The organism is bacterium (genome assembly GCA_041648665.1).
Classification (GTDB): Bacteria; UBA10199; UBA10199; order 2-02-FULL-44-16; family JAAZCA01; genus JAFGMW01.
The window spans coordinates 1-55,350 of record JBAZOP010000010.1 but is presented as its reverse complement, the minus strand read 5'-3'; the positions used below and the strand labels follow the sequence as shown (position 1 = coordinate 55,350).

Here is a 55,350-nt window from a genome sequence, read left to right as displayed (position 1 = left end):
GTAGAAAAACGGCTGCGCGCCTTCGAGCATAGTGCGGACGCTCTTTTTTTGCATCTTTGCCATGTCCCCTCCGGGTCTAATTAGAGATCAGTATGAACTTGAGCACGAACAGCGCGCCGAGCACGTAGACCAACCAGTTCGCCTCGCGCCACCGGCCCGTGATTATCTTGAGAACGGGATAGAGTATGAAGCCGAGCGCGAGCCCGTTGGATATCGAGTATGTGAGCGGTATTGCGAGACAGGCGACCACGGCGGGCAGCGCCTCGGTCCAGTCCGCCCACTCGACCTTGGACATGTTCTTGAGCATGAACGCGGCCACGATTATGAGCGCGGGAGAGGTGGCCTGCGGCGGCACGATTGAGATGATCGGGTTGAAGAAGAGCATGACGATGAAGAAGAGGCCGACCATCACAGCGGTGAAGCCGGATCTGCCGCCCTCTGCGATGCCGGCCGTGGACTCGATGTAGGAGGTGACCGTCGATGTCCCCAGCGCCGCGCCGGCCATTGTGCCGACCGCGTCCGCGGAGAGGGCGCGTCCTGCCCTGGGCAGGCACTGTTTTCCTCTCTGCCCCGGCCTCATGAGCCCGCCTTGTTCGGCAACGCCGATGAGCGTGGCCACGGTGTCGAAGAGGTCCACGAAGAAGAATGCGAAGATGATCTCGACGAGCCCCAGCGCAAACGCGCCCCCGAAGTCGAGCTTGCCCAGGGTGGGCAGGACCGAGGGCGGCATGGAGATCACTCCCTGGGGCGGTTTTGCCACGCCCACGAAGACCGCGATGATCGTGGAGATGAGGATTCCCCAGAGCAGCGCGCCTCTAATCTTCTTTGCAAGAAAATATCCGGTGATGACGATCCCGAGCAGCGCGATGATGGGGCCCGGCTTTGAGATGTCTCCCAGCCCCACGAAGACCGCGTCGTTCTTGACCACGATGCCGGCCTGTTGCAGCCCCACGAAGGAGATGAAGATGCCTATGCCGGCCGCGACCGAGTGCTTCATGGAGTCCGGGATCGCGTCCATGATCTTCTCGCGCATGCCGGTGATCGAGAGTATCAGAAAGAGCGCGCCCGCTATGAAGACCGCGGCCAGCGCGGTCTGCCATGCTATGCCCATGACGATGCATACCGTGAAGGCGAAATAGGCGTTGGTGCCCATGCCGGGAGCCAGCGCGATCGGGAGCCTGGCGTAGATGCCCATGAGGATGGAGGCGAAGGCTGCGGAGAGACAGGTCGCAGTCATGACCGCGCCGAAGGGCATGCCCGCCTGCGCCTGGATCGAGGGGTTGACGAAGGCGATGTAAGCCATGGTGAGGAAGGTGGTGGCTCCTGCGATGACCTCGGTCTTGTAGCTTGTGCCGAGCTTCTCGAACTCGAAGTAAGAGGCGATCGCCTTGAGCATGAGTCCCCCTTTTCCGAGGGAGATAAAAACATTTATTTGAAGGGAAGGCAAGGAACAGGGGAGGGCTGTCCACGCGCGTCGCTGCAGTCGGCGGTTTGACGCTCGCTGTCTATTTTTCTCAAAACAGGAGGGGCGATCTGTCGGGTAGCTTCTTATATTTTAAGAGGTTTCATCGGTTTTCCTATGGCACTTTAATTGCATATATCTTAATGTTGTACAAACGACCTTTATTTAAAGGAGGAACCTATGGGACGGATTTCAATCAAGAAGGGAGTGGCCCGCAGCAAGATCAATGTTGCCAAGAGGGGGATAGGGGGGAAGATGGGCGCTGGTGCGGATGATGAATTTCCGAATTGCCCTTGTATGCTCGACGATACGTGCCCTGCCGATTGCGGCAGCATATGTGACCCTGACGTACCCAACAAGGTCGGCAAGGTCAGTCTTGTGAGCAATCCGGTCAGCAAGCTCAAGATCGGCAGTCGGAAAAGGGTGATACGCTGACGATAACGATTGTTTGTGCTGAATCGATGCGCTATTAAGTTCATCAGGTCGCAGACGGCCTGATGAACTTGTTTTTAACAAGGGAGATGGGGAGACCATGGGTGAACCTGCGGCCAGGATCTTTGCAGCGGCGGTAATCGGTGGGATGGCAACAGAGACAGGAGGGGAGAGGCAGGGGTCGGCGCAGGGGAAAGAAGAGGTTTCTGAAGCCGACATCCTGCTCGTCGAGAGCGAGGAGGAGCTCCGGCGCGTCCGAGCCGCCACGGATCTCAAATTTCTCGACTCCGCATTGGATCGCAATATCCTCTTTGCTCCGGAGCTATTCCTGGGTTTCCTGATCAACGACGCAGGCAAGAGGATCCTTCGCGATATCTTGGCAGGGAAACCGCCGGTCTTCGAACCACGGACCGTCGCTTTGGTGAACTACCTGATCCTCCACGACATACTGACCGCGGAGGAGTCTTCGGACGCATCCGCCGCGTCATCTGATGCGACACCTCCGGCAGAGGAGGCAATGCCCTTTGCGCCGATGAGTGTCACGCTCTGTCCCACTACGGAGTGCAACCTCCGCTGCATCTACTGCTATGCCTCGGCCGGCGAGCACGTCAAATACATGTCCCCGGCCTTGGCCCACAGGGCCGTCGACTACGCGCTTGGCAACGCTGTGGCCGGGGGGAAAAAGTCCTTCCGTGTGGGGTTTCATGGCGGCGGTGAACCGATGATGGCCTTCGACCTCGTCTCTGACGCTGTTTCGTATGCCCGTGAAAGGACAAAATCTCACGGTCTTGAGCCTAATTTCATGATCGGCACCAACCTCTGTTACGATCGAGCACGGATCGATTTCCTCATCCGGAACATGGACTCGGCCTGTGTCTCGCTGGACGGCAGTCGCGAGATTCAAGATCGTCAGCGGCCGCAGGCCGACGGCAGCGGGAGCTTCGACACCATAGCCCGCAATCTTCACATCCTGGATGAGCACGACTTTTTGTATTCGATCCGCGGCACGGTCACGCGATTGAACTTCCATGAGCTCCCGGAGATTGTGGACTACCTGACCGACACCTTCAAGGCTCGGAGCTTTCATTTCGAGCCGATCACGCTGGCCAGCCGGGCGGTGACCAACGACATGCACGGCGTGACTTACGAAGAATATTCTGAGGCTTACTTCAAGGCGTGGGAGATCGCCCGTGCAAAGGGCAAGGAATTCAGCATAAGCGGCACCGACATCTTTTCCGGCAGGGCTTATTTTTGCGGCGCCTCCAGCGGCAACTTCTGGGTTACGCCCGAGGGCAACGTCACCACCTGTGCGGAGGTCCTTTCTGCGAGGGACCCGCTTGCGCGGACCTTTGTGATCGGGCGCTACGATCCCGTGGCCGACCGCTTCGACATCGATGAGGAGAAGGTGCGTCTGCTGCGTAAACGGCGGAGCTGCGAACTCCCCGGATGCAGCTCATGCCTCGCCCGATATCTCTGCCGCAGCGGCTGTCCGGTGCGCGTGCTGCGCTGTGGCGGCGATTATCTGGAGGCTGCGGGGATCCCGGAGGGGCGCTGCAAGTTTGTGCTGGAGGTCGTCAGAAGAAAACTAGAGGTGCTGCTCACCCATGAAGGGTCCCGGCTGGAGGAGGAGGACTATCTGGCACTGGCCGAGCCCGGCTCTCTTCAAGAAGAGGAACTGCAGGTCGTCGATTTCGATACCGGCCGTTTCTGATCCTCAATCTCTGCGGCGAAGGTCGCGCAGCGCTGCCGCAACATCCGGGTCGTGCTTGAGTAGCAGCTCGCGCGCATTGGTTTCGTTCCATATCCCTTGTTCGGGCTCAAGCTTTTTCATCCTTTGGACCGCGTCGCAGCGGCCGCGCCAGTCCTCGACCTGCCAGGTCGTCACCACGTCGGGGATCGTTCCCTCTTGTTCGTTGATCGCGCCGTCGGAGGATGCACCGAGTATCCAGGGGAAGCGCACCGCCATCAGGCTGTTCGGCAGGACCGCAGGGAAGGGATCGACGCCGATGCCGTCGCCGCCGGTCTGCTCGCCCACGATCACGGCCCATCCGCTCGCCTTGGCCCATGCGGCGAACATCTCCGAGGAGGAGTAGACATCGCGGTCCACGAGCAGATAGATCTTCGCTGTGAGCGGCCTTTTTCGTTTCCCATCGAAGAATTCTTCGCGCCGATAGAGGGCGTTGATCTCGCCGCGGCGCAACTCGTCGAAGACGTTGGCTGGTGCCCTTTCGCCCGGGAAAATCGTCGATATGGGCTCGATCTTCGCATCGATGAAGTCGCGGGTGGTCTCATTCGCATTGAGTCCGTAATAGACCTCTGTGCTGATTCCCGAGCTGAGCATGGCGCCTAGGATCTCGTCCGACCACAGCACGCTGCTGCCGCCGGTGTTGCCGCGCAGATCGAGTATGACGGCGCGGGCGTCGGCGTGTTCGTCGATGAAGCGTTCGAAGGCGGCCGCACGGCCCGGCTCCTTGCGCATGCTTTTGAAGCTGTCGAGCTTGACGTAGGCGACCTCGCCCGGGATCAGATCGAGGTAGAAGTAGCGGCCAGGCGAGGGGCGATGGGTCATGCATCTGCTGCGCTCCTGCACGTCGATGGAGCGCACCGTCGCGCGGGTCCCCAGATCGTCCACCTCGAACTCTACCCCCGAATCTTCGCTGAGCTCTGACAATAGATTTTTGGCGAAGATTCCGCCTGTGATCGCATCCTCGCGCAGTATCAGGCTCTCCTGGTTGCGCGAGATGTACTCGTCGACGGAAAGCCCGTCGATCCCCACGATCGGTGTGCCGGCTGGGAGCCGGCTTCCGTCTACCAGCTCCAGGTCATCCCGGAGGAGGTAGCGGCCGTCCAGATAATAGGCGTCGAACTTGAGCGGCGGCCTGCGTTCCTCCTTCAGGACCGAATCCCAGTATACAGCGCTTGAGAGCGCCTGCGACAGGACCTCCTGATAGGGCCGCATGGATGGATTATCTTTCTCGGCATAGAAGCGAACCACAATCTCGCTGAGAACGGCCGCATGGCCTGTATGGAGTGCCTTCATCATCCCATCGATCACTGCGGCAAATTCGCTGGGTTCCTCTGCGCGGCGCGCCTGCTTAAGCCACTGCTCGTGCTTCGAGGTCCACGGCTCATAGCCGAGCCGCGAATGCACGCCGAAGAAGGGGAATGTCTTCGAGACAACGGAAAAGAGATAATCGACGTCCTCGACGCGCCTGTTCGCTTCCAGGATGCATGGATCGATGCATGAGGGAGGCGGAACAGGAATGTAGAAATCCTTGTCTGACGCAGACGTTGCCGAGGCCTGGCATGAGGCCTCGCAACCCTCTCCCTGCGGCATGACGCCGGCGGTCTGGGGCGCGCGAGTCGCGAGATCCGGCACGCGGGTAGTCGAACCCATCCGATTTCCTCCCTGAAAGGTCTCCATATGGTTTTCGGCTGAAAACTGAAAATGTTGTGTGTTTTCGCAAAGGTTAACTATCTGAATTATCTAGCTTATTTTCCATGCAACAAAACACGGGGCATGCCGATACAGACGAAGGTAATCAACCGGGGCAAGAGGGTCGATTTGTTAGCAACAAATAATTATGTGAAACGATAAATATATTAAGATCAGTCAATTCTAAGGGAGGGGTAAATGGGTGGAATCTTGACGCCAGGCGTGACGCCTGCGATGGCAACCGGTTTTTCAATCGGCGCTGTTCCCAATCCACTTACGGCCGTAACAGCACCTGCCATCGGCCATGGCAACGGAGGCGATTCCTTTGTCAACGTCCCCACTGATTCAGGCGTTCGAATACACCAGTTGATCAGGACCGTGTCAGGACCAGACGTTTTCTGGTCGCGCGAACCTCACAGGGCCGTGAACGCCTTGAAGGCTTTCTCCCGCCAGGGCAGCCTCAGCGAGGCAGACCTTGTCCTGCTCGCCTATAATTATGAAAATACTGCGTTCCTGAATATTGCCGTGGCGAATGAGCGAACGCCGTCCATGGCGCTCATCAGGATTGCCGAAGGTCCGAACATAATTTTTTCTTCGGGCATAGAGTCGCGCGCCGTTCAAATCCTGGAGGAGAGGGCCCGGAAAGGCCAGTTCACGCAAGTCGATCTCATGCTCGCGGCCCGCGCCACGGATAGTAAAGCGCTCATGATGATCGCCGCCGATAATCCGCTGACCGACAGGGCCAGTTTGTTCAACCTTGCCTTCAGGCCCGGAATCTTGGGCAAGGGTACCTTCAGCTCCGTAGCCAAGGTGGCTGCGAGGACCTTGGCGTCGCTTGCGGAACAGGGCCTGCTCTCTGCCGATGAAATCCTGTTTGCGAGGGAAGTGCACGAGAATCCGGTCGTGCGCGACGCGGCGATCGAGTATGGGGAGAGGGGGCTTGGCACCAAAGAGGGCCAAATTATCGCCGATCTCACGATGAAGGCATGGAGCGATGATCTCAATGCCCGGAGCGCCGCAGCTCAAGATGCGCGCACTCCGACCCCAGTCCTGATGGATCTTGTCAGAGAGTTCGAGCACGATGACATTCGCCGTGACGCGTTGAACGCGCTTCGTGCGCGTTCAAAGGCTGGAGGGTTGAGCGAGGTGGAACTCGCCTACATTGCCGTGCATTTCAGGGAATGGCATGACCTGCAGTCCGTCGTGATCGCCAGCGACAGAAGCCCCGGGTTCGCTCTCCTTAGGCTCGCGTGGAATGATTCGGGCATGAGCCGGGCTGCCGTTGAAGCGCTTCGCTCCCGGCAGGAGAGGGGGCTCCTCACTGAAACAGACCTTGCCCTTGCAACGATTCACGAAAATCCGAAGGTGCGGGATATCGCAGCCAGGGACACAAGGACCTCGGTTGATCGCCTCCTGGAATTGTCGCGTCATAGCGATTATTACAATCCCTACTTAAACGAGGAGGAATTGCATCCGGACGCATTAACCGCCGAATCCAGACTCGAGGCCCTTGCAAGATCCGGCCGTCTTACCGGTGACGATCTGTCGTCTGCCGCCTCCCATCCATCCAAGAGGGTGAGAGGTTTGGCTGCTTCGAAATAACACGCCGACCTCATCGGCGCGTCAAGAAGCCAAGTTATTCCCACAAACCTGTTTTTCCACGGTCCGTGCCGAACCTGCTTCCTTACGACTCGTTAAATGGCAGGTTCTATCTAACCCGCTTAATTATCTAGCTTATTTTCCACGCAACAAAATGCGGGAGCATGCCGATACAGCCCAAGGTCCCTTATCTGGGCAGGAGGACTAGTGTTTCTTTTCCCATGCGCGGGTGTTGAAGACGGAGAGGATGCATGACCACAACAATTAAACCCTTGGGCCTTACACCAACGCTTGTCCCCATGCTCGGCGCGGGCGTTGCTGCTCCTTTGCAGCCGCTCTCGGCTTTCTCCACGCCCAATGCGATCGCGCAACACTTGCTTCAAAACCCAGCTATTGCCTTTCGGCAACATCCGCTCTTCACACCTCCTCCTGATGAGCGACTCTTCAGCGTGCGGGTTTCGGACGATATCAGCCTCCGTTACACGCAACGGGAATTCGCAGGCTTCCTGCGGGATCTGCAGGTACACGATATCCATGCGGCACGCGCGAACGGGAATAAAGAACGGCGCAAGACCCACCCGGACGTTGCGGGCCTGGAGGTGAAATCGATCGGCAACTTCCTTTATGGTGCTGAGCACGACGCTGATAGGGTGATCTGGTCTGTGCGCGAGGGATTGCCTTCGACCGTGTTTCTCGAAAATGACGGCGTTGCACTGATAGATGCGGAAGTCGCTTCTGCTCAGCTCCTGGTTGGTCTTGGGAATGCAAGGGAGTCCAGCAGGACCATCCTCGTGCGTGGGGCTTTGAATGGCAGGAAGACGATCCTCGCGGTCCACCCAGAGTTCCGGGGCTATGATCTTGGTTACCTGTACGAGTGGTTTCAGAAGAACGCCTTTGTGCCGGACGAAGTCGTAGTGGTCGGTGGGAGAGGTAAAAACTGGGATGTGGATGAAGAGGAGGAAAAAGAAGACCTGATGCGCTCGTCAGAGGATTCGACCATCGCCATAAAGTTCCACGAAGCTTCAGTCGTGATGGTGGGCACAGAGGGCTACAGCCTTGGGACAAACGACAGGTTCGAGCATGTCGCCTGGGAGGGAATGCAGCCATTGGCTGCGGTCGATGCATCTCCGGCGTTGGAATCTGACGTGGGCGTGGGTGTGATGCTCAAGTCCTCGGTCGAGGGGGTGATCCAGGAGTTCGTGACGCAGGACGGATTGATAGCCCTGACAAAGGATCAGCTGGCGCGGATCTTTGAAGGGGTCGGAAAGAATCAGTCGCTGCATCAGCTGAGGAGCCTCTTTGAACAGGGTTTTCATGATGACAAGATCTTCGAGGGCTTCGGAACACGCGAGGAACTTGAAAGGCTGAAGCTGGAGATGTGGGGTCATGCGTTCACGCTCTTTGCGGCGCCGGATGTCATGGCTGTGCTCAAACCGAGGTTTGCAGGCGACGAACGCATCGGCAGATTCAACTCATACTACTACGCCTTCTCCCGGATCGTGCGCACGACGAATTCAAGACAGAGTTATCGAGTCCGGCCCTTTCTCTGGGAGCTTCTCAATCATCTCAAGGAAGCCGGCCTCGTGGTTGACAAGGACGCTGATTTTCTCTCCACGATGATCCATGAGGGATTGTCAGACAACTTTGACAGATATGACGGCATAGGAGATCACGACACGCACGTCTGCGTGCAGCACATGTTTGGCCGTTTCAGCGCATTCCCGTTCCGCTTCCTGGCAAATCGGCTGAGCCTGCTCTCCATAGTCGGGGGATACGGCCGCGACTCAAATGAGCCGGTCCTGAGACTCCTGCGGAAATGGGGCTGGCGCGGGCTTGTGATTGCCGAATACCTGAGGGGCGACAGCGGCGGTCGTCGCTCCGGGGCTGTAGACGGCTACGGGAAGTCTGCGGCGTTGGCGGAGAAATATGGTTTTGAACCGATAGGCGAGGTGATGTCGCTGAATGAAAGCTCTTACAGGAGTTCCGCCAGTTACCTTCTGCCCGCGAGCGAGCACCTGATAAAGGGCCGCGAGGATCTGGACATCCATGATGAGGGCTCGCTGATCAGCGGCTTCGTACAAGAGTATCAGAGGCTTCTCGGCAAATGCGCTGACGCCTGCTATTGCCTCAAGCCGCTTGCGCGCTTCATAAACAGCAGGGAAGATCTGGATCCCACGAGGAAGGGCTCCCTGGGCAGCCTGCTCATCGATATCCATGAGCGAGTCAAGGAGAGCGACGCGCATGGGGGCATCTTCATGTTCGGCATCCCCGCGATTGCGCACCTCATCACCGACATATCCGAGCTCGATCCCGGACAAAAGGACTCAATAGCGAGCATCCTGATAGCGAAATCATCCGCTTTCGACACGTACGGAAGGGACGCTGTGAGGTGGGCGGACGTGGCGAAGATCTTCCCGTTATTGAGGTCCAAGGCCGAACTCGTGGATCTCCTGGATAGCGTCCCGTTCTGGAACGACTACCTCGCAAACTTCAACACCCTGACAGAGCTCTTGAACGAAGAGCCGGCATGGAGGGAAGAGAAGAGGGCTCTGGACAGGGATGTGGTCGGCCGTGTCGTGCTCAAGATCGTGCAGTCGAAGAGGCCGGTATTTACACCTCTATTCAGCAGCGCGTCGGCCGCCAAATCACTTGTTAGGGATAGATATCGTCCGCTGCGCGAGTTCGTCGCCGACGAGTCGGTCGACATAAACGTCAGGATCAATGTCCTGGCTGATTATTCGGAACTCCTCCAGCTGGACGATGAGTTGAACCCCTCTGATGGCTGGGGGCGCCACAGACTCATGGATCGTGAAGCGGCTTCGGCGCTGGATCCTCTGCTGGACGCCGTCGCGGGCGAGGTGAATGCCATAATCGAGGAATACCGAAACGCCGCCCCTGACAAGAGGGTCCAGCGCAGCAGGCTCCATGCCCGGATCTCAAAGAAGCTGAACTCGCTTCGGTATTCGCTCGTCAGCCACGTGCTCGGGCGGGAGATCACCGAGGCGGAGTCGAGGCTCGTCTCAGAGGGCCAGGGCTACATGAGGATACTGAGGCTCGTGAGCCTGGCCTACACGATCGAGGGCGGCGATGGGTTCCGTCAGGGGGCGCTCGCCAGGGAGATCGTCAAGGGTGCGCTGAACGTGCTCTTTGCGAATTACGACCCAAAGGCAAAAGGCGGCGAGCAGGCGGCCGTCGATGCAATGAATCGCTGGCTCTATTCCCTCGGGAAAGAGGATGTGACGGCCCTGTATCTGGCTGCTGATCCATATGAGAATGAGGGTCGGGCCAGGCATGAGGCTGAGGCGGTGCAGGGGAATCAGGCTCTAAAGACCCAACTCGTCTCCAAGGGCTACGACGAACGCCTCTGGGAGGGCGGGGTCGATCTGCAGGTGAGGCTCTCGGAAGGGCTCACCGAGGAGGATAAAAGGGAGCAGATCCGGACCGCCACGTTCGAGTTGGTGGAGATCGCGCTGTTGCTGGGCGTCGAGAAGTTCAAGGGCAAAAAGCTCACGCTCGATCTCGCGCAGGAGCTCGATTCCTACGAGAAGGCCTCCGACTTCGTGAGGGAGGTCAGACAAGGCGCGCACCGAATCAGCGACGAGCTATCACAGAGGTTGCGCCTGATCCTCGAGGCAGTCGAGGACATGCAGCAGCAGGTGGTCTCGCCCGATGTCGCGGCCGCGACATTCCGCGCCACAGTGAAGAAGGACCTCTTCACAGAGGCGTACGCAGGCGTGGGCGTGCCTGGTTGTTTCAATCCGCGCGGAGTCCACCGCGAGATGCCCTTCGTCCATGCCACTGAGGCCAACTCGGGATTCATGCAGGTCTTCAACGGGAGGGGCGATCAGGTTGCAAACGCTGTGGTCGTCTACTCCGATGACGGCGCATACGTCTATCCGGGCTTCAACTCCAGCGCGTACAACATGGACAGGGTCTATGCGGAGGCCATAAAGGATCTCAGCAGGTACGTCCCTGCCGTCTACATGAATTCGGCGTCAGCCGGGCTCAATTCCCTGAAGCAGTATGCAACAAAGGTGGAGAAGAAGCTCGTGGTTCCGCCGGCGATCATCACGGACCGCTACTATGATCTTGGCAATGTGGGCGAGGATGGAAATCTGACGATTGAGCAGGAGTTCTACGTCGTGACGGAGGAGTCGATAAGAAGGGGCGGTGGATTTGAAAAGCGCCTGATCCATGCCGAGGCCTCGGATGACATGCCGGAGATCCGCTGGCAGGCGCTTGCGGATCAGTTTCTGAGCCCGAATTTCGAGAGGTATCCGTTCCTCGCGAAGCTTGAGGATCCAAAGGCTCTTCTTCGGACGATGACCGCGGTGAAGTCCGCCTTCCTCGCGGGCGGGTGGCAGGTCGCCGATGACGGGCTCTATGACGAGATAGGCGCGATCGTGGCGGGCAAAGTCGGCGATGTGGACATGGAGGTGAAGGACGGGGTCACCGACATGGTCATCGACTTCCTTGCAGCGCAAAACTGGCCGATGGAACACTCGTCGGGCATATAGACGCGAAGGGCGGTGTTTTTTGTGATGTCGATTGGGCAGACCAACATAGGCATGATCGGCAGCAGCGGGCTCTTCACCGGGTCTGGGATGGGGCTGTGTCCATACGCCGGAGTCGGTATCAACGGCAACGTCGCGGCCGGGGGTTTTTCGGTCTTTCATCGCGCCGGCGCCTCGGCCTCCAACTTCATCTATTCCCCATCGAACAATTTCCGCGCACACGCGCTGCTCGCTGCGCCTGAGTCTGTGGGCGGCAATTCGGGGAGCGCTCCATCCGCGCCGGGGGGCGCGGGCGGCGGCGACGATGGAGATGGTTCATCTGATGATTTGAGCTCGATGATAAGGGAACTTCTGGCTGATGACATTGCCGCCTATGGTCATCTGACGCGAAGAGATGAGATAAATAAAATACTCGGCACTGTAGTGGATCAAACCGTTTTGGCAGGATTAACGGTCGAACACATCTATCAGGTCATCGGCGCCATTCTGAAGAATCCGGTTGCCAGAAGGATGGTCCTCGAAGATTTTGAAGGAGACGATACGTGGAAGCAATTCTTTCAGAATCCGGAGGACGAACACCTCATCTTCAGGTGGGGCATCGATGAAGCGATTCGAGTCAAGGTGCCGGACAATAAGAAGGCGATCCGATTGCTCAATCTCTTTCATCAACAGCTCTATCGCTATAATGGCGTTGAGGCCATCGAGGGCCTGCCTGAGATCGTGAAGCAGTTGCGCGGCCTTGGCATGTCATCCGACGAGATGGCCGGCATGATCTTGGAAGTCGTGGAGACCAGCGGCGGCTACTCATTCCTGGCATTTAAGTCCGTTCCAGTCGCGCTGAGCATGGGGCTTTCTCGCGATCAGATGTTTGCGCGCTTTGCCGTTGCGTTGGAAATCTCAATGTATATCTACAGGACGCAAAATCTCCGGACGCACGGCATCTTCCGGGCGTTGCCACATTTCATTAAGGCCGGATTGGAGCCTGAGGAGATAGATCGTTTATGCTGGAATTCCTATAAACACGTCATCGGCTGTCTTGGGAACTTTCAGCAGATGGGGAGGGCGTTTCCTGCGGCGGCAGAGAGAGTGGCGTCGGTCTTTTCCCGCGATCAGATCGTAGGCGTGTTCGACAGCATCAATGAACAATACAAGGCGCTCTCCAGGATCGTGTATTTTTATCTTGCAGCTTGCCTATCTGAACCAGCGCCCGGGGAGTCTACGGCCCTGGCCAGGCCTCTTGAGGTGATCTCTCTATTTCTGGATGGAGAGAACAGGGCAACTCAGCTGGGGAAGGCGGTTGCACTTGCAGGCAAGGGTTGGCTCTTTGGACGTGGCAACACAGATTACGGGGAGATGATGAGAAACCTCAGGGACAACCTGGCCCGCGAGTCGGTGGTGCAAGGCCTGCTGGATTGGTATCAAAGTGTGGAAAAGGGTGCGGGCTCTCAAGATATAGATCGCATTTCCAGATTTGTCGGGATGCAGCTTGCGCTCGGAACGGTGATAAATTTCTTTACGCGCAACAAGCAAAACGACGAACAACCACCGCACCTTCTGCCTTTTCAGCGTTGAACTCTTTTCCGCTCCTTTACGAACTCCTCGAACGGACGAACGGGTTCGGCCTTGCGCGACTTGAGGGCCTGAGTGTCGAACAAGTCCTCCATAACCTTACGGTCCCGCGGGTGGAGATTCTTGAACGAGATGGCAGACTTCAGTTTCTCCGGAGTCCATCCGTGGCTTGCCAGCTTTGCCAGGCCCTCGTCGAGGAATGAGGTGCTGGCGATGATGAGCCCGCCGAAATCGACCTCCACGCGGCCGCCTTCATTGACCGCATCGAGGATCATGTTCCTCAGTCTCTCGCCCGCCTCGCGGGACATCCGGTCGTCAGGGAACTCCTTTTTTATATCGATTCTCTTCATCTGCCCCCCTTGAGGGAGAACCGGGCGAAGCACCAGGTCCCGCGCAGCGCGAACTTTGTCTTCCCGCGCTGCGTGCGGCGGGTTTTGAAATACCTGCGCACCTGCGCGCCGCGGCTCATGATCGTGAGTTTCCCCTCATGACGCTTCAAAAAATGGAAGAAATAGGCGAGTCCGACCCCGCCGCTCCGCCTGCGCCTTGTGGTGATCCCCTCCTCGAGTGCGAGTTCCAGGTATTCGAGGTCGCTTGCGCGGTCGTAGCGCTGCTGCATCTTCGCTGGAATGCTGATGCCCATGTCGAGTACGCCGGCGTGGAACTCGTTCTCCCAGATCCCTGAATAGACGTAGTAGCGCTCCGCAGTCGAATGATCGACCGTGTTCTGCATGAGCTCATTGAGGATCAGGGTGCAGTCGTAAGACAACTCGTCGCCTGCGACCTTTGCAAATTTCTCTCGAAACCGTTCTGCGAAGAGGGGGTCGAGTGACGTGCGGCCACGCAGGATCATTGAGGCGTCCTCGAAAGAGTTCGCCTCAGGAGGGGGGAGGGTTGAGAATTCGCTGATTCTGATCATGTTTCGAATGACCGGAATTTCTCTTAAGTGCTTGGGCACGAAAAGGCAGTCTATGCGATTGCTCTGTTCGATGAAGGCGTCGAAGAGACAACAGAGGATCGCCATGCCTGCGGGAGATATGGATTTCACATCCTTCCAGTTCAGGCGCAGGTATTTCTTTTTTGCAGACCTCGAACTTTCCAGGAGGTCCAGGGCCCAATCGAGCCTGCCGTCATCTATATGATTTGGAAGGTTTATTCTCATTGCGACCCTAAGTATAGTCGCAAATAGCCATATTTTCAACAAAATTGGCATTATTTTACTATTAAAAGTCATATAAATAATTGTTTTAAAAAGATATAAAGTTGCGACTATATTTGTGTCGCATTCACTCTAGAATCACCCTGTACCCCCCATCCCCGTCCACCTCTATCGTCACGTCGCTGCCTGCGACGATCGGGCCTTCGATATCCAGCCAGCCGCGTTCGGTTTGATAGACCACAGCGCCCGACTCGATCAGCCGCTCGATCACGGATGCGTGCGGATGGCCGTAGTCGTTCCCGTCGCCCACGGAGATGATCGCGATCTCCGGCGTCACTGCGTCGAGGAAGGCCTGGTTCGTGGCTGTTTTGCTGCCGTGGTGCGCGACCTTGAGCACATCGATGTCGCCTGCGAGCGCGGCGAGCGGAGTCTCGACGTCGGGCGTGTCGTACGGCGGCTCGCCTCCGCCTCCGGTGATATCTGCCTCAAGTAGCATCTTGAATCCCTCGTAAGAGAGCATCAGCGCCACACCCATTGCGTTTTCGTCCGCAGGGTCTCCCGGGTCGATCTCTGTTCCGTCCGCGAACAGCGCATTTGCAGCCACAACCTCCAGAGCGACATCCCCAAGCTCAATGCGGTCGCCGGCATGAACGGCCTGCCTGGGACAGTCGGGGAGGGGCCCATAATCCGCAAGAGGATCAGATCCTTCGTCGCCCGGTTCTTTTCTCTCATATATAGCTCCTATCCTGATGTCGTCGGGGGTCCCCGGCGCTCCGTCGGCTCCGCTTGCGATCTCGGAAAGGCCGGCCATGTGGTCTGCGTGGTAATGCGTGATTACGATCGCTGTGAGCTCGTCGATGCCCCTCTCGATGATCAGGGGGAGCACTGAGAGGCGGCCGGCGCCTGCGGGGCCTGCGTCCACGAGCATCGCCTCGCCGGATGGGGTCCTGATCAGGATCGCGTCGCCCTGGCCCACGTCTATTGCCGTGATCGAGAGCAGGGCATCGGCTTCCCGGGATCCGGCGGCCGTTCCTGCTGCAGGGTTATCCCTGCCGCGTTCAAGGCCTGAGACAGGGCCGCAGCCCATGAATATGGCGATCATCAGGACGATCGAAGCGTTGCGCATGCTGTGGCTGTGATGCATCGGGCGTGCCAGGAAAAATCCCTGCAAAGTCGCGCGTTGATTTTTTTTGCCTGCCGAAAACTGTGCAGGGGTGCAGCGATTCTGTGCACCCCCTCGTCAAGAGAGCCGCATTATGAAAGGGAAATTTTTGGCACGGAAAATGCTTTATCAGGCCGCGTGCATCCCATCGCGCTAATCACAGCTGTTCTCGCCATGGTCCTCGCCAAGCCTGCGGTCAATGCGCCGGTCCTTCCCCCTGTGCATGAGGTGCAGAGAGTCGCCATCGAGCACGCGCAGATAGACGTGAGCGAGGCCCGAGGCTGGCAGCGCAAGGCGAGGAGGGCGGCCTTGGTGCCCAAGGTCCAGATCGACTATGGCTACAGGTTCAAAAACAACATCAACATCGACATAAACGACAACGTCTACGTGGGCGCCAGCGGCGTGGTCGTGGGTCCTGAGGACGGGAGCTATTCGAGCGTGGGCACCCGCGACAACAACGTGGGCGTCCGCGCTGTCTGGGAATTTGGCGAGGCGGTCTTTTCCGCCAAGGAACTCGCTGCTTCTGCGGAGGCAAGGAGGGTGGTGGGGTTTCGGAACGCGATAATCGACGACGTGGCCAAGCGCTACTACTCGATCGCGGAATTTCGGAAAGAGGCCGTGCTCCTTGCGCGGATGAAGGCTGTGGCAAAGGACCCGTCTGTGGTGGAGCACAAGATATTTCTGCGCAAGGTTGCGTGCGAGGAGGCGGCGGCCGCGCTCGACGGGCAGACGGGCGGCTGGTTCATGAACGCGGTCCAGGGCGAGCCCTGCAGGGAGGACTCATGAGGATATCGCATGCGCTGATTATCTGTCTTGTTGCAGCGGGTTGCGGGATGCCGGGCGCTGGCTCGTATGAATCGCTCCTCTCTCTCCAGCCCTACGTCGTCTCTGTGGAGCCGGTCGACGGCTCCATGGCCGCGGAGCGCGCCGCAGTGGCCGTGGAGTTCTCGCGGCCTGTGGCCCCTGACACGGTCGGTCCGTTCACCCTCGCAATAGTCAAGGACGAGGGAAAGGATGCCGCTGAAGTCGTGGACGAGCTCATGGACAAGGATATCGAGGGCGCGGAGGGCGTGTACGAGTTCGCGGGCGAGGGCAGGGTGGCTGTCTTCCGACCTGCCCTGGGATATGAGCCCGGCGCAGGATATCTCATCATAGCCAGCACTGCGATACAGAGCGTGGAGGGGCTGCCGCTGAACCAGAGCGCGGGGAGCTCTCCCGCCCCCTTTGTGAGCGCCTTCAAGGTAAGCGGCGTCGATGGATCCGAGAGCTCGGCGTCGACAGGGGCGGGCGGCGATGGAGGGGAATCGATAGAGCGCGTGAGACCGAGCTTTCTTATGATCAACGAGGTCATGTACGACGCGATCGGTTCCGACACCAACGGGGACGTATTTGTGGAGCTCTTGGGCGAATCAGGCGGCGATATCTCGGACTATAAGATTCTGTTCATAAACGGCGAAGATGGCGCGATCAGCGACACCATAGAGTTGCCGGAGGGTGCCCTGGTCGGGGATGACGGCATATACCTCATCGCCGACGCAAAGACCGGCGAGCCGGGCGTGAGCAACGTGGAGGGTGCAGAGCTCGTGCTCAACTTCGATCCGCAGAACGGCCCTGACTGCATCCAGCTCCTTGATGCAGAGGGCCTCCTTCTCGATTCCCTGGGCTACGGTTCACCCCTCGTGTCTTTGGCGACGAACGGCCTTGCCTGCCATGAGGGAGGGGCTGCCATGGACGTTGCGTCGGGCATCAGCCTTTCGCGGTCAGGAGGGGTGGATACTGGGGAGAACCAGCTCGACTTTCAACCCATGGATATCCCGTCGCCTGGGATTCCCTGATGGTATTATTTAAAATATATTAGAGTATATAATACATATCATATAATAGAATTTTCATTCCGCTCTTTTTATTTGCGAAATAATTACGATAAATTAATTAATTAGACATTTAATCTATTGTGATACTTTAAATTGTTTTTCCTATTATTTCTAAGTGCAGGAAAAATTAAAATATTTTCTCAAATAACCTTGCGCACCAATGCTGTTTGTATATAGTCGCGCCGTTGTCAGCTCATGTGAGTTTTACGCGAAATGGGCCCGCAGGGACCCATTTTTTTTATCCAAAACGATGTCAATAGACGCGAAGGCAATTGAGCACAGGGCAGAGGAGTTGGCCACCCCGATACTGGCCAACCTGGGCTATGGCATTGTGGCCAGCGAATTCTGCTTTGAGGAGGGCCGTTGGCTCCTCAGGATCTATATAGAGAAGGATGGCGGGGTCACGATCGCAGACTGCGTCAGGGCCTCTCACGGCATCGAGGACATCATCCTGGTGGAGGATTTCATACCGGTGAGCTACAACCTCGAGGTCTCCTCGCCCGGCATATTCAGGCCGTTGAGGAGCAGGGGGGATTTTGAGAAGTACGTGGGCCAGAGGGCTAGGATAAAGACGCTCGAACCCGTAGATGGCAGGAGCAACTTCAGGGGGATCATCGCAGGGTTCGAGCAGGGCTCTGTGGCCATATCGATAGACGGCACCAAATTCCTGGTGCCCATGGAAAAGATAGGGAAGGCGAAGCTCGATCCTGAGGAAATAATGCCCGGCAAAGGCGAGCGCAGGATCTCAGGCTGACGCCGTGAACACATAATAGGGACCATTTGAGGAGGAAGCGGCAATGGGAACAGGAATGTTTCAGGATTTGAACCGGGTGCTCGACCAGGTGAGCAAGGACAAAGGCATCCCGCGCGAGATGATCATCGAGGCCATAGAGACGGCCTTCCTCACGGCCGCGCGGAGGAAGTGGGGGCACCTGGGTGAGCTCGAGGCGCACTTCAACGACGAGAACGGCGAGATCGAACTCTTCCAGTTCAAGACCGCCGCCTCCGCGGTCAATGACCCCAACACCGAGATGACCTTGGCTGAGGCCCGCGAGCTTGATCCTGATGCGCAGGAGGGCGACAGCATAGGCGTGAAGATGGATCCTTCGGTCTTCGGTCGCATAGCGGCGCAGACCGCCAAACAGGTGATCATACAGAAGGTGCGCGAGGCGGAGCGGAACATAATATTCGAGGAGTTCAAGGGGAGGCTGGGCGAGCTGATCACCGGCATCGTGCGCCGCTTTGAGAAGGGCGATATGACGGTGGACCTCGGCCGCACCGAGGCCGTGGTGCCGAAACAGGAGCAGGTGCCTTCCGAGAGCTATCGCGCGGGCGAGCGCCTCCAGGGATTCTTCCTCAGGATAGACAAGGACGGCAAAGGCCCCCCGATAGTCCTCTCCAGAAAGAACATCGGCCTGCTCATCAACCTCTTCACGATGGAGGTCCCGGAGATCGCCGAGGGCATAGTCGATATCAGGGTCGCCGCGCGCGAGCCCGGGGTGCGCTCCAAGATCGCGGTCGCGTCGCGCGATTCGGACGTGGATCCGGTCGGCGCGTGCGTCGGCATGAAGGGGTCGCGCGTGCAGAGCGTGGTCGGAGAGCTCAAGGGCGAAAAGATCGACATAGTCGCGTGGGACAGCGACCCCGCGCGCTTCGTCTGCAACGCGCTGGCTCCCGCCGAGGTGGTGAAGGTGATCATACGCGACAGGGAGCACGCGATGGAGGTGGTGGTCCCGGACGACCAGCTCTCTCTGGCGATAGGCCGCAGGGGGCAGAACGTGAGGCTGGCTGCGCAGCTGACCGGCTGGAATATCGACGTCTACAGCGAGACGCGCATAGAGCAGGTGGCGTCGCGCGCGCGCAAGGTTCTCTCGGAGGTGCTGGAGATGGATGACAGCACCGCCATGATCTTTTACTCGCACTCCTTCCGCAGCTTCGAGGACATAGCCTCCTCTGAGTTCGAGGACTTAAGCCAGGTGCCCGGCATGGGCGCTGAGTTGCTCACGAAAATCCACGCCAAAGCCAAGGAGGCGGTGGCCGCCGGCCGGACCACGCAGGACATGATCACCGAGATCATAAAGCAGGAAGAGGAGGCGATGGCGCGCCGGAAGGAAGAGGAGGCGGCCGCAGCTCTGGCTGCCGCCGCAGCAGCGGCGGAAGCGGCTGAAGCAGCGGCGGGGCAGGATGCGGAAGCGCCGGCTGAGGCCAATTGCGAGGGCGAAGTTTCTGAAGTTTCTGAAGATGAAACCAAGTCTGAAGATGAAACCAAGGTGGAGCAGTCCTAAAACTCCGTGAGCAAGGGAGCAGCCCGATGTCAGTTGAGAGCGAAAAAGTGCAGATCGAAGTCCAGGCCGAGGTCGTCGAGAAACGCGTCAAGCCGACGGTCATCCGCCGCAGGGCGAAGAAGGTAGAACCGCCGTCCGCCGAGGAGATCAAGGCAGCCGAAGAAAAGGCTGTCGCCCAGGCTGAGGAGGAGGCCGCAGCAGCGCCCGCGCCTGAGCCCATTGAGGCGGCTAAGCCGCAGGAAGCGACGGTGCAGCCCGCCCAAGCCGCCACTGAGTCTGCGATGTCGAGGCCGACCTCCGTGCACGGGCCTGAGGCCCGAGGCATGGCGGGTCCCAAGCTCGCGGCGCCGTCGGATGCGGAGCGAAAGATCGGCGTCGTCGGCTACATCAAGCTGGGCGAGACCGCGCCAGCGGTGGTGGTCGCCAAGGATACCTGGCGCGACCGCCTCAAGAAGGGCCCGCGCCGTCGCAAGAGCAGGGCCGAGATCGAGATGGAGGCGATAGAGCGTTCGGGCGGGCTCAAGCAGTTCGTGGGCACGCTGCCGGAGGGCGTAGAGGCTGCGGCGCCGGTCTTCGCCGACCGCGTGTTCCAGCCGTTGCCGAGCTCGAAGAAAAAACGCACGGTGCGCAGGGAATTCCAGCAGACCAAGATCACAGAGGCGAAGGCGATAAAGAAGATCATCCGCGTCGAGGACGGCATCTCAGTCTCCGCCCTCTCTCAGGCGCTCGGCATCAAGGCCGGCGAAATCATAAAGAGGCTGATGCCGCTCGGCATCATGGCGACGGTCAACCAGCAGATTGATCCCGACACCGCATCGCTCATCGCGGAAGAGCACGGATACAAGGTCGAGCACACGGCGTTCAAAGAGGAGCAGATACTGGTGGAGCCGGAGGCGCATGCGTCGGCTGCGAACCTCGCGCCGCGCGCGCCGGTCGTCACCGTGATGGGCCATGTCGACCATGGAAAGACCTCGATCCTCGACGTCATACGAAAGAGCAATGTGGCGGAGGGCGAGGCGGGCGGCATCACTCAGCACATCGGCGCGTACGAAGTGCGCGTGCCCAAGGGCAGCATCACGTTCCTCGATACGCCGGGCCACGAGGCCTTCACCGAGATGCGCGCCAGAGGAGCTCAGGTCACCGACATCGTGGTGCTGGTGGTGGCTGCGGACGACGGCATCATGCCGCAGACCATCGAGGCGATATCACATGCAAAGGCGGCCGGCGTTCCGATCATCGTCGCCATCAACAAGATAGACAAACCGGAGGCTCAGCCGGACCGCGTGAAGCAGAGCCTCACCGAGCACGGCCTGGTGCCGGAGGATTGGGGCGGCGACGTGATCTGCATCAACACCTCGGCAAAGACCAAGAAGGGCGTGGACCAGCTGCTCGACATGATACTCCTGCAGTCCGAGGTGCTGGAGCTCAAGGCAGACCCCACACTGCGCGCCAAGGGATCGGTGGTCGAGGCCTGGCTCGAGAAGGGCCGTGGCCCGATGGCGACCGTGCTGATTCAAGAGGGCACTCTCAAGGAGGGCGACATCGTCGTCTGCGGTCTCTACGAGGGCAAGGTTCGCGCCATGTTCGACGCGGCGGGAAAGAAGCTCAAGGAGGCCGGGCTCTCCAAACCGGTCGCGATAATCGGACTCTCCGGAGTCCCGAACGCCGGCGACGAGATGGTGGCGGTCTCGGATGAGCGCAGCGCCAAGCTGGTCTCCGAGCAGCGCAGGCAGAAGGATCGCGAGCGCGGGATGGCTCGGCCGGCGCACGTCTCGCTGGAGGACCTCTCGAAACAGATGATCGATGGCGAGCCCAAGGAACTCCCCGTGATCCTCAAGGCGGACGTCCACGGCTCCGTGGAGGCGGTAGCGGACTCCCTGCAGAAGCTCTCGACCGACCAGGTGAAACTCAATGTCATCCATGTTGGGGTCGGCGGCATCACGGAGAGCGACGTGATGTTGGCCTCGGCGTCCAACGCTGTGGTGCTTGGCTTCAATGTCGTGCCGGACAGCAAGGCCAGGCAGGCGGCCGAGCGCGAGAACATAGACGTGCGCAACTATCGCATCATCTACGAGATGATCGACGAGGTGCGCAAGGCCATGGAGGGCCTGCTCGCCCCTGAAGAGAAGGAAGTGGCCATCGGCCAGGCGGAGGTCCGCGAGGTATTCAAGATCACGAAGGTCGGCACGATAGCGGGCTGCCACGTGGTTCAGGGCAAGATTCAGCGCAACGCCCTTGTGAGGCTCCTGCGCGACCAGACGATAGTGTTCGAGGGCAAACTCTCCTCGCTCAAGCGCTTCAAGGACGACGCGAAGGAGGTCGCCGAGGGCTACGAGTGCGGCATAGGGATCGAGAACTTCAACGATCTCAAGGTCGGCGACGTCATCGACGCGTACGTAATAGAGCGCAAGGCCGCGAAGCTTTAGGCGAGTGGAGACGATCAGCGCATGAAACATCACTCCCCCTGTGACAGGAGCGAGAGGGTGGCCGACGCGATCAGGAGGCTCGTCGCGGAGACGCTCTTGACCGAGATGTCGGACCCCAGGCTCCGCGACGTGCAGATAACGCGCGTCCGGATGACGAAGGATCTGCACATAGCGCGTATCTACTATCATGCGCTCGCATCCGACGAGGACGGCCGCGCCGACATGGAGAAGGGTTTCCAGAGCGCGGCGGGATTTTTGCGCTGCCGCATCGGGGAGGAGCTCTCGCTCAAGTTCACGCCGGAGGTGGAGTTCTACTACGACGACTCGATCGACTTTTCGGATCGGATAGACGAGATCATGGCGGGTATGAAGAGGGATGAACGCGATGGATGACTACGCAGGTTTCATAGGGAAGCTCAAGGCTTCCAGGCTCTTCCTGGTGGTCTCGCATTACAGCCCGGACGGCGACGCCATCGGATCGACCATCGCCATGGGGATGGCCCTGGAGATGATGGGGAAACAGGCCGTGCTCTATAACCGCGACCCCTTGCCCGACAACCTGCGCTTTCTGCCGGGCGCGGACAAATTCGTCTCGGTCATCCCTTCGGGCGCGCACTTCGATATGGCGATAATGGTCGACTGCGCCCAGAGAAAGAGGATATCCGACGATTTCGCCGCAAGCGGCGCATTCGCCTCGGTCGCCTGCATAGACCACCACAAACTCAAGGGGGTCGAGGCCGACATCGTCCTGCTGGATGACGCGGCTGCCTCGACGGGCGATGTGGTGCTGAGACTCGTGGAGCACGCCGGTCTGCCGGTGGGCCCGGAGCTCGCCCAGTGCATCTACACCACTCTGGTGGTCGACACCGGGTTCTTCAGGTATTCCTCCACTGACTCCAGGGTCTTCTCGCTTGCATCGAAGCTCGTTTCCCTCGGTGCGTCGCCGTGGGATGTGGCCAAGAACCTGGAAGAGTCGTATCCGGAAGCGAGGCTCAAGCTGCTCGCCGGTTCGCTCGCGACGCTTTCGCTCGATCTGAACGGGCGCTATGCCGCCATGGATGTCACGGCGAAGATGCTGAAGGAGACCGGCGCCTGCATGGAGTTCTCGGACGAGTTCACCACCTATCCCCGCTCGATCAAGGGCGTGGAGGTCGCGGCGCTCTTCCGCGAGGTGGATGCAGGCCATGTTAAGGTGAGCCTCCGTTCCAAGGATACGGTCGACGTCGCCGAGCTCGCGCGCGGGATGGGCGGAGGCGGGCACGCCCGCGCCGCAGGACTGCGCATCAAGGCGACGATGGAAGAGGCCAAGCTTCGCCTCAGGGAAGCGGTGGAGAAGGCGCTGAAATCGTGAAGACCTCGTCGGACAATCTCTCAGGCGTGTTGGTGGTGGACAAACCGGTCGGCCCGACATCTCATGATGTGGTTTCGATCGTGAAGAGGATCACGTGCGCGCGCAGGGTGGGGCATCTGGGTACGCTTGACCCTGGGGCAAGCGGCGTGCTGCCGTTGGTGATCAACGAGGCCACGAAACGGGCAGGCGAGCTCGCCGGCGACGAAAAGGTCTACGAGTTCACGCTCTGTCTTGGCAGGAGCACCGACACCGACGATGACCGCGGCGAGACCATCGAGGAGGAGGCTGCGGTGCCGGCCGGCCTGATGGATGAACTCAAGCTGCTCATACCCAGGTTCGTAGGCAGGCTTATGCAGACGCCCCCCAGTTATTCGGCGATCAAGGTCTCGGGCCGCAAGGCATACGATCTCAAAAGGGATGGGATAGACCCCGGGCTTTTGCCCAGGGAGGTGATTATCGACTCCCTTGAGATCATCGGCTGGGATTGGCCCTGCCCCAGGCTCAGGATGTCCTGCCGCAAGGGGACCTACGTAAGGAGCCTGTGCAGGGATCTGGGCCGGACCCTGGGCTGCGGGGGGCATGCCAAGGATATTCGCAGGTTGCGCAGCGGCCCCTATATAATAGATACGGCGGTGAGCCTAGATCGCCTTAAAAGGGAGCCTGAGGCATGGAAAAGCAGCCTTATAATGTGAAAAAACTCTTTACAGTTAACCCCTTATAGGATAAGCATCGCGCCCACTATGACAATGGACAAGACACAGAAGACCGAGATCATCAATAAATTCCGCACCGGCGAGGGTGACACCGGATCGCCGGAGGTGCAGGTGGCGATTCTGTCGGAGAGGATAAACCACCTCACCGGTCACTTCAGCACCCATGCCAAGGATCATGCCAGCCGCCGCGGCCTGCTCAAGATGGTCGGCCGCAGGCGAAAACTGTTGAGCTACCTCAAGGAGCACAAAGAGGAGAGCTACAAGTCGCTGATAAAGGAACTGGGCATAAGGAAGTAGCCCGGCGCAAGGCGAGAAGGAGAGTGCGCTGATAATTTTCACAAACGCTCGCTCACAAGGCGGGCGTTTTTGTAAGTTATCAGTGAAGCCCTTCCTTCGGACTTTCTCACATCAAAGGCTTTAGTTCATGCTCGACGCTATGAACGCGGAGCGTTTCGCATGCGCATTGCGCGCAGATGCGAAAGGATCATCGCGCCAAAGGAGAAGGAAAAATGACTAAGAAGGTTACCGCAAATCTGGGCGGAAAAGAGCTCACGATCGAAACGGGCAGGATCGCCAAGCAGGCGGCCGGCTCCGTGCTCGTGCGCTACGGCGATTCGATAGTGCTCGTGACGGCTCAGGCCAGGGACGAGGCCGCCGAGGGCAAGGATTTCCTGCCGCTCTCGGTCGACTACGTGGAGAAGACCTTCGCGGCCGGCAAGATCCCCGGAGGGTTCTTCAAGCGCGAGGGCAGGCCCACTGCGCGGGAGATACTCACGAGTCGGCTGATCGACAGGCCGATCAGGCCGCTCTTCCCCAAGGGCTATTTCAACGAGACGCAGGTGATCGCCACCGTGCTCTCCTCCGACAATGATCACGATCCCGACACGCTGGGCGTGATCGGCGCGTCTGCAGCGCTGACCATCTCGCCGTACCCGTTCAAGGGACCGATATCGTGCGTGCGCGTGGGCAGGGTGAGCGGCAAGTTCGTCTGCAACCCGAGCTCCGCGGAGCGCGAGTCGAGCGACATGGACATCGTGGTCGCCGGCACGAAGGACGCGATCGTCATGGTCGAGGGCGGCGCGCAGATGGTGTCCGAGGAGGACATGATTGAGGCTCTGATGTTCGCACACGCGCAGATGCAGCCGGCGATCGAGGCCCAGATCGAGCTGGCGAAGCAGGCCGGCAAGAAGAAGTGGGAAGACCCGGTGCTGCCGGACACCTCGGAGCTCAGGAAAAAGGTCGAGGCCGAACTCGCGGGCAGGCTCCCTGCGGCCGTGACCATACCCACGAAGATGGAGCGCTATGCCGCGCTCGACGTGCTGAAGGACGAGGTCGTGGATAAGCTGGTCCCGGAGGAGGACGAGAGTTCCCTCAAGTCCCAGGTCAAGGAGATCATAAGCGACATCAAGAAGGAGCACGTTCGCGGCATGATCGTCTCCAGCGGCAAGCGCATCGACGGCCGAGGGCTCACGGATGTGCGGCCCATCAGCTGCGACGTGGCGCTTTTGCCCAGGGCCCACGGCTCCGCGCTCTTCACCCGCGGTGAGACGCAGGCGTTGGCCACGGTCACGCTCGGAACGAAAGAGGATCAGCAGTTGATCGAGAATATAACCGCCGAGTACTACGAGAAGTTCATGCTTCATTACAACTTTCCGCCGTTCTCTGTGGGCGAGGTCAAGTTCCTCCGCTCTCCAGGTCGGCGCGAGATAGGGCACGGCGCGCTGGCGGAGCGGGCGATCAGGCGCGTGTTGCCGCCCGAGGATGACTTCCCGTACACCATAAGGGTCGTCTCCGAGATACTCGAGTCCAACGGCTCTTCGTCCATGGCTACCGTCTGCGGCTCGATACTCGCGCTCATGGATGCGGGCGTTCCCATCAAAGCCCCGGTGGCCGGTGTGGCTATGGGCCTCATAAAGGAAAAAGACCAGACGGCGATCCTGACCGACATCCTCGGAGACGAGGATCACCTGGGCGACATGGACTTCAAGGTCTGTGGCACCAGGGAAGGGGTCACCGCACTGCAGATGGACATCAAGATCGGCGGGATCACGCGCGAGATATTCACCAAGGCGCTGCGGCAGGCGCGCGACGCCAGGCTGCACATCCTCGAGAACATGGAGAGGGCGCTCGCCAAGCCGCGCAGGGAGCTTTCGCAGTACGCGCCCAAGCTCACGGTGCTCAAGATACCGGTCGACCGCATCGGCGATCTCATCGGCCCTGGCGGCAAGAACGTGCGCAAGATCATAGAGGAGACCGGCGCGACGATAGACATCAGCGATGACGGCACGGTGGTGATCGGCGCGGTCGACCAGGCCTCCGGTGATCGGGCGATAAAGCTCGTCAAGCGGTCCACCGCCATGCCTGAGGCGGGCAAGTACTACCGCGGCAAGGTCGTGCGCATCGCCGATTTCGGCGCCTTCATCGAGATATTCCCCAAGGTCGACGGCCTGCTGCACATCTCCCATATCGATACGAACAGGATCAAACAGGTCTCGGACGTGCTCAAGATGGGCGACGAGGTCGTGGTGAAGGTTCTGGAGATCGATCCGGAGAGCGGCAAGATCAGGCTCTCGCGCAAGGAGGCCTTCGGCCACGAATCCGAGGTGGAGGAGAGCTGAGGAACATCACTTCTTTTTCGGGAAGAGTCCTTTGATCATATCCTGATGCAGCCTTGCCACCTGGACGCGGGTCTCCTCGAACGTCCCATCGTTGTCGATCACCGCGTCGGCGGCCGCGACTTTTCGCTCGAGTGGGAACTGAGCGGCGAGTCTGAGCATTATCTCCTCGCGGCTCATCGCGAACTTCTGCATGCAGCGCTCTACCTCCTGTTCCTCCCTGCAGCGCACGACGATGATCGCGTCGAAGAGGCCCTCCCAGTGCGCCTCGATGAGCAGAGGCACCTCGGCGATGATGAACCTGTGGTGCTCCTTCGCGAGCGCGGCGGAGCGCTTTGAGAGTTCCGCTTTTACCAGAGGGTGTATGACGGATTCTAGATATTTGCGTTCGACCGGGTCCTGGAAGACGATGCGGGCCAGCGTGGTGCGGTCGATCTGGCCATCCTTACCGATGATGGCGTTGCCGTAGCGTTCGTACAGCGCCCTCCAGGCATGAGTGCGGGGGGTGAGGAGCTCGTGCGCAATTTCGTCCGCATCGAGCACCGGGACGCCGTGCTCCTCGAACATCCATGCGACCGTGCTCTTGCCGGTGCCGATGTTGCCGGTGAGACCGATGAGCTTGGTGTTCTTCATCTCTCAGCCTCTGGTTTGTCCGGAGCGGTCTCTGGTTCGAGGGACTTGTTCTTCAAGTCCATGAGTATGCCGATGAGCGCCCGGGTAGCTATCTCCCCCATGCCGACCAGCTCCTCTATCCCGGCGCCGATCTCCTCTTTCCCTTGGCTCGCTAGAATCCTGAAGGCGAGTTCGGAGGCTCGCTGCCACTCCGGGGAGAGCTGCGCGTGCAGCTGTCTGATGGGCGGATTGCCCTGCGCCTGGTGCTCCATGGTCCATGCGACCGATTCGGCGAAGTCCTCCATCTTCCATTTGCGGCCGGTCCGGTCATGGGCCTGATTCAGCTTGTCGTAGATTCCTTCGAGCGTGGGGTCGAACTCCTCCGCCTTGCGGTATTCGCGGAGGGCCTTCTCGAACTTGCCCTTCTCGAACAAGGCGTCGGCCTTGGCCATGTGCTTGCGAGCTTTGTCAGGATTGTGTTTCTTTGACATCGGCCTTGTCCGCCCTCGCCGCCGTTTTTCGGCCGTGCGCACGCCCAGATGCGAGATCAGCGACGTTGGAATTGTCCATCATTTCCCGGGCGAGTGCAAGGAGTTTGTCCCCCGTGTTCAGCGAGGGATCGTCCAGCGTCCTCTCGACCAGCGCTGCGATCACCGCTCCGAGCGCCGGTCCCTCTGGGACGCCGAGCTCCATGAGAGCATGCCCGTCGATTGCCAGATCCTTTGGGCCGAACGGGGGTTTCTTCGCGAGCTCCTCCACGATGCGCTTTCTCAGCTTGAGCACCCCCTTGATGCCGGCGGGGTGTTTGCCGCCTCGGTTGTCGGCGATCCTCAAGTCGGTGAGCATGAAGATCGTCTCCTTGCCCACCTTGGAGACGAAACGGCGTATCGCGCGGTCGGTGAAGTTGGCCTTCGTCTCGAACATGTGGTGTTCGATGAGCGTTCGCACCAGCTTCGGGTCGACGCCTGCGGCGGCCAGCTTCAGGCGCTCCATCGCGCGTTCCGCGAGCCTCCTGGAAACCAGCTGATGCCCGAAGAAGACGATGCGGCCGGCGGGCGCGTGGAAGCGCGCGGTCTTCGCCTTGCCGGTGTCGTGCAGGAGGACGGCGAACATGAGGTTGATGTCGCCGCGATGCTCAACTGCGTCATCCGAACGGGCCGCGTCCAGCGAGCGCATCGTGTGGCTGTAGACGTCGTCGCCCGGCTGTTTGTCCTGCTCTATCCCCTTGATCGCAGCTATCTCGGGCAGCACGTGCGCCAGCAGTCCGGAATCCGACAGCAGATCGAAGCCCTTCGACGGTTTCTGGGCGCTCATCAGCTTGACCAGCTCCATGCCGATGCGTTCGCCGGAGACGGTCTTTATGAGGTGCGCGTGCTCCTTCATCGACTCCCACGTCGCGGGTTCGATCGTGAGCCCGAATCGCGCCGCGAACTGCACGCCCCTGATGAGCCTCAGCGGATCCTCCTCGAACGCCTTCGGAAAAACCATCCGCAGGAGTTTTTGCGAAAGGTCCTTGGCTCCGCCGAACGGATCGATCAGCTGAGAGTCGGAGACCCTCCTGGCCATTGCGTTGATCGTGAAGTCCCTGCGGCCGAGGTCCTCCTCGACCGGCATGTCGGGATCGAAGTCCACCTCGAAATCTCGGTGCTTCACGCCCGTCGAGCGCTCGCGCCTGGGCAGCGCGATGTCCACGGTGATCTCCGGCCTGCTGTGAGGCGAGAACTTTATGATGCCGAACGATTTGCCGACGCCGACGACTTTGCCGTGGGGGGCGAGCAGGGCGCATACCCGTTTCATCGAGAGCCGGCGGCAGAGGAAGTCGCGGTCCTTGGCAGTCCTTCCCAGGAGACCGTCGCGCACCGGACCGCCGACCTCGTAGAGTTCGCCGCCTGCATCGACGAGCACGCCGATGCATTTCATTATTTCATCTTCGGAAAGGTTCATTGCTCTATTTCCAGGGAGCTTTCAACTTTGGCGCTGTCGCGTAGTTTTTCCATCCAGGCCCTGTAGTAGTCCTGCGAGGAGGGTTTAGTCTCGGGCGCTGCCGCCACGGGCGAGAGGGCCGCCAGCCGGAGCACATAGACTTTTCCCTCGTGCTCGATCGGCTCCGGGAGCACGGGGCTTCCCATGCCGAGGGAGAATATGGCGCGGTAATCTTCGTACGAGGCGTTGCCGTCGAGCAGCTGTGCTCGTTGGGAGATCTTTATGGGACCCACGCTCGCAGGCGAGACCTTCTGTTTTCTCAAGAGGTCTCTCCAGCGCGCGGGCTCCGTGTTGATCAACATCTTTGCGAAGCCCTTGACCTCTTCGACCGACTTGAAGCTCTCCTTGAGAGCGCTGGGATCCAGCGTCACGATCTCGAAGGTCCATTCCTTCGTCTTTCCTTCAGGGAATGTGGGGACTAGGTTGATGCCGCTGAAGAGGTCGGAGAATTCCTTCATCTTCAGGTCCTCGTCCAGGAAGCTCTCGAAGTCGATGCCGAACTTCTGCTTGAAGTAGGGGAGGTACTCATCCCGATAGAAGACATAGTCGAACTCCCCGTCCCTCTGCGCGGCCGGCGTGCCCTTGACCGCGTCGATGAGCATCTCGTCCGGGATCACGATGCCGAGTTTGTCCGCCTGCTCCCGCATGAGGGTTCGGGATATGAGCTGCTCCAGCGTGCCCTGCATGGCCATCTTTTTCAGGAATTCCGGCACCTCCCCCTCCTTGAAGGAGGAGCGCAGCCTCTCGTAGTTCTGGTCCAGGAGAAAGCGGAACTCGGCGGCCGGTATCGGGAGCCCGTTGACCGTGGCCACCGTCTTGGACGGTTCGCTCGCGCCCTTGCGGAAGGTGCTCCAGCCGAAGAAGAATATGAACGTGACGACGATCGAGGCGAGTATCGCCTTGATCATCCACGAAGAGGCGTGTTTTCTTAGGATATCCAGCATAGTCTGTCTCACCTCATGGCCCGGGGAGGCCCCCGGACAGTTGGAATGGCTGGCCAGCCTCTAATCGATGAAATGACATAAATCAACAATTTTGTTGATCTTTCCGGAAGGCTCTGTTAGACGGGCTCAAATTTGAGGCGCCTGATTCGGGGGCATTCCGCATCAATAATTTCAGGAGATGACAGCCATGTTCTTGGACCCGATCCTGGGTTTGTTTTCCAACGATCTTGCCATCGATCTCGGAACCGCCAACACGCTCGTCTACGCGAGGGGCAAGGGGATCATCGCAGCCGAACCCTCGGTCGTCGCGGTGCAGCGTGACGCGCGCGGCATCAAGCGCGTGCTCGCGGTTGGCAAAGAGGCCAAGGAGATGCTGGGCCGCACCGCCGGCACCATCGAGGCGATAAGGCCGATGAAGGACGGCGTGATTGCAGACTTCGAGGTGACCGAGGCGATGCTCCGCTACTTCATACGCAAGGCGCACAACCGCAAGACGCTCATCAGGCCGCGCATCATAGTGTGCATCCCGTTCGGAGTCACCGAGGTCGAGAAGAGGGCGGTGCGCGAGTCGGCCGAGACGGCAGGCGCGCGCGAGGTCTATCTCATCGAAGAGCCTATGGCGGCTGCGATAGGCGCAGGGCTTCCGATCACCGAACCGTCGGGCAACATGGTCGTGGACATAGGCGGCGGCACCACGGAGGTGGCGGTCATCTCGCTGGCCGGTATCGTCTTCTCGAAGTCGATCCGCATCGCGGGCGACAAGATGGACGAGGCGATCATCCACTACATCAAGCGCAAGTACAACATGCTCATAGGCGAGCGCACCGCCGAGGCGGTCAAGATCGCGATCGGCACCGCGTACCCGGACGGCGAGATACGCTCCATGGAGATAAAGGGCCGCGACTTGGTGGCTGGCGTCCCCAAGACCCTCGAAATACACTCAGAAGAGGTGCGCGAGGCGATCGTCGAGCCGGTCAACGCCATAGTCGAGGCGGTGAAGATAACGCTGGAGCGCACGCCCCCCGAGCTCTCCGCCGACATAGTGGACAGGGGGATCGTGCTCACGGGCGGAGGGGCCCTGCTAAGAAATCTCGACCTCCTGCTGCGCGAGGAGACCGGGCTGCCGGTCAGGGTCGCAGACGACCCGCTCTCCTGCGTGGTGCTCGGCTCCGGCAAGGCTCTGGAGCGCCTCGACGTCTTCAGGGGGATTACTGTTAATTGATTGACGGAGATTCTCACCGGATCCTCGATCCTGGATCCTAGATCCTCGTGAACAGACGAGCATCGAGGGCCGAGCATCGGGGATCATTTATTTTATGGCATTTCTAAGAAGAAAGTTTCGTTTTCTCCCATTCCTGATCCCGATCCTACTGGCGCTCGTCTTCTTCTCGCTTTCATCCGACAGCATGCGCAGGGCCCCGTGGTATCAGGATGCGATCTGGAACGTGATTGCTCCGCCGCAGAAGGTTGCGAGCTGGGTGCGCGGTCTGGTCGGCGGCGCATGGAGCAGCTATGTGACGCTCGTCGGCGCGGCTGAGGAACGCGATGCGTTGTCGGCGAAGGTGGCCCTGCTCGAGGGAAAACTGGTAAGGTCTGAGGAGGTGTCGCAGGAGAACTCAAGACTCAGGGCTCTGCTCGGCTACCGGGAGAGTTTTCCGCAGAAGACCCTCGTCGCGAGCGTGGTGGCCAACGACCCGCGCTCCGAGTTCAAGAGCATCACGATAGACAGGGGGTCGCGAGACGGCATCCGTTCCCTGATGCCGGTGATAGGACCTCGAGGGCTGGTGGGCAAGGTCGGCACCGTGGACAGCAACACAGCCAGGGTTCTTCTCATCACCGACCCGAACAGCGCGGTCGATGCGATGGTCCAGCGCTCTCGCGCCAGGGGGGTCGTGGTCGGGACCGCGTGGAAGACCGAGCTCAAGGCGGGTTTCTATCTCGCGCGTCTCGAGTACATAAGGCGCGTGAGCGACATACGCGACGGGGACGTCGTGGTCACCTCCGGCTTCGATCGGATATTCCCGCCGGGTATCCCTGTCGGCACGGTCAAGGACATATCCACCTCCAGATACGGCGTCTTCACGGACGCGAACGTAGTGCCGTTCGAAAACATGGCCGAGCTCCAGGAGGTGTTGGTGGTGGTGGGCGGAGAGGTCGCGGCGGGCATGGGCGCGGGGGGTTAGGTGCGCTTCTTTCTTCTAATGGTCGCTTACGGCATCGTGGCCGTCGTCGTATCGACGACCATCCTGGCCGGATGGCCCACGCAGATGCTCCGCTTCGATTTCATCCTCCCCGCGGTCGCGGTGATATCGTTCTACAAAGAGAAGCGCGAAGCCGTGCCGATCATAGTTTTCTACGGCATGATAGTCGATGCCGCATCCGCTGCCCCGTTCGGGATGTCGGTGCTCTCCTACATAGTCATCTACTTCTTCGTGAGGGCGATCATCACCAAGATATCCTTTCAGGAAGGGGTGGCGTTGCTCTTCTGGGTCGCGATCATAAGCCTCGTGGACAAGGTCGTGTGCGCGATCGTCCTCTACGTGTCCACGGGCGAGCTCTTCACTTCGAGGGTGATACTCGAGATAGCTCCGGCGCAGGCGCTCATGGACGCCGCGCTGGGTTTTTTGATAATTCCCATGATCACCAAGTACTGGGATCTCTCTTGGGAGAAACTCACCCGCCCAAAGGGCCTGGTGCTGAAATAGACGAGGCGGTTGAGCTGAGATGAGGCTGGTACAGGAATATACGGCGGACATCGAGCACAGGTTCAAGTACGCGACCATCGCGGTGCTCGTGCTGTTCGCCGTCGTCATCTCGAGGCTCTTCTTTCTTCAGGTGATGCGCGGCGATTTCTACCACTTCTTTTCCACCGAGAACAGCATCAAGGAGACGAGGATCCCCGCGGTCAGGGGGATGATCTTCGATCGCCGCGGCCAGGTGCTGGTCGACAACAGGCCGATGTTCAACATCACGATCGTGCCGCAGTACGTGATCGATCCGAAGAGGATGGCGGCCTCGCTCGCAGACCTGATCGATATCTCGCCCGAGGAGATCGAGGCGGTCTGGGAGAAAAGGAGCACCCAGCCGAAGTATCAGCCGCTGATAGTGAAGCAGGACGTCTCGATGGACGAGATGATCCTCATCAAGTCGCACAAGAATCCGTGGCCCGACCCATCCGACCCCTTCGACCTGCGAGGCGTTGAGGTCGAGGTGAACTACGAGCGCAACTATCCCGAATCCAACATCGCGACCCACCTGCTTGGCTACGTGAAGGAGATCGATCCGGATAAGTTGGCCCGCATGAGGTTGGAGCATCCCGGACGTTACCGCCTGGGCGACAGGATCGGGGTCATGGGACTTGAAGAGACGTGGGACAAGATGCTCCGCGGCGAGGACGGCTACGAGGAGCGCGTCGTGGACGCGGTGGGCAGACAGGTGGATTACAAGGGCATAGCCGACGAGCTCACGGTGAAGCCGGCGGAGGCGGGAAACAGCCTCAAACTCACCATAGACCGGGATCTTCAGGAGATCGCGCGAGACATGTTCGTCGAGCGAAAGGGGGGCGCCGTCGCGATCGATCCGAACAACGGCGCGATACTGGCTTTGTACAGCTCGCCCTCCTATGATCTCAACCGCCTTGCCGGCCCGGGCGGTGCGGAATACTGGGCGGAGGTCTCCTCCTCGCCGGAGAAGATTCTCCTCAACAGGGCGATCCAGGGCGGGTATCCGCCGGGCTCGACCTACAAGATCGTGGTGGCCATCGCCGCGCTCTCCGAGGGGGTCGTGAAGCCGGACGAGAATGTGCACTGCGGGGGCGGCCTCCCTTACGGCGGCAGGGTGTATCACTGCCATTCAACGCACGGGGCGATCTCGCTGCAGCGGGCGATATCCCAGTCGTGCGACGTCTTCTTCTACAACATGGGGCTCAGGCTCGGGGTCGACAGACTCGCGAAGTACGCGAACATCCTGGGTCTGGGAAGGAAGACCGGGGTGCCGATCCCAGGAGAGAAACCGGGGCTGATACCGACCTCCGAGTGGAAGGAGAAGCGATTCGGCGTTCCTTGGCAGCTGGGAGAGAATCTCTCCATCGCGGTCGGACAGGGGTACGACGTGGTCGTGCCGATCCAGAACGCGCTCCTCGCAGCGGAGGTCGCCAACGGAGGCAAGAAGCTGGACCTCCATCTCGTGGATGCCGCGTACGACGTGAGCGGGAAAGAGACGTACAGGTGGAAGCCGCCGGAAGATCTGGGTGATTTGCCGATAGACAAGGAGGTGCTCGCGCTGGTGAAATCGGGGATGGAAGGCGCGACGAAGCCGGGCGGCACCGCGGGGAGGCTCTCCTGGCTCTACACCGTGAGCATGGGGGGAAAGACTGGCACTGCTCAGGTTATTTCTATGGACAGCGGCGTGAGATGCGTGGGTGAGAAGTGCCGCGACCACGCGTGGTTCATCGGTTTTGCGCCGACCGACAAACCCGAGATCGCCGCCTCCGTCGTTGTCGAGCACGGCGGGTTCGGCGCTGCGGCCGCGGCCCCGATAGTGGGTGCCATGCTCCAGAGGTACTACGACATCACGCACGGTCGCGAGAAAGAGGGGGAGGCCATCCTCAAGGAGAAGATGAAGCAGGCGGTGAAGGAAGACACGCGTCGGCTCGAGGCTGCGTCTGAGGCTGTGTCTGAGGCTGCACCCGAGGAGGCGGAGTCGCCCACGGATGAGATACTGCTTGCGCCTGTGGAGTCTCCCGAAGAGGATGTTCAGTGAGGCTATGAGGTCATAATGATATTCGGCCTGAAAAAGTTCAACGAGGGTTTTCATTGGTCCATGGCGTTCGTGACGGGCGCCCTGATCACGATAGGGCTCGTCAACCTCTACAGTGCGGTCTATTTCTGGGGCGAGGGGGGGTCGATCGCGCTCTTCTGGTCGCAGTTGCTCTGGACCGCGATAGGCATCGTGCTCATGCTCTTTGTCACCGCCAGCGACTACAGGGTGTTCCACAGGTTTGCGATCCCCGCTTATGTCGTCTCCTGCATCTTCCTCGTCCTGCCCCTCGTCGTCGGCGGCGCGGTCAGGGGTACGCACGGCTGGCTCAAACTGGGGCCGATATCGCTGCAGCCCGCCGAGTTCGCGAAGGTCTGCTACATCTTCATGGCGGCGCGCTATTTCGCCGACCACCCGAATCTCGAGGGCTTCACCCTGGTAGATCTGTGGAAACCGGCGCTGGTCATGTTCCTGCCGTGCGCCCTGATCATCGCCCAAGGCGATATGGGTTCAGCCCTCTTTTTGATCCTCATCTTCATCTCGATGGCGCTCTTCGCAAAGATCAAGGGGCGCACGCTGTTTTTGTGCGCCGTGATCGTGATGATCGCGTTTGCCGGCATATATACGTTCGGGCTCAAGGAGTATCAGCGCGACAGGATATTCAACTTCATGCACCCCGAAGCCGACGTGAAGGGCGGCGGGTATCACCTGGTCCAGTCGAAGATCGCGGTCGGCTCGGGCAGGATCTTCGGAAAGGGGTATCTCAGGGGCAACATCAACAAGCTGCGCTACCTGCCGGAGCGCCACACCGACTTCGTCTTCCCCGTCTTTGCAGAGGAATGGGGTTTCGCAGGATCTCTCGTGGTGCTCATCCTCTATGCCTCGCTGCTCCTCATGGGGGTGGACGTGGCGGCCCGCGCCAGGGACCGTTTCGGCGCCTTCTTATCGATGGGCGTGGTCGCGCTGCTCTTCTGGCAGATCGCAGTGAACCTGGGCGGCGTGCTTGGGCTCATGCCCCTCACGGGCGTCACTCTGCCGCTGATGAGCTACGGCGGTTCTTCGATGATAGCGATATTGCTCGCCGTCGGGCTCATCTTCAGCGTGCACATACGGAGATTCAGATTCTAGACGGGCTTGAAATCACTTGCCAATCGGATCGGGTTAATCTAGTTAGGCAGGGCTCATAATCAATGGAAAGGGGGAGGAATGGCCGGGAACCTGATCGAAGTGACTGACTCCACATTCCAAAGCGAGGTCCTCGAATCGCAGATACCGGTGCTCGTGGATTTCTGGGCGGCCTGGTGCGGGCCGTGCAGGGCGCTTGCGCCTTCCGTCGAGGCGATAGCGAATGAGCAGCACGGCAAGGTCAAGGTCTGCAAGATGGATGTGGACTCGAACCCGGATGTCGCGGGCAAGTTGGGCATCCGCAGCATACCCACGATCATCCTCTTCAAGGCAGGGCAGCCTGCGGGTCAACTGGTCGGCAATCTGCCCAAGGCAGCGATAGACGATTTTCTCAGGATGCATGCCTAATATAGTTGAATTTCAGATGGTTGGCTGCTAATAATAATCCACCTCTTGAAGAGGTGGATTGTTTTATAAGGGAAATCAATTTTCTTGACATTTTTGGGACCAGACCGTATCCAGAATTCTCTATATTTATCATGGGCCTTTAGCTCAGATGGCTAGAGCGCTTGCTCGACACGCAAGAGGTCACTGGTTCGAGTCCAGTAAGGCCCACAGAGGCAGAAGCTTCGGAAGCTGAGAGGCTAGAAAAATGACTGAGAAGGGCGACAAAGAACTCATGGAGCTCGAGATGCTGAGACACTCCGCGGCGCACGTGATGGCCGACGCGGTGAAGCGTCTCTTCCCGGGTGTGAAGATCACGATAGGCCCATCCATCGAGGAGGGCTTCTACTACGACTTTGACTACAAGAGGCCGTTCACCTCCGAGGATCTGGCGAAGATAGAACAGGAGATGGCGCGCATCATAGACGCCAAGCTCCCGTTCATCTGCGAGGAGGTGACCCGCGAGGGGGCCAGGGCGATCTTCAAGGACGAGCCGTACAAGCTGGAGCTTATCGACGAGCTGCCCGAGGGGCAGCGGATCACGATCTATCGCCACGGCGAATTCGTCGACCTCTGCCGCGGCCCCCACGTGGAGGACACAGGCAAAATAGGCGCCTTCAAGCTCCTCTCCGTGGCCGGCGCATACTGGAGGGGGGACGAGAAGAGGCAGCAGCTGCAGCGCATCTACGGCACGGCATTCCAGACCAAGGCGGAGCTCACGGACCATCTCGCGCGCCTCGAGGAGGCTGCGAAGCGCGATCACCGCAAGCTCGGTAAAGAGCTCGACCTCTACTCCACGATGGACGAGTACGGCGGGGGGCTGATCCTGTGGCACCCGAAGGGCGGGCGCATCCGCGACGCGATAGAGACCTTCTGGAAGGATCAGCACTATCGGAACGGGTACGACATCCTGTACACGCCGCACATCGGCCGCGCGACGCTGTGGGAGACCTCCGGTCATCTCGACTTCTATCGCGACAGCATGTACTCGCCGATGGATATCGACGGCAACGATTACTACATCAAGCCGATGAACTGCCCCTTCCACATCATGGTCTACAAGACGCAGATGCGCTCTTACAGGGATCTGCCGCTCAGGTGGGCGGAGCTGGGCACGGTCTATCGATACGAGAAGAGCGGCGTGCTGCACGGCCTGTTGCGGGTGCGCGGCTTCACCCAGGACGACGCTCACATCATCTGTACGCCGGACCAGATCGACCACGAGATCCGCGAGGTGCTGCGCTTCTCGCTCTTCATGTGGAAGTCGTTCGGCTTCACCGACGTGAAGGCATATCTGGCCACGCGTCCGGAGAAGGCGGTGGGGGAGCCTGCGCGCTGGGACCAGGCGATCGCCGCTCTCAAACACGCGGTCGCGGAGGAGAAGCTGGAATACGAGCTGGATGAAGGGGGCGGGGCGTTCTACGGCCCGAAGATCGACCTCAAGGTCAGGGACGCGCTGGGGCGCGAATGGCAGATGACCACGATCCAGTTCGATTTCAACCTGCCGGAGCGGTTCGACATGGAGTTCGTTGGCAGCGACGGGCAGCGGCACCGGCCTTACATGGTGCACCGCGCGCTCCTCGGCAGCCTCGAGCGTTTCTTCGGAGTGCTCATCGAACACTACGCGGGCGCTTTCCCTTGCTGGCTCGCGCCGGTGCAGGCGCTCCTGCTTTCGGTGAGCGAGGCGCAGATCCCTTACGCGAAGCAGGCCGCGGAGAAGCTCTCGGCCAGGGGTCTCAGGGTGAGCGTGGACGATCGAAACGAGAAGCTCGGCCTCAAGATCAGGGAGGCCCAGCTCTCCAAAGTGCCCTATATGCTGGTGGTCGGGGCCAAAGAGGCGGGCGCTGGCACGGTCGCCGTGAGATCCAGGAAGGAAGGGGATCTCGGGGTCATGCAGCTCGACGCCTTCGCCGAAAAACTCGCAGTCGAGGTGGCGGAGAGGGTGTCCGCTTGAGGGAGTTGCACAAACATTTTACAAAGGAGGTGGAGTTATTCGTCCCCCAATGATTTCGAACGCAAGGCGAGGTAAACCCGATGATCTGAGGACCAACCGAAGGATCAGGGTGCCGGAGGTGAGGTTGATAGACGACGCCGGCGGCCAGCTTGGAGTGGTTCCGACGCACCAGGCTCTGAGGATGGCGGAGGATGCCGGCCTCGACCTCGTGGAGATCTCGCCGGCCTCCAGACCGCCGGTCTGCAAGTTGATGGACTACGGCAAGTTCAAGTACGAGGAGGCGAAGCGCAAGCACGAGCAGAAGAAGCGCCAGGTGGTCGTGGTCATAAAAGAGATCAAGATGCGCGTCAGCACCGACGAGCATGACTTCCAGACCAAGCTTCGGCACATAAAGAAGTTTCTGGAGGAGGGCGACAAGGTGAAGGTGTCGATCCGCTTCCGCGGAAGGGAGATGGCCCACATGAATCTGGGCCACGATCGCATGAAGCGGGTGGTGGAAGAGGTGAAGGGGCTCGGCGAGCCGGAGAGCTTCCCCAAGATGGAGGAGAGGCAGCTCTTCATGATGCTGGTGCCGGGCAAAAAGAAGGCGGCGCCGGCAGCGGCGGCCGAACCTCAGAAGACATTGTCTGCCGCCAAAGATTGAGCGGCGAGGAGGAACAAGATGCCCAAGCTGAAGAGCAAGAGGAGCGCGGTCAAGCGCTTCCGCGCGACGAAGACGGGAAAGATCAAGAGGAAGCGCTCGAAGCTGCGCCATATCCTCACCAACAGGACGAGGAAACAGAAGAGGCGCCTGCGCTCGAAGGGCTATGTTTCCAAGGCCGACGAGAAGCGCATCGGCAGGCTTCTGCTCATCAGGTAACTCAACCCTTCGACCATGCTCAGGGTTGATACTGAGCGGCGTCTTTGGCGCAGTCGAAGTACTCAACAGGGAAAGAGAGGGTAGCAAGATGCCTCGAGCAAAACGCGGTTTTAAATCGAAGCGCCATCACAAGAAGGTGCTGAAGCAGGCAAAGGGTTATTACGGAGCCCGGAGCCGCCTGATCCGCACGGCGATGGAGGCGGTCGATCACGCGCTGCAGTACGCGTACGTGGGTCGCAAGCTCAAGAAGCGCTCCTTCAGGGGGCTGTGGCAGACGCGCGTCCAGGCCGGCGCGAGGGCCGGCGGCACATCATACAGCCGCCTGATCGGAAACCTCGCGAAGCAGAAGGTGGAGCTCAACCGCAAGATGCTTGCGGAGCTCGCTTTGAATCATCCGGAGGATTTCGCGGTCCTGGTGCATATGGCCGGAGGCGCAAAGTAGGCTCGTTTTCAAAAGGCGGTGATCGCTTTGAAGGAAAGAATCCTTGAGGAGATCGCTCAGTTGAAGCGGCAGGCGCAGGCCGAATTGGGCTCTGTGAGCGACGTCGCGTCCGCGGAGGCCTGCAGGGTGAAGTATCTCGGCCGCAAGGGGCTGATCACCTCCATACTGAAGTCGCTCAAGGACGTGCCTGCGGATGCTCGTCCGGAGGTGGGCCGCGAGATCAACGTGGCCAAGTCCATAGTCGAGTCCAGGCTCTCCGAGCTGATCCCTGCGCTCGGCACCGCCGCGATCGCGGATTCAGTCTCGAAACAGCGCATAGACATCACCCTGCCCGGCAGGGGTATGCGCCGCGGCCACGAGCACCCGCTGCGCAGGGCCATGGCGGACGTGCTCTCCATTTTCACGGATATGGGTTTCTCCGTGCACGAGGGCCCCGAGATCGAGACCGATTACTACAACTTCGAGGCGCTGGGCGTTCCGGCCGACCATCCTGCCCGCGACATGCAGGACACCTTCTACGTCGAGGGGGGGAGGCTTTTGCGCACGCATACCTCTCCCGTGCAGATCCATGTGATGGAATCAAAGAAGCCCCCGATCTGCGCGATCTTTCCGGGAGCGGTCTTCCGCAGGGACAACGACATCTCGCATTCCCCGATGTTTCATCAGGTGGAGGGCCTGATGGTCGATCGCCACATCACGATGGGCGATCTCAAGGGCGTGCTCTCCACATTCTGTCACCGCATGTTCGGTCCCTCGCTCGCGGTCAGGTTCAGGCCGAGCTACTTCCCGTTCACCGAACCCTCCGCCGAGGTGGACATCCAGTGCGTGATGTGCGGCGGGGCGGGTTGCCGCGTCTGCAAACAGACCGGGTGGATCGAAATACTCGGCTGCGGGATGGTGGACCCGGTCGTCTTCAACTCCGTGAAGCTCGACCCGAAGACATACAGCGGGTTCGCCTTCGGCATGGGCATCGAGAGGATAGCGATGCTCAAGTACGCGATAGGCGACATAAGGTTGTTCTTCGAGAACGACTTGAGATTCCTTGAACAGTTTTGATCGGCTTAAAAATATGCGCGTACCTTTGGATTGGCTACAGGAATTCGTGGAGGTGAGGACAGGGGCGGAAAAACTCGCCCAGTCGCTCACCATGAGCGGTCTCGAGGTCGAGTCCCTGGAGAAGGCGGGAAGGACCGCCATCTTCGAGATCGGCGTCACGCCGAACAGGTCCGATTGCCTCTCGGTGGCTGGCCTCGCGCGCGAGATCGCCGCGATCACCGGCGCCAAGCTGAGCTTGCGCGGCGAGAAGCCGCCCAGGGGCGAGGGACGCATGGCCAAGGCCGCGAAGATCTCGGTCCAGTCCAGGGCGCGCTGCCCCAGGTACGCCGCGCGCGTGATCAGGGGGGTCAAGATAGGCGCGTCGCCGCAATGGATCTCGGCGAGGCTCGCCGCCTGCGGCATACGCTCGATCAACAACATAGTCGACGCCACCAACTACGTCATGCTGGAGACGGGCCAGCCCCTGCACGCCTTCGACCTCTCTAGGCTCGGCGGCAGGAGGATCATCGTCAAGACCGCCGAGGAGGGCCGCAGTTTCGCGACTCTCGACGGGGTGAAAAGGCTGCTTTCCTCGGACGACCTCATGATCTGCGATGCGAATGGTCCCGTGGCGCTGGCCGGAGTGATGGGCGGCGAGAACTCTGAGGTCCGCGAGGACACCGTGGAGGTCCTGCTCGAGAGCGCGTACTTCGCCCCGACGGGCGTTCGCAGGAGCTCCAAGAGGATCGGGCTCTCGACGGAGTCTTCCAGGCGTTTCGAGCGCGGCGTGGATCCGAACGGCGTGCTCAGCGCGCTTCACAGGCTGACCGCTCTCATCGTGGAGACCGCGGGAGGCGCACCCACGGAGGACTGGGTCGACATCTATCCCAAGAAGATAATGCCCGCGAGGCTTTCTCTGACCGCATCCGACGTGAACCGCGTTCTGGGCACTGATCTTGGCGCGCCGAAGGTCGCCTCCATTCTCAAGCGGCTTGGGCTCGGCGTTGCGTCGTCCGGCAAGGGAAGGATCGTTGCTACGATCCCCACCTTCAGGCCGGACCTCACGAGGCCGGTGGACCTGGTCGAGGAGGTTGCGCGCCTGTACGGCTACGGCGAGATAGAGGCGACGATGCCCAAGATCGTGCTCTCCTCGATCGCCCGGCCGCGCTGTGCGACGGAGGAAGAGGCGGTGAGGGGGGCGCTGATCGGCGCCGGGCTCACTGAGATCGTGCTCTACGGTTTCGCCTCCGAGGAGGTCCTGGCTCCTTTCGCGGATCAGGGACCGGAGCCGATCCGGATAATAAACCCTATCTCCAACGAGCAGGGGCTGATGATCATCTCGCTCATCCCCAACCTCGTGGAGGCGGCGAAGCAGAACCTCATGCGCCAACGCGAGGACGTGCGCCTATTCGTTCTCCAGAAGGTCTTCCAGCGGACGAAGGCGCTCGATTCCATCGACGAGCCGCGCATGGTCGCGGGTCTCGTCTGCGGGCACCGCTGCCCCGGCGCGTGGGAGCGCTCCAAGGAGGCGGTGGATTTTTACGACGCCAAACTCTGCGTCGAGACCGCCGTAGGCGCGCTCGGGCTTTCGGAGGATGTGATATTCCAGAGGGGCGAGCCGCCGGCGTTTTTGCACCCCGGCAGGTTCGCGTATGTGCTGCAGGGCAACGCGAGGGTCGGCTTCGTGGGCGAGCTGCACCCGGACCTCGCGCGCAGGCTCGGAATCGCGCAGGAGATCTACGCGTTCGAGCTCTGCTTCGAGAAACTGGCCATGAGCGCCCAGTCGAGGGCGCCGAGGTACCGCGAGTTTTCGAGGTTCCCGTTCGTGATCCGCGACATCGCGATCATGCTGGACGACGGCGTGCCGCTCTGCGAAGTGGAGAAGGTGATATCCGACAGCGGCGTGAAGATCCTCGACGACGTGCGGCTGTTCGACGTCTTCCGCGGGGGCTCTCTGCCGGCCGGAAAGAAGAGCATGGCCATATCGCTCCGCTTCTCCAGATCGGACAGGACCCTGACCGACGAGGAGGCGAGCTCGGCGCACGCGAAGATAGTGGATGATCTCTCGGCAAAGCTTGGCGCTGTGCTGAGATGATTTACGGACGACTTATAAACGAAGGGAGGCAGTCATGACGAAGGCCGAGATAATAGAGCAGATCTACGAGAAGGTGGGGTTCTCAAAGAAGGAATCGGCTGAAATTGTGGAGCTGGTCTTCGACACGATGAAGGAGACGCTGGAGCGCGGCGAGAAGATCAAAATCTCCGGTTTCGGCAACTTCGTCGTGCGGCAGAAGAGGCCGCGCATAGGGCGCAATCCCCAGACCGGCGAGGAGATAGAGATCACGGCTCGCAGGGTGCTCACGTTCAGGCCCAGCCAGGTCCTCAAGGCCGCGCTGAACAAGGGCGAGGCCCAGGGCGCATAGTGCTAATGACCGGCCGTCGCCTCGTGTCGGACATCTAAATCGACATGGGATTGCCCGGCCTGATGCAAAGGGAAGGGGAGGCTTATATGCCGCAGATCCCTAATAAGCTCTATTTTCGTATCGGCGAGGTGAGCGACCTCGTCGGGGTGAAGCCCTATGTCCTGCGGTACTGGGAGTCTGAGTTCACGGACATAAAACCCTCTAAGTCCAAGTCAGGCCAGCGCCTCTATAAGCGCAGGGACGTGGAGCTCCTGCTCCGCATAAAGGAGCTGCTCTACGAGGAACGCTTCACGATCAACGGCGCGCGCAAGAGGCTCAAGGAGTTCACAAAGGGCGACGGCAACGGAGCTCCTGTCCATGAGCCTGAGGAAGAGGTCCTGGAGGCGGCGGAAAAGGTCGAGGGACCGCGTCAGCTCGACGTCTTTTCAGAGACCGACCTGGAGGAAGATGAGGAAGAAGATGCGCCCCCTTCAAGGTCCGCGATGGGTATGAAGGACAGGGGCAGCTTCAAGGCCTTCAAGAAGATAAAGAGGGATCTCGAGGAACTGCTTACGCTGATCAGGACATAAGATCGACACAGGGAAGCCCGGAACTCTTACCCCCCGGCTGTCTGAGACACGGGGCGTAGCTCAGCCTGGACTAGAGCGCTTGCTTGGGGTGCAAGAGGTCGCCGGTTCGAATCCGGCCGCCCCGACATCGGGGGGTAAGAGATCCGGGTTTCCTCAAGAGATCATGATAAACCTCATAAAGACGATCAGGGACGATTTCAGGATGGTCTTTGAGCGCGACCCTGCGGCGCGATCGAGGCTTGAGATTATCCTCTGCTATCCTGGTTTGCATGCCCTTGTATTACATAGGGTTGCACATGGCTTATGGAAGCATCACTTGAAGCTGTTGGCGAGGGTTTTGTCCCAGTTTTCCCGCTGGATCACGGGTATCGAAATCCATCCTGCTGCCACCATCGGCAGACGTTTCTTCATAGACCACGGCATGGGCATAGTCATCGGCGAGACAACGGTGATCGGCGAGGACGTGACCCTGTACCAGGGGGTCACCTTGGGCGGCGTGAGCTGGAGCAAGGGCAAGCGTCACCCGACCCTCGAGGACAAGGTGGTGGTGGGCGCCGGCGCCATCATCCTGGGCCCCATCAAGATCGGCCACGACAGCCGCATAGGTTCCTGCTCGGTCGTGATACACGACGTGCCCACCCACTCCACTGTGGTGGGAATACCGGGCAGGGTCGTGCATCGCCGGGACCCGATCATCCATCACGGGCAGGTGCACGAGTACGATCTTGCGCACAACACGCTCCCCGACCCGTTCGGAGAGGCGATGGACGGCATGCGCCGCTCGATCGTGGAGCTGGAGAGACGCCTCGAATTTCTTGAGAAGAAGTCGTGACCTCGTTTCGGAAGTCGGATTGGAATATGACACATGGTTGCGGAAAAAAGGTCGTCGTCGCGATGAGCGGCGGCGTGGACTCCTCCGTCGCGGCTGCGCTGCTCGTCGAGCAGGGCTATGACGTGGTCGGCATGTCCATAGACATGTTCTCCTGTCATGCCTTGCGGGGGCAGAGCTGCTGCTCCGCGAGGGACAGGATGGACGCGAGGAAGGTCTGCGAGGGTCTAGGGATCCCCCATATTTCGATCGACCGCAAGATGGAGTTCAAGAAACTGGTGATCGACCCGTTCGTGGAGGAGTACCTCTCGGGCCGAACCCCGTCGCCGTGCGTCGCGTGCAATCGCTCGATCAAATTCCCCGCTCTCATGGAGGAGGCCGCCCGTCTCGGCGCCGGGCTCTGCGCCACGGGCCACTACGCGCGCATCGAGGAGAGGGGCGGCGCGTTTGCGCTCCAGAGATCCTGCGACGAGAAGAAGGACCAGTCGTATTTCCTCTTCAGCCTGGGACAGGAAGAGCTCTCCAGACTCCTCTTTCCGCTAGGGGAACTGAATAAGTCCGAGGTGAGGAAAAAGGCGGCCGAGCTCACGTTCGACAATGCCGAGAAGAAGGAGAGCCAGGAGGTCTGCTTTGCGCCCGACGATGGTTACGCCCCGTTCGTCGAGTCGCAGGCCGCGGAGAGGATCGGCGGGCCCGGGGAGTTCGTGGACGCCGCAGGAAAGCGGCTCGGCACTCACGAGGGGATATATCGATACACGGTCGGGCAGCGCAGGGGGCTTGGCAAGGCCTTTGGCCGCAGGCAGTACGTGCTCTCGATAGACCGGGCCCAAAACCGCGTGGTCCTCGGCCAGGACGCTGATCTCATGCGAAGCGAGATCACGGTCTCGGGCGTGAGCTGGACCCACCCGAATAATGCGGGGGACAGGAACTCCGTGGTGAAGGTGAGATCCACGCACCAGGGCGCGCCTGCGCGCATTGAGATGCAGGGCGCACAGAGGTGCAGGGTGCTCTTCGACGAACCGGTGCGTGCCCCTGCGCCCGGCCAGGCGGCGGTATTCTATGATGGGGATGAAGTCCTGGGAGGGGGATGGATAGAATGATGCGCGTCGCCCTCACAACGCTTGGCTGCAAGGCCAACTGGTCGGATACCGAGGCGGTCGCGCAGGCTCTTGCTGCAGCGGGTCTCGATATAGTCGATTTCGAGGATGATGCCGAGGTCTACGTCGTCAACACGTGCACCGTCACGGCGCTGGCCTCTGCGCAATCGAGGCAGATGCTGAACAGGGCCAGGAAGCGTTCGCCCGCCGCGTGCGTCATCGCGGCCGGCTGCTACGGCGAAGTCGCGAGGGACAAACTCGTTGCAATGCGCGAAGTCGACGGGGTGTTCGGCACCTCCGACAGGGAGGGGCTCATCAGTTTCATCCTTGAACGCGCCGGGATCCAGGGAGAATGCGCTGCCCGCGATCGCGCGTTCGGGCCAGTGGCCTGCGATGCGCAGTCGAGGGCTCGCGCGTTTCTCAAGATACAGGAGGGCTGCGACAAGGCCTGTGCCTACTGCATCATTGCAAAGGCCAGGGGTCCCTCTCGGAGCCTCGCCCCCTCCCTCGTCGTCTCTGCGGCGAAGAGGCTCGGAGAGCATCATCAAGAGATCATCCTCGTCGGCATAGACCTGGGGCAATACGGGGGGGACCTCTCGCCCAAGGTCAGGCTCTTCGACCTCGTGAAAAACCTTGTGACAGACGAGCGTGTCCCCCGAATCAGGCTGAGCTCGCTCGACCCCAAACATGCCGGCGCAGAGTTGGGTGAAATCATCTCCTCGGGCGGCCTCTGCAGGCACGTCCACCTCTCGATACAGAGCGGCTCGGACGCGGTGCTCCGCCGCATGCGCAGGGGCTATGGCGCCCGGGATGTCAAAGAATCCGCAGATGCGCTCGCGAGGGCGGCGCCGGGGATCGCGATCACGGGCGACATCATCGCGGGTCTCCCCGGCGAGACCGAGGAGGACCACAGGGCCACGCTTTTGCTCCTCGAATCCATGCCGATCGCAGGGCTGCACGTGTTTCCCTTTTCTCCCAGAGAGGGGACCCCGGCGGCCTCCATGCCAGGTCAGGTGAGCTGCGCGATGAGGCGCAGGAGGGCATCGGAGCTTAGGACCATGGCCGCAAAAAAACGCGGCGCGTTCCTTCAGCACTTGATCGGAAAGTCCATGGATGTCATTGTCACCTCCAGGGAGGCGGACGGCCAAGGGATGGTGAAGGCCTTTTCAGACAACGCTATTGAGCTGCGGCTACCTGCGGGGCGGATCGGCTACGGCGCCATGGGGGCGGCTGCAATCACACGGGTGAACGGCGTGCGCGCAAGGGGGGAGTGGAGATGACGAAGGAAGAGAAGGCCCGGCTCAAGGATTTCGAGAAGGCGATCGGCTATAAATTCAAGCACAGGGAGAGCCTGCGCAAGGCGCTCGTGCACAAGTCATATGCCAACGAGCGAAAACTCGCGCAGACCGAGCACAACGAGAGGTTCGAGTACCTGGGCGACGCGGTGCTGGAGCTCGTCATAAGCCACCTGCTCATGAAGCGATTTCCCGACTCACCCGAAGGGGATCTCTCGAAGCTGCGCGCCGCGGTCGTCAACGAGGGGCAGCTCGCCGAGCTCGCGAGGGAGATAGGGCTCGGCGAATACATGTACCTCGGCAAGGGGGAGGACCAGACCGGGGGCCGCGACAAACCGTCGCTTCTCTCCGACGCGCTCGAAGCGGTCTTCGGCGCGATCTACCTCGACCGCGGTTTCAAGAAGGCCTTCGGCGTGATCGAGGGGCTCTACGAGGACCTGCTGGAGCGCGCCGGCGGCGTGGGCTTCGTGCGCGACTTCAAGACCAGGCTCCAGGAGGTCTCCCAGGCGCGCTTCAGGGCGGTGCCACGCTACAGGCTCCAGAGCACCACGGGTCCGGACCACGCGAAGACCTTCGAGGTGCACCTGTACATCCAGGACAGGCTCTGGGGCGTGGGAAAGGGCGCATCCAAGAAGGCGGCGGAGCAGGAGGCAGCCATGCAGACGCTGGAGAAGATCGACGCGGGGAAATGATTTCACCCAAAAAGAGGAGGGTCGAATGAGCAAAGTACTCTATATAAAAGCCTCTCCCAGGCGCGATCGCTCGCACTCGGTGGCAATCGCCGATCAGTTCATCGATTCGTATTCCAAGATCGATCGCTATTCCGAGATCACGATCCACGACGTCTTCAAGATGGAGCTCCCCTCGATGGACGGCCTGACTCTCGCAGCGAAGTACAACATACTGCATGGCCGGACGGCGACGAGGGAGGAACAGGTCGCATGGATGGCGGTCGAGAGCCTGATCAAGGAGTTCATGGAGGCCGACAAATACGTCTTCGCAGTGCCGATGTGGAACTTCGGCATACCCTACAAGCTCAAGCACTACCTAGATGTGATCATCCAGCCCGGCTACACATTTTCATATTCGCCTGACGAGGGTTACAAGGGGCTCGTGCTGGGCAAACCGGCCTTCGTGGCCTACGCCAGCGGAGGGGAGTACGCGCCGGGCACGCCTGGCGAGGATCTCGACTATTGCCGCAACTACATGAGCCTCGCGCTCTCCTTCATGGGCATCACCGATGTACGCCAAATCGCGGTCGAACCCACCCTGCAGATGGGGGCAGAGGAGGCGGCCAAACGGCAGGAAGCCGCCATCGAGAAGGCGCGAAAAATGGCCAAGGATTTTTAGGGGTGCGGGGATTTCACTCGATTCCCCCCAATTGGGGGTACGCATACATGAGCACTTCTGCAATGGAGTCGAACATTTCAGCCCTTTCCTCCATTATCTTCCCCCATGTATCGCGATCCCAGTAATATGTATAGGCTGCCAGGTCTGAAGAGAGGTTCAAATATTTAGAGGCCTCAACGCTGCCCGCGTAGGTAGGCTCAAAGTATCCGTCATCCATATCGACCCTTGCATACTCGATATCTTCACGCGCATCGGCCATCTCCTCCTTCGATATTCCCATTGTCTTCATCGTCTCATAATGCTTGCCATGCTTGATCATGGAGGCGTCCATAATGTTCTTTTCTACGGTCAAATAATTCTGCAAGCTGAAGAAGCTGTAGAAAGAGTTTATAGAAGTCCCATCCTGCAGGCCGAGCATCTCCAGCATAACTTCGCCTTGGTAGTCCATGTAGAAATTATTTGCATCTGAATAGGTTGTTTTGGTTTTTTCTACAACCTTTTCCGGTACGCCCATGCATCTCAAGGTATTGGCTTGAACGGCGAGCGCGTACGCCGTGCCGGTCTGCTGGTAATCGGATAGAGTCAGGATATCGGATTCGGACATGATGGCGCCTGCATTGAGCAACAGGTTCGTTGCTTTAATGTCTCTTTCATGCGCTGCGCGTTCAATCTCCACGAGCGGACGATTGTCATGATTCATGTCCTGATAAGCGTGATAGCACTCGTGCACTATCGTTCCGAAAATAGCGGTTGTGTTGAAATTGCCGTTAAGAGGAGGAAAGGTGATCTCGTTGTCGTCCGAATTATAATATGCATATACGAGATTGGACATGGGGACGTCCCTCTCGCTCTTCGTCCGTATCGATATGCGGCCATTTCTTATGGCCGCTTCTACTGCATCGACGAAGGGCTCGAGATCGCCCGATATGAGCCCCTCGCCGAGGGGTGATGTGTTGAATGATTTCGCCACTCGGAGGGATACGATTGTGGCGATTCCATAGACGAGGGTCTCGAGGCCTGTGTCCCTCTCGGTAAGATCCGTGGCCATTCCCAGGATATCCTCCTCGTCGACGCCGTGCTGGATGCCGAATGAGACTATGTCCTCAAGGATTTTCTTCTGTGATAATTTCATCCGTCCTATGTCGTGCATCTTTACGATCTCGTCGACGACCGCCGGCGCCACTTTCTCCTTTAAGATGGGATCCCAGCCGGCTTTTATGTGCTCGTCCAGGATCTTCGCAGCACTCTCCGACATGCCGTACATCGTCTTGATCTCGTCGGCGGTGGGTTGGCAGCGTTCCATCGCCTCTGGGAGTATTTTGCGGATGTGTTTTTCCGCCATGAGAAGCCCCTCAAGGCCTCCTCGGAGAGGCTTCGCTTCGAGCTCCCCCAGCGGATCATAATTCAGAAACCAGAAAAGGCCGTAGCGCTCGGGTGAATTGGATATTCGTTTCTGGCAGATCATGCCGACTCCAGAGGGGTCGTCATGATGCTTTAACAGTTCTTCGACTTCGTCATCTTCGATCTCCTTCCATCCCGGCGCCATGAACGACATCGCATGGCTCCAAGTAGGAGCGTGGGTATCGGTTTCGCGGTCGGGCTTGGATATGATGCGCGCGAGCGTTTGACCGACCGTGCACTTGGGCACCGAATCGGGATAAGGTTGGTTCCTCCCCCCGCGGCTCAGGGGCTTGGGGAGTATGGTGTAGAACGCATCCTCGCCCGGATTGAGGGCGTCCGGATAGGTGCACCCCGCAGCGTCGCCGTAGATTCGGAAATATGGTATATCCCCGTATCGCGGGTTCTTTACCGAAGTACCGCCCATCAATTCTATGGGGACGAGGTCCAGCGACCACGAGTCATTTACCTCCTGCTCGATGGCCCTGTACAGGTGTCCGCGAACACCTTCAGGACACCTTTGGAAATCAGGATATTTTCCACGGACGTCGGCCAACATTCCGTAAACAGCTGTCTCAATTATCTCATCTTCGGAAATTGATCCGAAGTAATATTCATCGGTAATTGATCCGAAGTAATATTCATAGGTATAGTTCGATTGAGGCGAGAGCACCTTTGAAAATATGGATACTGAGAGTTCATTGGCGTAAAGTGAGATGCTCTCCATGTTCGCTGCTGAGATGGGTGCTCCACTCGAGCGTTTCGTCTCCATGTCGAGGATTGCATCGACTGACATCGAGGCGATCCGATCCAGGAGATGCATATTCTTTAACTGGATATGGTTGTCGAGGCATTCGACATAGTCGTCCGCCAGCGGGCCATAAGGGATATCGTATGTCGCGAAGGACTGGTCGCATATCTCGGCCTGTTTGAGGATCTCTGCCGGATCGGTTCCAACAAAATTGTCGTGGAGGTTTGTTCTGATAATATTTTTTGCCTCTTCGGCTTTCATGCCGGTATGCTGAGGCTCGTTCCCTGTAGCGGAGAACAAATTTTCAAGGACGCTGTAAACGGTGTCCAAGGTTTTGGATAGATCGAGCATGGAAGACTCCAGCCCCCCCTGGATGTCTCTTGCTAATTATCGGCTGAAAATGGAGAAAGTTGCGCGATAAAGGGGCCGTTTCTACCCATCGCAACTAATTGATTTTACACAATAATAAAGCCTTGTTTCAGAATCTCCCTTTGATTCGTCGGCAGCGCCGAACGCTGGACGGAAGTGCGCGATTCTGTTAATTGTTTCAACACCTGCTGCAAAAAGGACGAGAAGTGCGGACCCTGCTGCTGCGGCTGACCATATGGCATTCAAGAGCGGATACGTGGCCATACTCGGCCGCCCGAACGTAGGCAAGTCCACGCTGATCAACTCGATCTTAGGCGAGAGGCTCGCCATAGTCACGCCAAAGCCGCAGACCACGCGGCACCGCATAGTGGGAATCCACAACGCCAAGGGCTGCCAGATCGTATTCCTGGACACCCCCGGCTTCCATCACTCGAGAAAGCCGCTCAATCAGGCGATGAACGAGATCGTGGAGTCGGTGATCGACGATGCGGACCTCATCCTGCTCATGGTGGACGCCTCCTCGAACGAGTACGACGTAGAGAAGGAGCTCTTTTTACGGATCGGCGGCGAGCGCTGCATAATCGTGGCGAACAAGTCCGACCTCGCCGACCGCTCGAAGTTCAGGGAGAGGGCCTTCGCCTTTCGCGACGATTGGGGGGCCAGGGAGGTCGTGTATCTCTCGGCGCTCAGGGGCGACGGCGTTCCCGAGCTGATCGAAGTCATAGAGGAGCGCCTGCCCGAGGGCCAGCAGCTCTTTCCCGACGACTCCTACACCAGCCACCCGGTCAGGTTTCTCGCGGCCGAGATCATCCGCGAGCAGGTATTTCTGCAGATGCAGCAGGAGATCCCGTACTCGGCCGCGGTCGAGATCGAGGAGTTCAAGGACCCGAAGGAAGAGGGGGACATCACGCGCATCAAGGCGGCCATCATAGTGGAGCGCGAGTCGCAGAAGTCCATGGTCATAGGCAAGGGCGCGACCCGCATCCGCGAGATCGGCACGCGCGCGAGGGAAGAGATCGAGAAGCTTGTGGGCAACAAGGTCTTTCTCGATCTGCAGGTGAGGGTCGTGAAGGACTGGACAAAGGACCCTGACATGATCAAAAAACTCGGTTACAGCAGCCAGCTGGAATAAGGAACATATGAAAAAAATCGCCATCCTCTTCGCAGCCGTCCTCTCTCTGATGACGACATTCCATTGTCAGGCAAAGGAGCCTGAGGAGGGCCGCTCCTCCCCCGGCTCTCTGAAATACGCGTGGGCAGGCAAGCCGATACCGGGCGATCTGTGGGACATGGCTCAGGCCGACATCGACTCGGACGGCGCGGCGGATACTGTGTTGCTCGAACGCCGCAGAATCCGCGTGGGCTCGCTCTCCGAAGCGGGATTCGCGGAGAAATTCTCATGCGGGTGGAAGGCTGCAGCGGACGCGGCTCGAGTGTATCTCATCGACCTCGATGCGGACGGAAAACCCGAGGCTGCGATATCGGCGGTCGAGGACGGGCTGCCCGCGTCGGTGGTGCTCAGGCTCGACCCCGCGGCCGGCAGATGCGAAGAGGCGGTCAGCTACGCGCGCTATTCGGTTCGCGCCTTAGGCGTGCCCGATGAATCGGGATCATTGAGACAGAAGCTCGTCGGCCAGGCGTGGAACCAGGAGAAGTTTTTCTCGGGCGCCGTGCGCGAACTCGCGCTCTTTGGCAATAAACTGAAGGCAGGCGAGAGGCTCGATCTGCCGCGCTACACGGACATCTACCAGTTCGCCATGCTGGCTTCGGCGGACGGCGCCCCCTCTGTCGCGGTCCTCAAGGGGCCGGCGCACATGGAGGTCTACGAGAACGTGCGCCGGGGCAAGTGGAAGAGGGTGTGGCGATCGGGCGAGAGGCTCGGCGGCACCTCCAACGCCCTGCCTGCGGAGCAGAGGCCTGCGCTGGACGAGGTTATGAGCGATATTGCGGTATTCGACATCTCTCCGATCGCGATCGGCTCTAAGATCTTCGCGGTCAAGGCCGACATGCCTGCGCACGACATCGTGGGCACAAAGCCGTACGTCAGGGGAGGCGAGGTTGTGGAGTTTGTCCCTGACAGCGCGCTGGGCTACGTTGAGCAGGTGCGAACCCAGTGGCTGCCCGGCGAGATCGCGGCCATGGCGATGGATCAGGGCGGGGGGCTCACCCTGCTCCTGAAAAACAGTGCTAACGCGTTCGAGAACGCCTCCGGCGCAAAGGTCATCTCTTTTGATATCCCCTAGCGATCTTGTTGAAATAAATGACGGAAATGACGGATTAGTAACTTGCACAATCCGCAAGTTTGTGGAATATGCCGACACCCGGATTTAAGGCATATATTGGCGGGATAGCTCAGATGGTGAGAGCGAGGGATTCATAACCCCTAGGTCGACGGTTCGATCCCGTCTCCCGCCACAATGAACAAGGGTGCTGAAAAGCGCCCTTGTTTTTTTATGGGCTCGTAGGCGTTCTACAAGCCTGATTTTATGAAAAATTTGGACAAACGGGATTCTATGTCCTATATTGTCCACCCAAGTTCCTTAGAGTCCTATATTGAGAATCGTGAGGCATTATTATGAAGCTGATGGTCAAGGATGTTGCCGCACTGCTGAATGTCTCTGAAAAGACGATCTATCGCTGGGTCAGCAAGGGGGAGATCCCCTCATATAAACTGAAGGACCATTACCGTTTCAGCCGGGCCGAGGTCCTGGAGTGGGCGAGCGCGAAACGGATGCCGATCTCCGAGGAGGCCTTGGCCCCGGCTGAGCAGGATTCCGGTCCTCTGCCTACCTTCGTGGAGGCGATAGAGTCCGGCGGCATATTCTACCGCGTGGCGGGTGCGGACAAGACCGCGGCGCTGAAATCGGTTGTGGATATGTTGCGGCTCCCGGACGACGTGGATCGCGGATTTTTGCACAAGATCCTGATGGCCCGTGAGGCGCTCGGCTCCACCGGCATCGGCGACGGCATAGCGATCCCGCACGCCCGCAACCCGATAGTGCTCAACGTCGAGCGCCCCGGCATCACTCTCTGTTTCCTGGAGCATCCGATCGAGTTCGACGCGATAGACGGCAAACCGGTGCGCGTGCTCTTCACCATCATCAGCCCCACCGTGCGCTCTCACCTGCATCTGCTCTCGCGGCTCGCCTTCGTGATGCGCGACGCGGGGTTCAAGGACGCGGTGATGCGCGAGGCCTCGCGCGACGAGATACTGAGCCAGGCGCGCCGGGTCGAGTCCGGATTGGCCCGCGGCAGGGAAGGGGGCGCATAGGTGGCGCTGCTTTTGTCAGCCATCGCGCTCGTCGCGTTCTCCGGCGTGCCCGCGCTTGTGGGCAGGGGGCGCGGCGGAGGGATCGCCGCGGCCCTTGCGATGATCGGCGCCGCAACGGGGCTCGTCTTCTCGACGCTCGCGTTCCTTCGCGGCGATCTCGTCTCGTACTTTCATGCGTGGCCGATCCCGTACGCCGCATTCTCGGTCGGCCTCGATCCGCTCTCCTCATTTTTCCTGATCCCGATATTTCTGCTCACGGCGCTGTCCGCCCTCTACGGCCGCGCCTACATGCGCGGGCGCGCGGGTGCGGGACGATCGCCCCTCTTCTTCGGGCTCCTGGCGGCAGGCATGGCGATGGTCGTGATCGCGCGCAACGGCATGCTCTTCCTCATCTCATGGGAGATGATGGCGATTGCCTCCTTCTTCCTGGTGACCTTGGACGACGACCGCGCGAACGTGCGGCGCGCGGGGATCACCTATCTCGTCGCAACCCATATCGGCACCGCGTTTCTCTTGGCCCTCTTCGCGCTCATGGCCGCGCACGCCGGGAGCATGGAGTTCTCGGAGTGGAAGGGCGCTGCGGCCTCTCTGCCCTCCGCCGGCGCGCTCTTCATCCTGGCGCTCGTCGGTTTCGGGACCAAGGCCGGGTTCATGCCCTTGCACGTCTGGCTCCCGGAGGCGCATCCGGCGGCCCCTTCGCATGTCTCTGCGCTGATGTCCGGCGTGATGATCAAGACCGGGATATACGGGTTGATGCGCATTCTGACGCTCCTTGGTGCCCCGCCCGAGTGGTGGGGGTGGACCCTCATCGCGATCGGCGCGATCTCAGGCGTGATGGGAGTCCTCTACGCGCTCGCGCAGCATGAGCTCAAGGCGCTGCTGGCCTACCACAGCGTGGAGAACATCGGCATCATCGCGATCGGATTCGGCCTGGGGCTCTTCGGGGTCTCACGCGGGATGCCGGTCGTGGCCTTCCTCGGCTTCGGCGGGGCGCTGCTGCACGTGCTCAACCATGCGATCTTCAAGGGGCTGCTCTTCCTGGGCGCAGGCGCCGTGATCCGCGCCTCGGGCACCGGCGAGATCGACCGGCTCGGCGGGCTTCTGAAGCGCATGCCGCACACCGCGGCGGCGTTTCTCGTCGGCTCGGCGGCGATCTCGGGCCTACCGCCGCTGAACGGATTCGTCAGCGAGTTTCTCATCTATCTCGGCGCGTTCGCGATCCTGGTGACTCCGGGTGCGACGATC

At 59.9% G+C, this 55,350-nt stretch carries 48 protein-coding genes and 3 tRNA genes; 41 read left to right on the top strand and 10 right to left on the bottom strand.

The window, feature by feature from the left end:
- Positions 1-76 precede the first annotated feature (76 nt).
- Positions 77-1,396: an NCS2 family permease gene (locus WC683_05725; GenBank protein MFA4972091.1), complete on the bottom strand. Its 1,320-nt coding sequence runs from the start codon at positions 1,394-1,396 to the stop codon at positions 77-79.
- 246 nt (positions 1,397-1,642) lie between these two features.
- Between WC683_05725 and WC683_05720 the strand changes: the two genes are divergently transcribed.
- On the top strand, positions 1,643-1,897 hold the full coding sequence (locus WC683_05720; protein MFA4972090.1) for a hypothetical protein: 255 nt from the start codon (positions 1,643-1,645) through the stop codon (positions 1,895-1,897).
- 97 nt (positions 1,898-1,994) lie between these two features.
- Positions 1,995-3,605, top strand: coding sequence for a radical SAM protein (locus WC683_05715; GenBank protein MFA4972089.1), 1,611 nt, complete (start codon positions 1,995-1,997; stop codon positions 3,603-3,605).
- Between the two features lie 3 nt (positions 3,606-3,608).
- On the opposite strand, the gene WC683_05710 is transcribed toward WC683_05715, so the two are convergent.
- A complete protein-coding gene (locus WC683_05710; protein ID MFA4972088.1) occupies positions 3,609-5,291 on the bottom strand; it encodes a S41 family peptidase in 1,683 nt (560 codons plus the stop codon).
- Between the two features lie 237 nt (positions 5,292-5,528).
- Between WC683_05710 and WC683_05705 the strand changes: the two genes are divergently transcribed.
- From WC683_05705 to WC683_05695, 3 genes are all read left to right on the top strand, one after another.
- Positions 5,529-6,932, top strand: coding sequence for a hypothetical protein (locus WC683_05705; protein ID MFA4972087.1), 1,404 nt, complete (start codon positions 5,529-5,531; stop codon positions 6,930-6,932).
- A 248-nt stretch (positions 6,933-7,180) separates the two neighbouring features.
- Entirely contained in the window at positions 7,181-11,446 is a 4,266-nt protein-coding gene (locus tag WC683_05700; GenBank protein ID MFA4972086.1) for a hypothetical protein, read from the top strand.
- 51 nt (positions 11,447-11,497) lie between these two features.
- Positions 11,498-13,015 carry a hypothetical protein gene (locus WC683_05695; protein ID MFA4972085.1) on the top strand — a complete coding sequence of 506 codons (1,518 nt, stop codon included), beginning with the start codon at positions 11,498-11,500 and terminating at the stop codon, positions 13,013-13,015.
- Here WC683_05695 and WC683_05690 read toward each other — a convergent pair.
- The 3 genes from WC683_05690 to WC683_05680 form a co-directional block, all read right to left on the bottom strand.
- Complete coding sequence (locus tag WC683_05690) at positions 13,006-13,362, bottom strand: STAS-like domain-containing protein (GenBank protein MFA4972084.1); 357 nt, start codon at positions 13,360-13,362, stop codon at positions 13,006-13,008. The two genes, WC683_05695 and WC683_05690, sit on opposite strands and share 10 nt — an antisense overlap.
- Complete coding sequence (locus WC683_05685; protein MFA4972083.1) at positions 13,359-14,174, bottom strand: hypothetical protein; 816 nt, start codon at positions 14,172-14,174, stop codon at positions 13,359-13,361. Before WC683_05685 ends, WC683_05690 begins: the two co-directional genes overlap by 4 nt.
- 124 nt (positions 14,175-14,298) lie before the next feature.
- Positions 14,299-15,297 carry an MBL fold metallo-hydrolase gene (locus WC683_05680; protein ID MFA4972082.1) on the bottom strand — a complete coding sequence of 333 codons (999 nt, stop codon included), beginning with the start codon at positions 15,295-15,297 and terminating at the stop codon, positions 14,299-14,301.
- Positions 15,298-15,507: 210 nt separating this feature from the next.
- Here WC683_05680 and WC683_05675 point away from each other — a divergent pair, with 210 nt between their 5' ends.
- The 10 genes from WC683_05675 to pnp all read left to right on the top strand — a co-directional run bounded on the left by WC683_05675 (position 15,508) and on the right by pnp (position 26,600).
- Positions 15,508-16,119 (top strand): hypothetical protein, encoded by a 612-nt coding sequence (locus WC683_05675; GenBank protein MFA4972081.1) that lies wholly within the window; start codon positions 15,508-15,510, stop codon positions 16,117-16,119.
- Positions 16,116-17,168, top strand: coding sequence for a hypothetical protein (locus tag WC683_05670; protein ID MFA4972080.1), 1,053 nt, complete (start codon positions 16,116-16,118; stop codon positions 17,166-17,168). Before WC683_05675 ends, WC683_05670 begins: the two co-directional genes overlap by 4 nt.
- Positions 17,169-17,457: 289 nt before the next feature.
- Positions 17,458-17,961: a ribosome maturation factor RimP gene (gene rimP, locus WC683_05665; protein ID MFA4972079.1), complete on the top strand. Its 504-nt coding sequence runs from the start codon at positions 17,458-17,460 to the stop codon at positions 17,959-17,961.
- Between the two features lie 43 nt (positions 17,962-18,004).
- Complete coding sequence (gene nusA / locus WC683_05660; protein ID MFA4972078.1) at positions 18,005-19,492, top strand: transcription termination factor NusA; 1,488 nt, start codon at positions 18,005-18,007, stop codon at positions 19,490-19,492.
- 26 nt (positions 19,493-19,518) lie between these two features.
- On the top strand, positions 19,519-21,918 hold the full coding sequence (gene infB / locus WC683_05655) for a translation initiation factor IF-2 (GenBank protein ID MFA4972077.1): 2,400 nt from the start codon (positions 19,519-19,521) through the stop codon (positions 21,916-21,918).
- Positions 21,919-21,939: 21 nt separating this feature from the next.
- On the top strand, positions 21,940-22,311 hold the full coding sequence (gene rbfA, locus WC683_05650) for a 30S ribosome-binding factor RbfA (protein ID MFA4972076.1): 372 nt from the start codon (positions 21,940-21,942) through the stop codon (positions 22,309-22,311).
- Positions 22,295-23,269 carry a DHH family phosphoesterase gene (locus tag WC683_05645; protein ID MFA4972075.1) on the top strand — a complete coding sequence of 325 codons (975 nt, stop codon included), beginning with the start codon at positions 22,295-22,297 and terminating at the stop codon, positions 23,267-23,269. The genes rbfA and WC683_05645 overlap by 17 nt, the downstream gene beginning before the upstream one ends.
- On the top strand, positions 23,266-23,961 hold the full coding sequence (gene truB / locus WC683_05640; protein ID MFA4972074.1) for a tRNA pseudouridine(55) synthase TruB: 696 nt from the start codon (positions 23,266-23,268) through the stop codon (positions 23,959-23,961). Before WC683_05645 ends, truB begins: the two co-directional genes overlap by 4 nt.
- 48 nt (positions 23,962-24,009) lie before the next feature.
- Complete coding sequence (rpsO, locus tag WC683_05635) at positions 24,010-24,279, top strand: 30S ribosomal protein S15 (GenBank protein MFA4972073.1); 270 nt, start codon at positions 24,010-24,012, stop codon at positions 24,277-24,279.
- A gap of 212 nt (positions 24,280-24,491) precedes the next feature.
- Positions 24,492-26,600 carry a polyribonucleotide nucleotidyltransferase gene (pnp, locus tag WC683_05630; GenBank protein MFA4972072.1) on the top strand — a complete coding sequence of 703 codons (2,109 nt, stop codon included), beginning with the start codon at positions 24,492-24,494 and terminating at the stop codon, positions 26,598-26,600.
- 6 nt (positions 26,601-26,606) lie between these two features.
- Here the strand turns inward: pnp and coaE are convergent, their stop codons facing one another.
- Genes coaE through WC683_05610 form a run of 4 tightly spaced genes read right to left on the bottom strand, consistent with a single transcriptional unit; the run spans position 26,607 to position 30,148 of the window.
- Entirely contained in the window at positions 26,607-27,230 is a 624-nt protein-coding gene (coaE, locus tag WC683_05625) for a dephospho-CoA kinase (protein MFA4972071.1), read from the bottom strand.
- Positions 27,227-27,700 carry a tetratricopeptide repeat protein gene (locus tag WC683_05620; GenBank protein ID MFA4972070.1) on the bottom strand — a complete coding sequence of 158 codons (474 nt, stop codon included), beginning with the start codon at positions 27,698-27,700 and terminating at the stop codon, positions 27,227-27,229. The genes coaE and WC683_05620 overlap by 4 nt, the downstream gene beginning before the upstream one ends.
- On the bottom strand, positions 27,678-29,153 hold the full coding sequence (locus tag WC683_05615) for an HD domain-containing protein (GenBank protein MFA4972069.1): 1,476 nt from the start codon (positions 29,151-29,153) through the stop codon (positions 27,678-27,680). Before WC683_05615 ends, WC683_05620 begins: the two co-directional genes overlap by 23 nt.
- Positions 29,150-30,148 (bottom strand): SurA N-terminal domain-containing protein, encoded by a 999-nt coding sequence (locus WC683_05610; protein ID MFA4972068.1) that lies wholly within the window; start codon positions 30,146-30,148, stop codon positions 29,150-29,152. Before WC683_05610 ends, WC683_05615 begins: the two co-directional genes overlap by 4 nt.
- Before the next feature lie 166 nt (positions 30,149-30,314).
- Here WC683_05610 and WC683_05605 point away from each other — a divergent pair, with 166 nt between their 5' ends.
- The 21 genes from WC683_05605 (at position 30,315) to WC683_05505 (ending at position 48,316) form a co-directional block, all read left to right on the top strand.
- Positions 30,315-31,358 (top strand): rod shape-determining protein, encoded by a 1,044-nt coding sequence (locus WC683_05605; protein ID MFA4972067.1) that lies wholly within the window; start codon positions 30,315-30,317, stop codon positions 31,356-31,358.
- A 94-nt stretch (positions 31,359-31,452) separates the two neighbouring features.
- Positions 31,453-32,319 carry a rod shape-determining protein MreC gene (gene mreC / locus WC683_05600; GenBank protein MFA4972066.1) on the top strand — a complete coding sequence of 289 codons (867 nt, stop codon included), beginning with the start codon at positions 31,453-31,455 and terminating at the stop codon, positions 32,317-32,319.
- Positions 32,320-32,841 (top strand): hypothetical protein, encoded by a 522-nt coding sequence (locus tag WC683_05595; protein MFA4972065.1) that lies wholly within the window; start codon positions 32,320-32,322, stop codon positions 32,839-32,841.
- A gap of 19 nt (positions 32,842-32,860) precedes the next feature.
- The gene (gene mrdA, locus WC683_05590) at positions 32,861-34,897 is read left to right on the top strand and encodes a penicillin-binding protein 2 (protein MFA4972064.1); all 2,037 of its coding nucleotides are present in this window, start codon (positions 32,861-32,863) and stop codon (positions 34,895-34,897) included.
- Positions 34,898-34,912: 15 nt separating this feature from the next.
- On the top strand, positions 34,913-36,022 hold the full coding sequence (rodA, locus tag WC683_05585) for a rod shape-determining protein RodA (GenBank protein MFA4972063.1): 1,110 nt from the start codon (positions 34,913-34,915) through the stop codon (positions 36,020-36,022).
- A 78-nt stretch (positions 36,023-36,100) separates the two neighbouring features.
- Positions 36,101-36,427 (top strand): thioredoxin, encoded by a 327-nt coding sequence (gene trxA / locus WC683_05580; GenBank protein MFA4972062.1) that lies wholly within the window; start codon positions 36,101-36,103, stop codon positions 36,425-36,427.
- A gap of 133 nt (positions 36,428-36,560) precedes the next feature.
- Positions 36,561-36,634: transfer RNA gene (locus tag WC683_05575), tRNA-Val, on the top strand.
- Between the two features lie 37 nt (positions 36,635-36,671).
- Positions 36,672-38,417, top strand: a complete 1,746-nt coding sequence (thrS, locus tag WC683_05570; protein ID MFA4972061.1) for a threonine--tRNA ligase — start codon at positions 36,672-36,674, stop codon at positions 38,415-38,417.
- A 49-nt stretch (positions 38,418-38,466) separates the two neighbouring features.
- Entirely contained in the window at positions 38,467-39,060 is a 594-nt protein-coding gene (infC, locus tag WC683_05565) for a translation initiation factor IF-3 (protein ID MFA4972060.1), read from the top strand.
- An 18-nt stretch (positions 39,061-39,078) separates the two neighbouring features.
- Entirely contained in the window at positions 39,079-39,276 is a 198-nt protein-coding gene (rpmI, locus tag WC683_05560) for a 50S ribosomal protein L35 (GenBank protein ID MFA4972059.1), read from the top strand.
- Between the two features lie 88 nt (positions 39,277-39,364).
- On the top strand, positions 39,365-39,718 hold the full coding sequence (gene rplT, locus WC683_05555) for a 50S ribosomal protein L20 (GenBank protein MFA4972058.1): 354 nt from the start codon (positions 39,365-39,367) through the stop codon (positions 39,716-39,718).
- A gap of 18 nt (positions 39,719-39,736) precedes the next feature.
- Positions 39,737-40,774, top strand: a complete 1,038-nt coding sequence (gene pheS, locus WC683_05550; protein ID MFA4972057.1) for a phenylalanine--tRNA ligase subunit alpha — start codon at positions 39,737-39,739, stop codon at positions 40,772-40,774.
- A gap of 13 nt (positions 40,775-40,787) precedes the next feature.
- Positions 40,788-42,848, top strand: coding sequence for a phenylalanine--tRNA ligase subunit beta (pheT, locus tag WC683_05545; GenBank protein ID MFA4972056.1), 2,061 nt, complete (start codon positions 40,788-40,790; stop codon positions 42,846-42,848).
- A 34-nt stretch (positions 42,849-42,882) separates the two neighbouring features.
- Positions 42,883-43,176 (top strand): integration host factor subunit alpha, encoded by a 294-nt coding sequence (locus WC683_05540; protein ID MFA4972055.1) that lies wholly within the window; start codon positions 42,883-42,885, stop codon positions 43,174-43,176.
- An 86-nt stretch (positions 43,177-43,262) separates the two neighbouring features.
- Entirely contained in the window at positions 43,263-43,745 is a 483-nt protein-coding gene (locus WC683_05535) for a MerR family transcriptional regulator (GenBank protein MFA4972054.1), read from the top strand.
- A 49-nt stretch (positions 43,746-43,794) separates the two neighbouring features.
- Positions 43,795-43,870 (top strand) — tRNA-Pro (locus WC683_05530).
- A 38-nt stretch (positions 43,871-43,908) separates the two neighbouring features.
- Complete coding sequence (cysE, locus tag WC683_05525) at positions 43,909-44,577, top strand: serine O-acetyltransferase (protein MFA4972053.1); 669 nt, start codon at positions 43,909-43,911, stop codon at positions 44,575-44,577.
- A 26-nt stretch (positions 44,578-44,603) separates the two neighbouring features.
- Positions 44,604-45,674 (top strand): tRNA 2-thiouridine(34) synthase MnmA, encoded by a 1,071-nt coding sequence (gene mnmA, locus WC683_05520; GenBank protein MFA4972052.1) that lies wholly within the window; start codon positions 44,604-44,606, stop codon positions 45,672-45,674.
- Positions 45,662-46,951 (top strand): tRNA (N(6)-L-threonylcarbamoyladenosine(37)-C(2))-methylthiotransferase MtaB, encoded by a 1,290-nt coding sequence (gene mtaB / locus WC683_05515; protein ID MFA4972051.1) that lies wholly within the window; start codon positions 45,662-45,664, stop codon positions 46,949-46,951. Before mnmA ends, mtaB begins: the two co-directional genes overlap by 13 nt.
- The gene (gene rnc / locus WC683_05510; protein MFA4972050.1) at positions 46,948-47,658 is read left to right on the top strand and encodes a ribonuclease III; all 711 of its coding nucleotides are present in this window, start codon (positions 46,948-46,950) and stop codon (positions 47,656-47,658) included. The genes mtaB and rnc overlap by 4 nt, the downstream gene beginning before the upstream one ends.
- Positions 47,659-47,683: 25 nt before the next feature.
- On the top strand, positions 47,684-48,316 hold the full coding sequence (locus WC683_05505) for an NAD(P)H-dependent oxidoreductase (GenBank protein MFA4972049.1): 633 nt from the start codon (positions 47,684-47,686) through the stop codon (positions 48,314-48,316).
- Positions 48,317-48,329: 13 nt separating this feature from the next.
- Here WC683_05505 and WC683_05500 read toward each other — a convergent pair whose 3' ends face one another.
- A complete protein-coding gene (locus WC683_05500; protein ID MFA4972048.1) occupies positions 48,330-50,816 on the bottom strand; it encodes a hypothetical protein in 2,487 nt (828 codons plus the stop codon).
- Positions 50,817-51,069: 253 nt separating this feature from the next.
- Between WC683_05500 and era the strand changes: the two genes are divergently transcribed.
- From era to WC683_05475, 5 genes are all read left to right on the top strand, one after another.
- Entirely contained in the window at positions 51,070-51,966 is an 897-nt protein-coding gene (gene era / locus WC683_05495; protein MFA4972047.1) for a GTPase Era, read from the top strand.
- Positions 51,967-51,973: 7 nt separating this feature from the next.
- Entirely contained in the window at positions 51,974-53,077 is a 1,104-nt protein-coding gene (locus tag WC683_05490; GenBank protein ID MFA4972046.1) for a hypothetical protein, read from the top strand.
- Positions 53,078-53,175: 98 nt separating this feature from the next.
- A tRNA-Met gene (locus WC683_05485) sits at positions 53,176-53,249 on the top strand.
- Positions 53,250-53,409: 160 nt separating this feature from the next.
- Complete coding sequence (locus tag WC683_05480; GenBank protein MFA4972045.1) at positions 53,410-54,105, top strand: PTS sugar transporter subunit IIA; 696 nt, start codon at positions 53,410-53,412, stop codon at positions 54,103-54,105.
- Positions 54,106-55,350 (top strand): proton-conducting transporter membrane subunit (locus tag WC683_05475; protein MFA4972044.1); only part of this gene is annotated, 1,245 nt, incomplete at its 3' end.

What these genes read in the sequence shown, in the direction of transcription:
- WC683_05725 (MFA4972091.1), bottom strand. Translation starts at nt 1,396, where the DNA reads ATGCTCAAGGCGATCGCCTCTTACTTCGAGTTCGAGAAGCTCGGCACA.
- WC683_05720 (MFA4972090.1), top strand. Translation starts at nt 1,643, where the DNA reads ATGGGACGGATTTCAATCAAGAAGGGAGTGGCCCGCAGCAAGATCAAT.
- WC683_05715 (MFA4972089.1), top strand. Translation starts at nt 1,995, where the DNA reads ATGGGTGAACCTGCGGCCAGGATCTTTGCAGCGGCGGTAATCGGTGGG.
- WC683_05710 (MFA4972088.1), bottom strand. Translation starts at nt 5,291, where the DNA reads ATGGGTTCGACTACCCGCGTGCCGGATCTCGCGACTCGCGCGCCCCAG.
- WC683_05705 (MFA4972087.1), top strand. Translation starts at nt 5,529, where the DNA reads ATGGGTGGAATCTTGACGCCAGGCGTGACGCCTGCGATGGCAACCGGT.
- WC683_05700 (MFA4972086.1), top strand. Translation starts at nt 7,181, where the DNA reads ATGACCACAACAATTAAACCCTTGGGCCTTACACCAACGCTTGTCCCC.
- WC683_05695 (MFA4972085.1), top strand. Translation starts at nt 11,498, where the DNA reads ATGATCGGCAGCAGCGGGCTCTTCACCGGGTCTGGGATGGGGCTGTGT.
- WC683_05690 (MFA4972084.1), bottom strand. Translation starts at nt 13,362, where the DNA reads ATGAAGAGAATCGATATAAAAAAGGAGTTCCCTGACGACCGGATGTCC.
- WC683_05685 (MFA4972083.1), bottom strand. Translation starts at nt 14,174, where the DNA reads ATGAGAATAAACCTTCCAAATCATATAGATGACGGCAGGCTCGATTGG.
- WC683_05680 (MFA4972082.1), bottom strand. Translation starts at nt 15,297, where the DNA reads ATGCGCAACGCTTCGATCGTCCTGATGATCGCCATATTCATGGGCTGC.
- WC683_05675 (MFA4972081.1), top strand. Translation starts at nt 15,508, where the DNA reads ATGGTCCTCGCCAAGCCTGCGGTCAATGCGCCGGTCCTTCCCCCTGTG.
- WC683_05670 (MFA4972080.1), top strand. Translation starts at nt 16,116, where the DNA reads ATGAGGATATCGCATGCGCTGATTATCTGTCTTGTTGCAGCGGGTTGC.
- rimP (MFA4972079.1), top strand. Translation starts at nt 17,458, where the DNA reads ATGTCAATAGACGCGAAGGCAATTGAGCACAGGGCAGAGGAGTTGGCC.
- nusA (MFA4972078.1), top strand. Translation starts at nt 18,005, where the DNA reads ATGGGAACAGGAATGTTTCAGGATTTGAACCGGGTGCTCGACCAGGTG.
- infB (MFA4972077.1), top strand. Translation starts at nt 19,519, where the DNA reads ATGTCAGTTGAGAGCGAAAAAGTGCAGATCGAAGTCCAGGCCGAGGTC.
- rbfA (MFA4972076.1), top strand. Translation starts at nt 21,940, where the DNA reads ATGAAACATCACTCCCCCTGTGACAGGAGCGAGAGGGTGGCCGACGCG.
- WC683_05645 (MFA4972075.1), top strand. Translation starts at nt 22,295, where the DNA reads ATGAACGCGATGGATGACTACGCAGGTTTCATAGGGAAGCTCAAGGCT.
- rpsO (MFA4972073.1), top strand. Translation starts at nt 24,010, where the DNA reads ATGACAATGGACAAGACACAGAAGACCGAGATCATCAATAAATTCCGC.
- pnp (MFA4972072.1), top strand. Translation starts at nt 24,492, where the DNA reads ATGACTAAGAAGGTTACCGCAAATCTGGGCGGAAAAGAGCTCACGATC.
- coaE (MFA4972071.1), bottom strand. Translation starts at nt 27,230, where the DNA reads ATGAAGAACACCAAGCTCATCGGTCTCACCGGCAACATCGGCACCGGC.
- WC683_05620 (MFA4972070.1), bottom strand. Translation starts at nt 27,700, where the DNA reads ATGTCAAAGAAACACAATCCTGACAAAGCTCGCAAGCACATGGCCAAG.
- WC683_05615 (MFA4972069.1), bottom strand. Translation starts at nt 29,153, where the DNA reads ATGAACCTTTCCGAAGATGAAATAATGAAATGCATCGGCGTGCTCGTC.
- WC683_05605 (MFA4972067.1), top strand. Translation starts at nt 30,315, where the DNA reads ATGACAGCCATGTTCTTGGACCCGATCCTGGGTTTGTTTTCCAACGAT.
- mreC (MFA4972066.1), top strand. Translation starts at nt 31,453, where the DNA reads ATGGCATTTCTAAGAAGAAAGTTTCGTTTTCTCCCATTCCTGATCCCG.
- mrdA (MFA4972064.1), top strand. Translation starts at nt 32,861, where the DNA reads ATGAGGCTGGTACAGGAATATACGGCGGACATCGAGCACAGGTTCAAG.
- rodA (MFA4972063.1), top strand. Translation starts at nt 34,913, where the DNA reads ATGATATTCGGCCTGAAAAAGTTCAACGAGGGTTTTCATTGGTCCATG.
- trxA (MFA4972062.1), top strand. Translation starts at nt 36,101, where the DNA reads ATGGCCGGGAACCTGATCGAAGTGACTGACTCCACATTCCAAAGCGAG.
- thrS (MFA4972061.1), top strand. Translation starts at nt 36,672, where the DNA reads ATGACTGAGAAGGGCGACAAAGAACTCATGGAGCTCGAGATGCTGAGA.
- infC (MFA4972060.1), top strand. Translation starts at nt 38,467, where the DNA reads ATGATTTCGAACGCAAGGCGAGGTAAACCCGATGATCTGAGGACCAAC.
- rpmI (MFA4972059.1), top strand. Translation starts at nt 39,079, where the DNA reads ATGCCCAAGCTGAAGAGCAAGAGGAGCGCGGTCAAGCGCTTCCGCGCG.
- rplT (MFA4972058.1), top strand. Translation starts at nt 39,365, where the DNA reads ATGCCTCGAGCAAAACGCGGTTTTAAATCGAAGCGCCATCACAAGAAG.
- pheT (MFA4972056.1), top strand. Translation starts at nt 40,788, where the DNA reads ATGCGCGTACCTTTGGATTGGCTACAGGAATTCGTGGAGGTGAGGACA.
- WC683_05540 (MFA4972055.1), top strand. Translation starts at nt 42,883, where the DNA reads ATGACGAAGGCCGAGATAATAGAGCAGATCTACGAGAAGGTGGGGTTC.
- WC683_05535 (MFA4972054.1), top strand. Translation starts at nt 43,263, where the DNA reads ATGCCGCAGATCCCTAATAAGCTCTATTTTCGTATCGGCGAGGTGAGC.
- cysE (MFA4972053.1), top strand. Translation starts at nt 43,909, where the DNA reads ATGATAAACCTCATAAAGACGATCAGGGACGATTTCAGGATGGTCTTT.
- mnmA (MFA4972052.1), top strand. Translation starts at nt 44,604, where the DNA reads ATGACACATGGTTGCGGAAAAAAGGTCGTCGTCGCGATGAGCGGCGGC.
- mtaB (MFA4972051.1), top strand. Translation starts at nt 45,662, where the DNA reads ATGGATAGAATGATGCGCGTCGCCCTCACAACGCTTGGCTGCAAGGCC.
- rnc (MFA4972050.1), top strand. Translation starts at nt 46,948, where the DNA reads ATGACGAAGGAAGAGAAGGCCCGGCTCAAGGATTTCGAGAAGGCGATC.
- WC683_05505 (MFA4972049.1), top strand. Translation starts at nt 47,684, where the DNA reads ATGAGCAAAGTACTCTATATAAAAGCCTCTCCCAGGCGCGATCGCTCG.
- WC683_05500 (MFA4972048.1), bottom strand. Translation starts at nt 50,816, where the DNA reads ATGCTCGATCTATCCAAAACCTTGGACACCGTTTACAGCGTCCTTGAA.
- era (MFA4972047.1), top strand. Translation starts at nt 51,070, where the DNA reads ATGGCATTCAAGAGCGGATACGTGGCCATACTCGGCCGCCCGAACGTA.
- WC683_05490 (MFA4972046.1), top strand. Translation starts at nt 51,974, where the DNA reads ATGAAAAAAATCGCCATCCTCTTCGCAGCCGTCCTCTCTCTGATGACG.
- WC683_05480 (MFA4972045.1), top strand. Translation starts at nt 53,410, where the DNA reads ATGAAGCTGATGGTCAAGGATGTTGCCGCACTGCTGAATGTCTCTGAA.